Genomic DNA, 44,272 nt, shown 5'->3' with positions numbered 1-44,272 from the left:
CAAGCTACTGAAACTGATAACCTTCCTCTCCAGCAAAAGCAGCAACTCCACTCTGAAGAGTATCGGCTCGCTGGCCAACAGCTACGACGGAATGATGCTCGGATTCTCATTACAGAAACTGTAACAACAACTTCCATACAACAAAAAAATCCCGCAAGCACCGAACAATGCTTGCGGGATTTTTTTATCTGAAAAGAGCGGAAAACGAGACTCGAACTCGCGACCCTAACCTTGGCAAGGTTATGCTCTACCAACTGAGCTATTTCCGCATGGGATGACTCTCCTTTTTTGAGGAGTAAAGTGCCCAGAACAGGACTCGAACCTGCATGCCTCTCGACACACGCACCTGAAACGTGCGCGTCTACCAATTCCGCCACCTGGGCATAAGTCATCTTCAATACATCTGAAAGAGCGGAAAACGAGACTCGAACTCGCGACCCTAACCTTGGCAAGGTTATGCTCTACCAACTGAGCTATTTCCGCAATGTATAAAAGCGTGAAGAGAAGGAGACTCGAACTCCCACGACATAATTGTCACTACCCCCTCAAAGTAGCGCGTCTACCAATTCCGCCACCTCTCCAACTTACTTTCAACAATTCAAAGAACCGACTGCTTTACCTTAGTGCCCAGAACAGGACTCGAACCTGCATGCCTCTCGACACACGCACCTGAAACGTGCGCGTCTACCAATTCCGCCACCTGGGCATAAGTCATCTTCAATACATCTGAAAGAGCGGAAAACGAGACTCGAACTCGCGACCCTAACCTTGGCAAGGTTATGCTCTACCAACTGAGCTATTTCCGCAATGTATAAAAGCGTGAAGAGAAGGAGACTCGAACTCCCACGACATAATTGTCACTACCCCCTCAAAGTAGCGCGTCTACCAATTCCGCCACCTCTCCAACTTACTTTCAACAATTCAAAGAACCGACTGCTTTACCTTGGTGCCCAGAACAGGACTCGAACCTGCATGCCTCTCGACACACGCACCTGAAACGTGCGCGTCTACCAATTCCGCCACCTGGGCATAGGTAATTGCAATCTAAACTGCGTTGAGCGGAAAACGAGACTCGAACTCGCGACCCTAACCTTGGCAAGGTTATGCTCTACCAACTGAGCTATTTCCGCGATTGCGGATGCAAAGGTAGATATTTTCCTTAAACCTGCAAACATTCCGCAGACTTTTTTCACACAGAAAAGTGTACATTTTCGCCAGGCATACAAGCAGACTTTTGATTATCAACTCATTCGCCCACGATAATCTTCATAAGAAAATTGCTTGAAAACTTCAGCTTTTCCTTCTTTTGTCCACATTGCAATGGCCGGATGGTGAATTCCATTGAACATATTCGTCTTTACAGTGGTGTAATGTATCATGTCCTCAAAGACGATTCTCTCCCCTATCTGCAGCTCATGGTCGAAACTCCACAGTCCCATATAGTCGCCGCTCAAGCAGGAGTTTCCTCCAAGGCGATAGACGTAAGGGCCCGCATCGCCCATCTCCGCTCCACGCACTGCAGGCTGATAGGGCATCTCCAGACAATCCGGCATGTGGCACGTAAAGCTAACGTTGAGAATGGCGGTACGAATGCCGCGGTTTTCCACGATGTCCACTATCTCCGAGCTCAGCACACCGGTCTGCCAAGTAAAAGCGGAACCGGGCTCAAGAATGATTTGAAGATGTGGATAGCGCCCCTTCAAGCCCTGCAACAGACGGACAAGATGCTCTACATCATAATCCTTACGCGTCATCAGATGCCCGCCTCCTAAATTCAACCACTTAATCTGTGAGAACCAGCGGGAGAATTTTCCTTCCAAGTGCTCCAATGTGTGTTCCAGCTCGTAGGAAGAAGACTCGCAGTGACAATGACAGTGAAAACCTTCAATACCCGCCGGAAGTTCTTCGGGAAGCTGGTCGGCCATTACACCGAAGCGGGTACCGGGTGCGCAGGGATTATAAAGCTCCGTTTCCACCTCAGAGTATTCAGGATTGATACGGATACCGCAGGAAATGCCGCTTCCCTCCGCCACCACTACAGGATAAAAGCGGTGGAACTGCGAAAGCGAATTGAAAGTAATATGGCTGCTGCACCGCATTATCTCCGGAAAATCGGCCTCGGTATAGGCAGGCGAGTACGTATGTGCCTTACTTCCGAACTCCTCCAATGCCAGACGGGCTTCGTAGACAGAACTTGCCGTAGAGTGGTCTATATACTCCCTGAAAATGGGAAAGGAACGCCACATGGCAAATGATTTGAAAGCGAGGATTATCTCCACACCTGCGCGGTCGGCCACACTTTTTATCAGTGCGAGGTTCTTTCTCAGCAATCCTTCTTCCATAATATAGCAGGGAGAAGGGAAAAGGGAAAAGTCTTTATTTGTCATTCTTCTATCTATATTTACTATTCTAAATTGTCCGTATGTATCGTTCTAACTGTCTTTTTTTAAGATACCACGGTCCTACACTTATACCATCATCCTCTTACAAATATCCCGTTTCTGTGTGAGACAAAAGATGCGACTATCCTATGACAGCACTTTGAAACGCGCGAAGCGCAGCAAAAGTTGTTTGTCTCCCGCATTCTTGAAGCGGATGGTGGCTTTCGCATTGTCTCCTTCGCCCTCCACTTTCAAAACTTCACCCAGGCCGAAACGTTCGTGCTCTATCAGTTGTCCCTGCTGTACACGGTTGGCAGACGCGCCGGCAGAAGGCGATGTACTTGCCGTATTTGCAGAAGGCGCCACCCGTTTCAGGTTACGTGGAACGGTCGGCGCAATAATCTGCTGCTTCGGCCGTACAGACACACGCTCTTTTCCTCCATACGGAGTATCTTCCTTATCAGGCGCAAAGCCTCTGGCGTTCTCCCTGCGGAAAACGGCAGCTTCCTCCTCTACCCTGCGGAACATTCCCGCATCCTGAGGCAGGCGCAGGAACCGTACGTCTATATCCTTCAGAAAACGGCTGGGACTGCCAAACTCCATCTTGCCGTACCGGAAACGCGTCTTTGCATACGATAGGAAACAGTGTTCTTCGGCACGTGTGATGGCTACATAGAACAGCCGCCGTTCTTCCTCCAATGCCCGGGGAGAGTCACCCACCATGCTGCTGGGAAAAAGATTCTCCTCCATCCCCACTACAAACACATTCTTGAACTCCAATCCCTTGGCCGAATGTACAGTCATCAAGGTTATCTTCTCATCGTCCCCATCCTTATCCGAATCCTGGTCGGTAAGAAGGGAAACTTCCGAAAGGAAGTCACCCAACAACACGTTCGGGTTTCCTTCCTCCTGCCGTTGGGCACAAAAATCACTCATACCGTTCACCAGCTCCTCTATATTCTCCTTACGGCTCAGATTCTCGGGAGAGTTGTCCTGACACACATCATTGATGATGCCCGATTGGCGAATAATGTCGGCACCGATCTCGTAGGCATTCTTCTCCGCAGCATCTGTGATAAAGGCAGATATAAGTTCGCGGAATGCCTGCAACTTTCCCACCGTACCTTTATTGAAGTTCAAGCCATACGCCAACGGCTCACAAAGCACGGTCCACAAACTTACATTGTGCCCGGTGGCGGCAGCAATGATTTTTCCCACTGTCGTATCTCCGATACCCCGTGCAGGATAATTGATAATACGTTTGAAAGCCTCTTCATCATTGGGATTCACTATCAGACGGAAGTAAGCAATAACATCTTTGATTTCCTTGCGTTGATAGAACGACAAGCCTCCGTAAATACGGTAAGGCATACTGCGTTTGCGCATGGCTTCCTCAAAAATACGGCTCTGCGCATTGGTACGGTAGAGTATCGCAAAATCAGAGTAGGCATAGCGCTTTTCACGCCGCAGTTCAGCTATCTTATTCACCACAATATCCCCTTCTTCCACATCACTGTATGCCTGGTACACACCGATGGCCTCTCCCTTCTCCTTTTCCGAGAACACTTCCTTGCGTATCTGCCACTGGTTCTTTTCTATCAGGCTGTTGGCCGCGCGGACAATGGTCTGGGTGGAACGGTAATTCTGCTCCAGCTTGAAGACCTTCGTATCGGGATATACTTTCGTAAAGTAGAGAATATTGTCAATATCAGCACCACGGAAGGAGTAGATACTCTGTGCATCATCCCCCACCACACAGACATGCTGATGGTTCTTGGCAAGTTGCAGCACAATGCTGTGCTGTGCAAAATTGGTATCCTGATACTCATCTACCAGAATGTAACGGAACTGGTCCTGATAACGCGCCAACACCTCGGGGTGGTCCCGGAACAGCAGGAATGTGTAGAACAGCAAATCGTCGAAGTCCATCGCATCTGCCTGCCGGCAACGCTCCCAATATCTCTGGTAGATGTCGCGAAGCGCCGGAACCTTGGCTGCACGGTCTCCTTCGTAAGCCTCCTTGTTGTTGGCATAGCCTGCCGGAGAAACCAGATGATTCTTGGCATTCGAGATACGCGCCTGCACCATCCCCGGCTTGTACACTTTCTCATCCAGCCCCATTTCCTTGATAATGGAACGTATCAAGCTTTTACTGTCTGCCGTATCGTAAATGGTAAACTGCGAAGTGAAGCCGATATACCCGGCCTCGACATGCAGAATGCGCAGGAACATGGAGTGAAAGGTTCCCATCCACAGATGGCGCGCCCTCTCCGGCCCCACCTGACGGGCTATACGCTCCTTCATTTCGCGCGCCGCCTTGTTGGTAAAGGTCAATGCCAGAATGTTCCAAGGCTGGTAGCCATTCTCCAGCAGATAAGCAATCTTGTAGGTCAGCACGCGCGTCTTTCCCGAACCGGCACCGGCTATCACCAGTGACGGACCGTCATTGTATAACACCGCGTTCCGTTGTCCTTCGTTCAGTTCCTCTATATAATCGGGCATATCCGTATAATCTTAAAATGATGATATTTTTTCTTCCTTTGTTTTTACGGAGGCAAAGATAAAAAAAGCTTCGGAGACGTACGAACATTTCTATAGGTTATAGTGTTTATATAGTAAAGTTCCAAAATTAAATAATTGAAACTTATGAATACAATATTAACGATTTTAATGATAACAGTTATGACTTACGAAATGCCAAAACTTCCCTACACCAACAATGCACTGGAACCTGTAATCAGTCAGCAAACCATAGATTACCACTACGGTAAACATCTGCAAACCTACGTGAACAACCTCAACAACCTCGTTCCGGGAACGGAATTTGAAGGCAAAGACCTGGTAACCATTGTTGCCACAGCACCGGACGGTGCCATCTTCAACAATGCAGGACAAGTGTTGAACCACACATTATACTTCTTACAGTTTGCTCCGAAGCCTGCCCACAGCGAGCCTACCGGCAAGCTGGCAGAAGCCATCAAACGCGACTTCGGCAGCTTTGAGAATTTCAAGAAGGAATTCAACGCGGCAGCTGTCGGCTTGTTCGGCTCCGGATGGGCTTGGTTGTCTGCCGACAAGAACGGCAAACTCCACATCACCAAAGAAGCCAACGGTAGCAATCCGGTACGCGCCGGTCTTGTTCCGCTACTCGGATTCGACGTGTGGGAACATGCCTACTATCTTGATTACCAGAACCGCCGTGCCGACCATGTGAACGAACTGTGGAGCATCATCGACTGGGATGTAGTAGGTAAAAGACTGAAATAAGCAACAAGGTCCCACTAAACATGTTAATGACGCATTCTTGAGCAACTAAGGTTCAAGAATGCGTTTTCTTGTTTAAAATAGCCATCTAACATATTTTAAAGAAATTCTTTGGCTTCTACCATAAGTATTCATTAACTTTGCTAAACTTAAAAGTTAAACAAAAGAAATGAAACTCATCGTAGTAACAGCACCCACATTTTTTGTGGAAGAAGACAAGATTATCACGGCACTATTCGAAGAGGGGCTGGATATTCTACATCTGAGGAAGCCGGAAACTCCCGCCATGTATTCAGAACGGCTTTTAACGCTGATACCCGAAAAATACCATAAGCGCATCATTACCCATGAGCACTTCTACCTGCAGGAAGAGTTCAGCCTGATGGGGATTCATCTAAACACCCGCAATCCCAAAGAGCCCCACGACTATTCGGGCCACATCAGTTGCACCTGCCATTCACTGGACGAAGTGCAGAACAAGAAGCATTTCTATGACTATCTGTTCCTAAGCCCGATATATAATTGCATCACAAAGTCCGGAGTCACGTCCGGCTTCACAGCCGAAGAGTTGCGGCAAGCAGGAAAAAGTAAGGTCATAGACAGTAGAGTCATGGCTTTGGGAGGCATTACTCCCGACAACATACTGGAGATTAAGGATTACGGATTCGGTGGTGCCGTTGTAATGGGTGACTTATGGAATAAATTCAATGCCTGCACCGACCGCGATTATCTGGAAGTAATCCGCCACTTCAAGAAGTTGAAGAAAATGGCTGATTGAGCCTTCTTGGACTGGCAAATCAAAATTTACCGTACTCTTTGTATTCAATACCGGCAGGCAACGTGAAATAGAAGGTGGAGCCTTCCCCTTTCTTAGACTCCACACCGATACCTCCCCCATAGTGCTCCACAATAGATTTGGTGATGGAAAGCCCCAACCCCGTACCTTTGATATTGTAGTTCATCTTCACAAACCGTTCAAAGATGGCATGTCTTCCCACTTCATCGATACCACAGCCTGTATCTGCCACATAAAAATAGAAGTTATGGTTGCTCAATCTCCTGCAACCGATTTTCACACTGCCCATCTCCGTAAACTTCAAGGCGTTCCTCACCAAGTTACCTATGACTTGGGCAAAACGCACGCGGTCTACCACCAAACGGCATTGAGGCAGCCGTTCTACAAACTCCACCTGAATGCCCGTGGGATGCGAGCGCATATTCTCCGTCGTACAGACTTCATCAATCAGCGCGTTTACATCCACTTCTCCATCGTTATATTCCAGAGTATTTGCCTCAATCTTCGAATAGTCCAGCAAGTCATTGACCAGTTGCAGCAGCGAGTCCTTGTTATCATTAATCTCCTTCAGAAAAGCCATACGGGTTTCTCTGTCCAGATCATCCATTTCGGCAAGCATAGTTGTAAAGCCTACAATGGCATTCAAAGGAGTACGAATTTCGTGAGTCATATTAGCGATGAAAGCATTCTTCAGCTGGTTGGATTCTTCGGCAACCTCATTGATGCGCTGCAACGTCTTCAACCTTTTGCTCTTGCTGATGGAAATGATTATCATGATGACCAAAAGCAGAATGACAATTATCCCAAAACTATATACCAATGCTTCATTATTCTGATAGAAGTCATTCGTCCAAACATCGTATGCTGCCGTAATTGTCAATATCATCGTTTTTTGCTTGCTTATTGGAAACTATAAAATTATGGGAAGCAAATATACTAAAGAAAATACAAATAAATTAATAGAAACTACAGTTTTTTCCAACAAAATAGGCCGCATGCCATTACCAAGTAAAGCATGCAGCCCATAAATGTCATTATTCAGTATTATTGAAATCAGCCTTCAATGGCAGCCTGCGCCGCAGCCAGACGTGCAATAGGCACACGGAACGGAGAACAGCTGACATAATTCAAGCCAACTTTGTGGCAGAACTTCACAGAAGAAGGCTCACCGCCATGTTCGCCGCAGATACCGCACTTCAAATCCGGACGGATAGCACGTCCCTTTTCAGTAGCCATGCGCACCAACTGTCCTACACCATTCTGGTCGAGTACCTGGAACGGGTCTACTTTCAGAATCTTCTTCTCCAGATAAATCGGGAGGAAGGAAGCGATATCGTCGCGTGAATAACCAAATGTCATCTGAGTCAAGTCGTTCGTACCGAATGAGAAGAACTCGGCAGAGGAAGCAATGCGGTCAGCAGTCAAGGCGGCACGCGGAATCTCAATCATTGTACCTACTTTGAAGTCGATGCTGTCACCCACTTCTTCAAACAACTGGGCAGCCTCAGCACGAATCACTTCTTCCTGCTGCTTGAACTCATACAAGATGCCGGTCAGAGGCACCATGATTTCAGGATGGGTTTCAACGCCTTCCTTCTTCAATTCTAAAGCAGCACCCAGGATAGCACGCGTCTGCATCTGCGTAATTTCAGGATATGTATTTCCCAAACGGCAACCACGATGACCCAACATCGGATTATGCTCACAAAGCGCCTCAACACGTTGCTGGATATACTGGAGGCTTACACCCATCGTATCTGCCATTTCCTGCTGTCCCTTCAGGTCATGGGGAACAAACTCATGCAAAGGAGGGTCGAGCAGACGTACAGTCACCGGACAACCAGCCATTGCCTTGAAGATACCCTTGAAGTCAGCTTGCTGGTAAGGTAGAATCTTAGCCAAAGCCTTGCGACGTCCTTCGGCGTTTTCTGCTAGAATCATCTCGCGCATGGCTTTAATCTTCTCGCCTTCGAAGAACATGTGCTCCGTACGGCAAAGGCCGATACCCACCGCACCAAAATTGCGTGCCACTTCTGCATCGTGAGGAGTATCCGCATTGGTACGAACCTGTAGCTTCGTATATTTGTCTGCCAAATCCATCAGTTCCGCAAAGTCACCGGACAGCTCAGCCGCTTTTGTTTCCACCTTGTCTTTATATACTTCGCCGGTGCTTCCGTTCAAGGAGATATAGTCACCTTCTTTCAACAGTACACCATCCACTTCCACTGTACGCGCCTTGTAGTCTATATTCAAGGCACCGGCACCGGATACACAGCACTTACCCATACCACGAGCAACCACTGCCGCATGAGAAGTCATACCGCCGCGAGCAGTCAGGATACCTTCGGCAACTGCCATACCTGCCAAATCTTCCGGAGAAGTCTCGATACGTACCATCACCACACGCTTGCCGGCAGCATGCCATTCGGCAGCATCATCAGCAAAGAATACGATTTGTCCCGTAGCGGCACCCGGAGAAGCGGGAAGACCACGGGTCAATACCTTGGCTTGCTTCAGAGCTGTCTTGTCAAATACCGGGTGGAGCAGTTCGTCCAACTTATTGGGCTCACAACGCATCAATGCAGTCTTTTCGTCAATCATACCTTGATGGAGCAAGTCCATGGCAATCTTCACCATAGCGGCTCCGGTACGCTTACCGTTACGGGTCTGGAGGAACCAGAGTTTACCCTCTTGTACTGTAAACTCCATATCCTGCATATCACGGTAGTGATTTTCGAGTTTTGTCTGCAAAGCATCCAGTTCCTTATAGATTTCCGGCATAGCCTCCTCCATGGAAGGATATTTGCTGACACGTTCTTCTTCGCTTACACCGGCTAATTCAGCCCAACGTTGAGAACCGATTTTTGTAATCTGTTGCGGAGTACGGATACCGGCAACCACGTCTTCACCTTGTGCATTAATCAAATACTCGCCATTGAAAAGGTCCTCACCGGTAGCAGCATCGCGGCTGAAGCAAACACCCGTAGCAGAGCTCTCGCCCATATTACCGAATACCATAGCCTGAACGCTTACGGCAGTACCCCATTCGTCAGGAATTCCCTCCATCTTACGATACAAAATAGCACGTTCGTTCATCCAAGAGTTGAATACGGCACAAACGGCACCCCACAACTGCTCGTAAGCACAAGTCGGGAAGTCTTTTCCTGTTTGTTCTTTTACGGCAGCCTTGAACTTCTTCACGAGTTCCTTAAGGTCTTCCACCTCAAGCTCGCTGTCCAGCTTCACGCCTTTAGCATGTTTCACATCTTCTATAATAGCCTCGAACGGGTCTACATCTTCCTTGTTCACCGGCTTCATACCCAGCACCACGTCGCCATACATCTGCACGAAACGACGGTAAGAGTCCCATGCAAAGCGTGCATTGCCCGTCTTGCGCGTCAGGCCTTCCACCACTTCGTCATTCAAGCCAAGATTCAGGATAGTGTCCATCATGCCCGGCATGGAAGCGCGCGCACCCGAACGTACGGAAACCAGCAACGGATTCTCCACATCACCGAATTTGGAACGCATCAGTGTTTCCACATGGGCAATGGCTTGTTCAACTTCATTCTTCAACAGAGCAACGACTTTATCCTGCCCCATTTCATAATATTCCGTACAAACTTCTGTCGTTATTGTAAAGCCCGGAGGAACCGGAACCCCTATAAGGTTCATTTCTGCAAGGTTGGCACCTTTCCCACCCAAAAGGTTTCTCATATCGGCCTTTCCTTCTGCCTGGCCGTTACCAAAGGTATAAACTCTTTTTTTGTCCATAATATAAATTTAAAGTTTTTGATAGTGATTTTCTCTTTTTTCTGTTCGCAAATCTAAGTATATTTCGCAGACTAGAAAACTTTTTCAGAAAAAACTTTATGCTAAAATGCAATTTCGACATTGCAATCTTTAATATTTCATTTCATAGAGAGAAATCCCGAAAAAATGTCTATTTTTGCCGGAGAATTTATTAGATTGGTGTAAAAGTGGCAAGAAAGAGAAAAGAACTTCCCCTACTGGAGAAGGTGACAATTACGGATGTGGCTGCCGAAGGAAAAGCCATCGCAAAAGTCAATGATTTGGTGATTTTCGTACCATATGTCGTCCCCGGCGATGTAGTTGACCTGCAAATTAAGAGAAAAAAGCATCATTATGCTGAAGCCGAGGCTGTGAAATTCCATGAATATTCGGTAGTACGGGCAGTTCCATTCTGCCAACATTATGGTGTATGCGGCGGTTGTAAATGGCAGGTTCTCCCCTATTCCGAGCAAATCAAGTATAAGCAAAAACAAGTAACGGACAACCTCACCCGCATCGGCAAAATCGAATTGCCGGAAATCTCTCCGATATTAGGTTCAGAAAAAACTCAGTTCTACCGGAATAAACTGGAGTACACTTTTTCCAACAAACGTTGGCTGACGACAGAAGAGGTTCAGCAGAATGTAGTGTACGAACAGATGAATGCCGTAGGCTTCCATATTCCCAATGCTTTCGATAAAGTGCTTGCCATAGAAAAGTGCTGGTTGCAGGACGATATATCCAACCGCATCCGCAATGCGGTACGCGACTATGCCTACCAGCACAACTATTCCTTCATCAACCTGCGTACGCATGAAGGAATGCTACGCAATATGATTGTGCGTACCTCTACCACCGGCGAACTGATGGTAATCCTCATCTGCAAGATAGAGAAAGAGGAGGAAATGGCTCTGTTCAAGCAAATGCTGCAATACATAGCAGATACATTCCCCGAAATCACTTCCCTGCTATACATTATTAATAATAAGTGCAACGATACCATCACCGACCTCGAGGTACACACCTTCAAGGGAAAAGACCACATCTTCGAGGAAATGGAGGGACTGCGCTTCAAGGTAGGTCCCAAATCTTTCTATCAGACCAACTCCGAACAAGCCTACAACCTCTACAAAGTAGCGCGCAACTTTGCCGGACTGACCGGTAACGAGCTTGTTTATGACCTTTATACCGGCACGGGTACCATTGCCAATTTCGTATCCAAGCACGCACGCCAGGTAATCGGCATAGAATATGTGCCCGAAGCCATTGAAGACGCCAAGGTCAATGCCGAGATTAACGGAATTAAAAATACATTGTTCTTTGCCGGAGATATGAAAGACATGCTGACACAAGACTTCATCAACCAATACGGCCGTCCCGATGTCATCATCACCGACCCTCCCCGTGCCGGAATGCACCAGGATGTAGTGGATGTCATTCTGTTTGCCGAACCCAAACGCATCGTATACGTCAGCTGTAATCCGGCTACGCAGGCGCGCGACCTGCAACTGCTCGATGCGAAATATAAAGTGAAGGCCGTTCAACCGGTAGACATGTTCCCGCACACCCACCATGTGGAAAACGTAGTATTATTGGAATTAAAAGATTGAAAGTCCAAGTAGTTTTCAATCGTAAATTGTAAATTGTCTAATCGTAAATTAAAACCAGTCGTGGCAAAAGAAAAAATTACAGCAAGAGCCCGCACACAATATACGGACTACATGGTGAAGGAACCGATGGAGCTCATGGAGTTTCTGGCAGCTAAAATGCCGGACGCCAGCCGCACCAAGCTGAAATCATTGCTAAGCAAACGCATTATATATGTGGACAGCGTTATCACTACACAATACAATTTTCCCCTGAAACCGGGTATGAAAGTACAAATCAGCCGTGAGAAGGGACGTAAAGAGTTCAACCATAAACTGATGAAGATTGTATACGAGGATGCCTATATCATCGTGATAGAGAAGATGCAGGGTTTGCTGTCCGTCAACACTGACCGGCAAAAGGAACGTACCGCCTATACCATCTTGAATGAATACGTGCAACGCTCGGGCAAGCAGCACCGTGTACACATCGTGCACCGCCTGGACCGTGACACCTCCGGCTTGATGATGTTTGCCAAAGACGAGAAGACCCAACGTACACTACGCGATAACTGGCATGACATTGTAACAGACCGGCGATACGTAGCCGTAGTGGTCGGCGAGATGGAAAAAGATGCAGGAACCGTGGTTTCTTGGTTGACAGACCGTAAGCTGTATGTATACTCCAGCCCGACAGATGACGGGGGACAAGAATCCATTACGCATTACCGTACCATCAAACGAGCCAATGGATACTCTCTCGTTGAACTGAACCTGGAAACGGGACGAAAAAACCAGATACGTGTACACATGCAGGATTTGGGGCATCCCATTATCGGCGACGGACGCTATGGACTGGAAGACGTAAATCCTATCGGACGCTTGGCCCTGCATGCTTTCAAACTCTGTTTCTATCATCCCGTCACGGGAGAGCTGATGCGGTTTGAAACACCTTATCCGGGAGAGTTCAAGAAATTGGTTTTGAAGAATAAGTAAAAAGCTGACATACAATAAAAAACGGAGCAATTGATTTGCTCCGTTTTTTATTGATAAGCATGTCGTCATTGCCGACGCATACGAAAAGGCTGTCCGTGAATATTATCTTGATATTCCCTCCAGCTATTATACCAAGTACCACTGAAAGAATAAGAATCAGCCATGGCTCCTTCAATGTAAGCCATGCTGCCATCATCATAGAATTCCAATTCCATCAGATTGTAAGCCCCACTAACCCAATTCCATCTGAAAAGCAAATAATTCGGGTCGCCATATGAACCAATAGTACCTTGGTTGCGCGCGTTAAAGGTCATAATCGTCCCCCTACCCCAAGTATATGCCCCGAAATCTATTTCTTCAGATGTATACCATTCACCGGGCAGATTATATTCCGTTTCTTCCTCACTATCACATGATGTCAATCCTAATACAAGGACAAACAACAATAACATTTTTGTGTATTTCAACATATTATTCATAAGCCATACTTTATTTATAATTAGCATCTACCATCATAACAACCACTCCATCCAGTTTACCGGATAAATAATGTTCGCGCACCCATACATTATCAAAGTACTTGATTTCACCGGCACCATAATTCAGAGTCAACCCCTCCATAGACTTATCCATCCATTTCCAAGTAAAAGTACGTGAAGTCGTTTCATAGGGACGGGACTCGCCTCCGCGATAATACTCCCAGATTTCCTGTCCAGAATTATCAGCCTTGGCAAACTTCAGCTGATGACTGCATAACACTTCAACTCCATCTTTGTTTTCCGTCTGATATTCTTCTATCCACGTCTTCCCACACAATTTGTCGTCGCTATTCTGCATGGTATAATATACATCATCCCCACAAGACGCCAGCCCAATCGTAAATACACACAACAGCAATATCTTCACATAATTCAAAGTCTTCATAAGTTATCGAGTTTAGTTAATACTTGCGGACAAACATACACAAAAAAAATGAAACACTTAATACTTCGCCTGAAATTTCTTGTAGAAGACAAGGAATAAAATAAATCCCATCAGTGCAAACGGTACGCCTGCCAATGCGGGATAACGGTATCCTCCACTCAAGGCAAGACCTCCGATATAGGCTCCGATAGCATTCCCCAAATTGAAGGCCATCTGCACACAAGCGCCTCCCAACATTTCTCCTCCAGGGGCCACACGAATCATCAACACCTGCTCCGGACTGGAGACGGCAAACAAACCTGCCGTACAAAGCGTCATCAATATTGCCGAACACCACGGATGGGGAGAGAGTAAAAATATCAATAATAAAATAACACATATCATCCCTTGCACCACCGTACCGACCTTCCCCGGAGTGTACCGGTCGGACATGCGCCCACTGACCAGATTGCCGACAACCATTCCGAATCCTGCCAGTACCATCAGTGCCGTAATGCTGTCCGCACTAAAACCGGAAACCTCAGTCAGCAACGGAGTGATATAGCTATACCAGCAGAATACACCACCGTTGCCCAAAGCTGTAGCTCCCAATATGAGCCACGGCGCCGGCTTTTTCAAAAAACGGAACTGTCCTTTAAATCCCGTGTCTTTCAGACCTTCGACCTGCGGTACCCAACGCCAAATGTAGTACAATGTTATCAATCCCCAGGCACCTACCAGCAGAAACGTGGCACGCCAAGACAGCGTATGGCTCAACGAAGTACCCAACGGCACCCCAAACAGATTGGCCACAGTCATTCCCGCTATCATAATTGAAACCGCCTCCGAGCTTTTCCCCTTATCAGCCAATTTTCCCGCAACAATGGAAGCCACCCCAAAATAAGCGCCATGAGGAAGTCCGGAAACAAAACGTCCCAACAGCAAGACCCAATAATTGGGTGCCATAGACGCACAAATATTACCCACAATCATTAATGCCATCAAGACCAGCAGAATCTGCTTCAACGGGCGTTTACGGGCCAGGAGCAGCATGGGCGCACCAAAACAAACACCCAACGCATACGCAGAAATGAAATGACCGGCCACGGGAATGCTGATTCCCAAATCAGTAGCCACATAGGGCAAAATACCCATCATCGTAAATTCGGCAATCCCTAGCCCCAATGTGCCGAACGCCAATGCAATAAGACTCTTCTTCATACCTTAAAAAACAACCTATATTTTTTACCGGGCGCAAAGATAATGACATTGCATTCTCCAAATAAAAAGGATACCGAATTATTTTCAGTATCCTTCTTCATTTTTTATCTTATATCAATTGTATACCCACCTTTAAAGACTCCTCCCGGCGCCAAGTGCTGCATCCAGTCCTTATCCTTATATTCGCCCTTATAATGGGCACGGTCACAACGCCCGTACCACGGCTCGATGCAGACAAACGGAGCATTCTTGGCCGGAGGCGACCACAACCCCACCACCGGAGTGTCGAAATACAGACTGAGATAGGGCTTCTTCTCCTTATTATATAATGTAACTTCTTTCACTTGACTGTTTTCCAGAATCAGGGCATCTTTATCAAAGGAGTGGATGTCCAAAGGCAGCAGGCCATCTGTCAACTCAAGCAAATATTCCTTATCCGGAGCGGCACATCCTTTCTCGGAGATAAGGATATAGTGCAAACCTTCCGTCTTATCAAAGCCGAAATATCCACGGTCCGTTGTCTCCGCATCATAGTCCGGGTAATAGAAAGCCAGATGGGCCCCTATCTGGAAGTGCATTTCGCGTGTTCCGGTATTGATGACTTTCCAAAGCACCTCAATCTTCTTTCCCTCTATCCGATAGCCTATCTCAAGGCAAAACGGGAAAGGATATTTCTTGCGTGTTTCCTCACTGTCAACCAGTCGATAACGCACTTCATCTTCCAGTTCAAGCATCAATTCAAAATCCATATCGCGGGCAAAACCGTGTTGCGTCAATGCATAGGAAACGCCTTCGTGGCGGTATTCATTCTCCCAAACGCTGCCTACAATGGGAAAAAGCACCGGAGAATGCCGTTTCCAGAAAGCGGGGTCTGCCTGCCAAAGATATTCTTTTCCATCATGCAAGATACTGCATAACTCGGCCCCATGTGGGGAGACTTTAATTGTCAGTTCTGAATTAGAAAGTGTTTTCATATCATATATCATTTTGTTATTTTCTCATATAGTGTGGCATCTCTCCGGGTATTTCCATCGAAATCTCCACCAGGCCACCGACTACTCCGTCCTGTTTCCATGCCGTCTGATAAATCATTTTCTTGACACCGTTCTTCTCAATGGTGTAGGCATTCACTTCCCCCGTCTCCAGCAGTTCGCGTATCTTGGCCTGCGATTGCGGGTTGTGGCAATCAAAGAGATTCTTGCCTATCAGGTCACCGTGTTTGGCAAACGTACGGCATGCTTTCTCGTTCATATATAGGATGATTCCCTTTGTGTCGCATACAGTTACGGCACAGTTCATTTCATTGGCCCATTCGTACATAATTCTTTATTTTTAATTGGCTATTTTCTATGCACTTGAAATACATTTACAGAAAACTCTTCAAAGTCAAATGTCCTTTTCTCTATCGAATTATTATTGCATTAATCCTCCTTCTATGAAGAAAACGACTTCATTCAATCGTTCTTTATTCGATTCTTCATCTTTGAAAATAGCTGGAGTGAAGATTATCCTATCTTGAATCAGATTATCTACCAAATCCCACATGATTTCATGGTACAGCATCACCATTGCCACTTTTTCATTGTCAATACCATATTGGCTTGCTAAGGAGCCACAATTATTCTTTAGTTCCGCACTGATAGAGTTTACCAATTTTTCAGTTATTTGATGAAAGCGGTCTTGCCGTTTCTTTATAATAGGAAATAATACATCTCCATTATCATCTACCAGCCCATAAGGTTTTAACTGAGAAACGAGTTTGGCATCTGTTACTTTTCCGAATTGTGCTATTTCATCAGCACAATGGTCCATAATGTCGTTGTCAGGAGCAATGCCGCTATTGATGTAAGTCAAAATCAAATTCTGTTCTCCGAAACCATTCGTACCGCATGCAAAGCCATTTCTTGATTCGTATAATACCCAGTAACAGCCACTCCAGCTTGTATAATTGTCAACATCCTCAAACAAGACTAACTTTGTCCACATTTTTCCATCCAGAAGGTATGAAAAAACAAGTGAGAGTACATTGTTCTTGAATCCCATTTCACTGATAGTTTGTGCCAATGATATAAAGTCTGCCTTTGTTTTGACATACATGGATTCAGCAATCTCCTTACTTAAGCTTCTTAGAGAATTGGTCTGTTCTTTGTCAAGAATGGGTATAGTAGCTTCCCATTTTCCTTTTGTTTTACTGACAAGTCCACCTACTTCCAATAACAATAATTGGCTATCAGAGCATTTAATACCCATTTCACGAAGTTCGGCTTGAGTACGTGGAGTCCGTAAATTGTATAGTATTTCCCAATTATTATCTGGCGTTACATAGTCTTCGGGCTGATGTCCGTTCACTGCAACAAACTGGGTTGCTTCCCATTCGCTATAAGGTCTTATCGATATTTGTGCTTTAATCATTGTGGTAACGGACAATAAGGCAAACAACAATAATAAGTCCGGATAATGTTTCATATATCGCTTAATTTTAGTTTTGTTCATCATTCATGCACTTCTCTTATGTAACAAAGATAACGTTTTTTTCAATTCCTCTCTCAAACCTATAACAAAAAACTTCCCGACTACCAATAAAAAACTTCCTAACTACTAATAGTAAAGTTTGCAAGTATAGAGATAAAGAATTACCTTCGCCCTTGGTTTGTCTATCCCAAGCCTTGGGATAGAAATCCCCAACCTTGGCATACACATCCGCAACCTTGGGACAAACTCTGTAAGCCCCAATAAACAAACGAACCTCATAACAACGCTACCATCATGGCAGAATACAACATGCAGGAACTGAACCTGCCGGGAGAAGACGGCAAACGCATTCTCTACCCACGAATGAAACTATACGGGCAGGTGGACTTGGAAACCATCACCGAAAAGATAGCATACGCCTCATCCTTCACACGAGGAGACATCATCGGACTGGTGCAAGCCATCACCGACGAAATAGCCTACCAAATGGGGCAAGGTTACTCCGTGAAGATTGACAACTTAGGAGTATTCACCCCTGCCCTCGGTCTGCGGCAAGACCGTGAACGGGAGACGGGCGAAGAAGGAGACACCAAGCGAAACGCCGTCAGCATCTGCCTGAAGGACATACATTTCAAGGTGGACAAAGAACTACTGTACCGTACCGCTCGCCATTGCCACCTGAAACGTTCCACCGACAAATTCCAACGCTCCTCACAAGTGTTTTCTCCGCAGGAACGGCTGGAACGGGCAAAAAAATACCTGGAAAAGAACAGCTTCATGACCCAAGCCGACTATTGCCAACTGACCGGCTTATTGAAGTCCGCCGCCTCCCGCGAGTTGCGCGAATGGATAGCCAATCCCGAATCGGGCATCGACTACAAAGGACGAGGAACACACAAGATTTATATTCTAAGGAAACCATAACCCACATCCATTGAAGTAACAAAAACAATGAAAATACTACATACCAGCGACTGGCACCTGGGACACACCCTCTACAACTACGACCGCACCGCCGAGCAGCAATCCTTCCTACGGCAACTCACCCGCATAGTAACCGAAGAGCAGCCCGACGCCATGGTGGTAAGCGGAGATATCTACCACTACTCCTCTCCCGCTGCCGCCACGCAGAAGATGTACACCGACGCCATGCTGAACATTCACCAAGCCTGCCCCGGAATGGCCATCGTAGTCACCGCCGGAAACCACGACAGCAGCTCCAAATTGGAGATAGACAGCAGCCTCTGGCAGCACTTCGGCTTGAACGTTGTGGGAAACATCGAACGTACAGCCGAGGAAGTGAATCTGGACAAGCACATCATCGAGATAAACAATGAAAAAAAGACAATAGGCTACGTCATTGCCGTGCCCCACGTCTATCCGCAAAACTTCCCCCTGCTGGACACTGAAACACCGCGCGACCAACGACAGGCACGCTTCTTCCAGGCACTGCTGGACGAAGTGAAGAAACGGAATACGGCACAGCTTCCCGTCGTCCTCATGGCCCATCTCTCCATTGAAGGCAGCGACCGTAGCGGGCACGATGAGAGTATTGGCGGAATAGAGTATGTTCCCCTCAGCGCTATGGGAGAAGGATACGACTACCTGGCACTCGGACACATCCATTGCCCTCAGGACATCAAAGGCAGTCATCACCACGCACGCTATTGCGGCACTCCCCTCCCCGTCAGCTTCGACGAAACCTATCCGCACTCCGTCTCCATCATCGAGTTGGAGAAAGGGGCAGAACCACAAATCAGTACAAGGGAAATTGAAAATCCGATTCCGCTCGTCACACTTCCACATGACCCGACGCCTTTCGAAGACGCCTTGAAACTGCTGGAAGAATATCCGGAAGAGAAACCTGCATACCTCCGTCTGAATGTGCTGACAAAAGGTTACCTGCCCCCCGACTGCAACGAAAAAGCCTCGAACGCCGCCAAAGGCAAGGCATGCAAATATTGCTACATCAAGACTACCCGAGAGCGGCAGGCCGACACTGACGAGAGCAAGCATATCTCCATCCAAGAGATGCAGGAAATGTCTCCCCTGGAAATAGCCAGACTCTACTACCGCGAAACCGAAGGAGAAGACATGGATGTGGAGCTTTGCCAGTTGATGGAGACTGTCGTGCAGAAAGTAAAAAGTAAGAACAACCCATAATCATCCGTCTGCAACATGAAACTCCGGAAACTCACCATAAAGAACCTTGCCTCCATAGAAGATGCTGTCATCGACTTTGAGAACGGACCGCTAAGCGAGGAATCCCTTTTCCTTATCTGCGGCGAGACGGGTGCAGGGAAGACAACCATTCTCGACGCCATCTGCCTGGCACTCTACAACGAAACGCCCCGCATGGACCATGCCGAGAACGAAAAATACAAAGACCTGAACCAGACTTTCTCTGCCAAAAAGGAAGACGTTGCCATCAACGACAGCCGGCAACTGATGCGCCGTAACACCAGTGAAGCATGGACGGAGCTGGAGTTTACCGGCTCGAACGAAACGCCCTACACCGCCCGATGGTACGTGGCACGGGCACACCGCAAGATTTCAGGAGCCGTGCAGGATGTGCGCTGGACACTGGAAAACAAGAAAAGCGGCATACAGCTCAACAAAAAGAACGAGATAAAGGCAGAAATACAAGCTGCAGTGGGGTTGACCTTCGAACAATTCTGCCGCACCACCATGCTGGCGCAAGGCGACTTCACCAAGTTCCTGCAAAGCAAGGAAAGCGAAAAATCGGATATTCTGGAAAAGCTGACCGGTACAAGTATCTACTCCGAAATAGGTGCCGAAATATATGCCGCCACCAAGGAAAGACGGACGGAATACGAAAACCAGAACCGGAAGCTGGAAGGCATCCACATCCTGGCAGAAGAAGAAGTCACTGCAATCAAGGAAGCCATAGCCACGCAAAATGCCGGAGTCAAGGAAGCCAATGAGCAGAAAACTACCGCCCTCGCAAAACGGGACTGGCTGAAGAAATACTCCGAACTCCTCCTCACCCGTGAACAGCAAAAGAAGATGTGGGAAGGGAAGCAAGCGCAACTGCAATCGGACGAATTCAAACAGAAAGAACTCCTGATTAAAGAATGGAATGCCACCGCCGACGCCCGCAACTGGCTCTCTACCTTGAAACAGCAGCAACAGCAGCAACAACAGAACCATGCACAAGCCGGGATACTGAGAGCATCCTTTGCCCGGCTGGACGGAGGAAGCAAGTGGCTATGCGGTTTCCTGAAAGAGCAAGAAGACAAGCTGCATCGTGCCGAGAAGTATTTGCAAGAGCATTCGCCCTTACTGCCCATGTTCGAGCAAAGCCAATCCATCATTACCGGCCTAAAATCCGCACTCGATGCCCAAACACGCATCGGCACCTACAACGCGCACCTTGAAAGACTTGCCGCGCAACAACCCGTAAAAGTCAAGGAGCGTACCGACAAGGAAGCTGCCCTCACCCGGAAAGAACAAGAGAACCATACATTGCAAAACGAAATAAACCTCCGGAACAAGCAGCTTGAAACCATGGACCGCCCTGCCCTGCAAGACAAGAAAAACAAACTCGATGCCGGACGGGAGAACCTGCTGCAAGCATTGAGCGCCTTGTCTTTACTGGCTGAAACGGAAAGGACACTGAACGAGGCAAAGGAAAACGAAAAGGCTTTGAACGCCAAAGTGGAGGCGTGCCAAAAGCAATACGTCCTCCTGCAAACGGCATTCGACAGCAAGAAAACAAGTTATGATGACATCCGCACCCTCTACGACAAGCAAAAGGAAGCCGTAGAAGAGTGGGCAAAGGAAACACGCTCCCGGCTTGTCGTCGGGGATACTTGCCCCGTGTGCGGACAAGAAATAAAATCGCTTTGCAAAGATGAAGATTTCCAGTCTGTCCTTGCTCCCATACGCACCTCCCTGGAAACAAAAGAGAAAGAATACAAGGAAACCGAGCAGGCATTGAACAACAACCGGACAGAATCCAATACCTACGGAACGCTGGCAGAGAATGCCCGTCAGTCCACAGCAAGAGCGCTCCGGAGCTACAACCTTGCCCACACTGACGCACAGGCCAAATGCGCCCAATGCAACGGCGTCGGCCTCTCCACAACCACCGGCGAAACCCTGAAGAAGCTACTGGAAGAGAACAAGCTGGAAGCAGACAAACTGAACGAAAAGCTCACGGAAGTTCAAATGCTCAGCACACAAATCATAGCTCTGCAACGGCAAAAGGACGAATGCCAGAAACATGTGGACGCTGCACGCCAAGCCTTCAACTCTGCCGACAGAGTGCTGAATGAGCTGAAAAACAGCATCGTCAATTACGAGTCGCTCACCGCCAACGAAAAGGAGAACATACGTGCCACCATGGACCGCGTCACTCCCCACATCCTCTGGGAAGGATGGAACACGGAATGGGAGAACTCCCCCCTCTCCTTCATTGACCGCCTGACACAAGCTACGCGCAACTACCAGCTGGCGCAGGAAAAACAAAGAGAACTGAAATCCACCATTGCCCTTATCCACAAAGAGCTGGAAGGGATAAACATCAACAAGGAAAGCATCGATGCCGCATTCCCCGACTGGCGCAACGCACCTGCAGCAACACAGGAAATAGAAATCAAGGACCTGGGGATTGCCTGGAATAATCTGAATACACAAGCAAGCGGACTGAAACAAAGCATATCCTCCACCGCAGAACAAATGGCAAGGCTGCAAAAGGATTTAACCGGGTTCTATGCCGCCAACCCCACTCTCGACGAGGAGCGTATCACCGTCCTATCCGCTTGGTCCGGCTCCCGGATAGAAGCATTGCGTGCCTCATTGCAGACACTTAAAGAGGAAGAAGTAGCTGCATCGACCGCCTTTCATCTGGCCACCGGACAAGTGGAAGAGCACATCGGCCGGAAGCCCGAAATAGAAGAAAACGAAAACCTCGAAACCCTGGATGCACTCATCGCGAATCTCGAAGAAAAGATAACCGTCGGCAACCAATCCATCGGCCAACAGAAGTTACGCCTGGAAGAAAACACCCGTAACATCGACCGGATAAAGGAAGAAAAGGAACGTGCCGACCGGTTACGCGAAGAGTATCTGAAGTGGGACCGCCTCTGCCGTCACTTCGGTGACGAACGGGGAAAGAACTTCCGCAACATAGCCCAGAGCTTCGTCTTGAAAGAACTGCTGGCAGGCGCCAATTTCTATCTGCAACGCTTGACCGACCGCTACGAACTGGAATGCCAGGCCGGTTCGCTCACCATCCTGCTGCGCGACTTCCATCAAGGAGGTGCGGCACGTCCGGCATGCACCTTATCGGGCGGCGAAAGCTTCCTGGTATCTCTGTCGCTTGCCCTCGGGCTTTCTTCCCTCAGCCGCCAAAGCCTCTCGGTAGACACACTGTTCATCGACGAAGGTTTCGGCACACTGAGCAGCGACTACCTGAACACCGTGATGGACACATTGGAAAAACTGCACCGGATGGGTGGCAAGAAGGTAGGCATCATCAGCCACGTGGAAGGACTGAAAGAGCGTATAAAGACCCAGATACAAGTACGGAGAATAGACAGTTCAAGAAGCGAAATAGAAGTAGTGAATACCCTCTAAGCCGGCATCGGGATAAAGAAAACGAATGTTTTTTCGGCTCTTGATAGTACAAGCACCTGCATTATTGTGTATTTTTGCAGTCTCATAAAAAAGAAAAGACAATGAAAAAGTTCATGAAAGGAGTCCGGTTTACTCCTAAAAACTATTCCGACGAAGTAGAAGCCAAAATTCAACATTATAAGAAAGAAGGATATAAACTGCCGATGCGAAGCGCACTCCGTACCGAGGAACAGTTGGCCGGTATCCGCGCAAGCGCCAAAATCAACACGGCCCTGCTGGATTATCTCTCCGAGAACATTCGCGAAGGCATGTCCACAGCCGAAATTGACCATATGGTGTATTGCTTCACCACAGACCACGACGCCATCCCCGCCCCCTTCATGTACGAAGGCTTCCCCAAAAGTGTGTGCACCAGCATCAACGATGTAGTGTGCCACGGCATTCCCAGCACCAAGGAATTCTTGAAAAGCGGTGACATTGTAAATGTCGATGTATCCACCATTTACAAAGGTTACTTTGCCGACGCATCACGCATGTTCATGATTGGCGAAGTCAGCCCCGACATACAGAGGCTGGTGCAAGTCACCAAAGAATGCCGTGACATAGGCATACAGACCGCACAGCCCTGGGCACGCCTCGGTGACGTAGGCGCCGCCATCCAGGAGCATGCGGAAAAGAACGGATACAGCGTGGTACGCGACCTCTGCGGACACGGCTGCGGCGTCAAGTTCCACGAAGAACCGGATGTGGAACACTTCGGTAAACGTGGTACGGGCATGCTGATAGTACCCGGCATGACGTTCACCATCGAGCCGATGATTAACATGGGAAGCTACGAAGTCTTTATCGACGAAGCCGACGGATGGACCGTCTGCACAGACGACGGACTGCCTTCTGCCCAATGGGAAAGCCAAATCCTGATTACTGAAGACGGAAACGAAATATTGACACAATAAGGCGGACACTTCAAAACATCTATGGAAATATTATTACTGATTATAGGGATAATCATTGGAACCGTAGTCGGCTATCTGGCGGCAGACCGCAAGTCAGCCGCACTGAGGGCGGAAATCAGCGGGACAAAGAAGGAAATAGAATTATTGAAGCTGCAGAAGGAAGAAGCCGAAGCGTTGCACAAGCGCATGAACACCGAGTTCGAGAATCTCTCCAACCGTATCTTCCAGAGCAAAGCCGAAGACTTTACCAGGCTGAATGCCGAACACCTGGGCAATCTGCTCCGTCCGCTGGGCGATAACCTGAAGGACTTCCGCCAAAAGGTGGAACAAGTATACAGCACCGAAGCCAAAGAACGCTTCTCGCTGGGTGAACGCATCAAGGAACTGATGGAGCTGAACAACCGCCTCAGCGAAGATGCCAACAACTTGACCCGTGCCCTGAAAGGAGACTCCAAGATGCAAGGCAACTGGGGCGAAATGATTCTGGAACGTCTGTTGCAAGCCTCCGGACTGATTGAAGGCGAACACTACTTCCGCCAGGAGTTTCTAAAAGACGAACGGGGCGAAGCCATCATCAACGAGGAAAGCGGGCAGAAGATGCAGCCCGACATCATCGTGAAATACCCCGACGAACGGGAAATGATTATCGACTCCAAAGTGTCGCTGACTGCCTATGCTGCCTACACCTCTGCCGAAAGCAAGGAGGAGCAGGCACACTTCCTGAAAGCACACCTGCAATCTGTCCGCTCCCACATCGACGAGCTCAGCCATAAAGACTACTCGCATTACGACGCCCAATCACCGGATTTCGTTATGATGTTCATCCCCACCGAAGGTGCCTACCTCCTCGCCATCCAAAGTGATGCCCACCTCTGGGAATATGCCTACAACAAAAAGGTGGTACTGATGAGCCCCACCAACCTGATTAGTGCCCTGCGCCTCTCGCTCGACCTTTGGAAGAAGGAGAACCAGGTAAAGAATGTGCAGGCCATCATCAAGCGCGGCACCATCTTATATGAAAAGATTGCAGGCTTTACCGATACCTTCCTCGGTATCGGCGACCGGTTGGCCAGTCTGCAAAGGGATTACGACAAAGCCTTCAACCAGCTCTCGGACGGTAACGGCAGCGTAGTGCGCCAAGCCGAAATGCTGAAAGGCATGAGCCTCACTCCCAAGAAACGCATTTCTCCAAGATTGCTGCCCAAAGACACCATTCAAGAAGAAACAGAAGAGGAAAACAATAACATTCAATAAAACATCCAACATGAAAACTCTGAAAGACCGCATTCTCCTTCACCAAGAACCGTTCATACGAGGTCTGTGTCAACAGGAATTACCACCGGAGAAGTAACAGCCATTCTGGCAAATGCACCGATTCATATCAAGGAATAAAGAAAAAGCGACGAAGAATCCACTCCACTTTCTTTCAATAGAGAGGAAATGCCCCGAACAAAAAACTCCGGCAAAGCCCTGAAGGACAAGCCGGAGTTTTTTTATCTCAAGACGGACAAGGAAGATTATCCGCCAAAGTTATCGAACATCAGGTTCTGAGCCGGAACGCCGAGGTCGTCGAGCATCTTCTCAACAGCCTTCGACATCGGGCCGGGACCACACATGTAGTATTCGATGTCTTCGGGAGCTTCGTGGTCTTTCAAGTAAGTCTCGTAAATTACGTTGTGTACGAAGCCCGGAGTGTACTTCACGCCCGCTGCATCGGCTGCCGGATCGGGACGGTCCAGTGCAAGATGGAACTTGAAGTTGGGGAAATCCTTTTCAATCTGCAGGAAGTCTTCCAGATAGAACACTTCATTCAATGCACGTGCACCGTAGAAGTAATTCATCACGCGATCTGTAGTGTGCAGTGTCTTCGTCATATGCATAATCTGTGCACGCAACGGAGCCATACCGGCACCACCGCCGACCCACATCATCTCCTTCTTGGAGTCGAATATCGGATGGAAGTCTCCGTAAGGGCCACTCATGGTTACCTTATCACCCGGTTTCAGGGTAAAGATATAAGAAGAAGCGATACCCGGCATTACATCCATGAAGCCCGGGCCCTGGTCTTTCGGCTTGAACGGAGGCGTGGCGATACGTACCGTCAGCATAATGCGGTCGCCTTCGGCAGGATAGTTGGCCATAGAATAGGCACGGATGGTTTCTTCGTCATTGCGGCACTTCAAGCCCAGCAGACCGAATTTCTCCCATGCAGGCAGATACTCATCACCGATAAGGCTCTTGTCGATGTCCTTATCATAATCCATCGAATATTTAGGAATCTTAATCTGCGCATAAGAACCCGGAACGAAATCCATGTGCTCGCCTTTGGGCAATGCAACGATGAACTCTTTGATGAACGTAGCCACATTCTTGTTGGAGATAACCTCGCACTCCCACTCTTTTACGCCCAGTACGCTTTCGGGAACCTTGATGGCCATATCGCCTTTCACTTTCACCTGGCAACCCAGACGCCAGTGATCTTGTATTTGCTTACGGCTGAAGTGCGGAGTCTCAGAAGGCAAGATTTCACCCCCACCTTCCATTACCTGGCATTTGCACTGTCCGCAGGAACCTTTACCACCGCAAGCGGAGGAAAGGAACACACCGTTTACAGACAGCGTATTCAGCAATGTAGAACCGGAAGCTACGTCCAGTTCCTTGTCGCCATTGATAGTCAGTTTTACATTACCCGAAGGCACCAAGAAATTCTTGGCAACCAGCAGGATAACAACAAGCAGGATGACAACCACGAGGAATACTCCAATGCTTGCTAATATCATATTCATATCCATTGTTTTATTCCTTTCTTTTAGATGTTCAAACCAGAGAAACACATAAATGCCATTGCCATCAGACCTACAGTGATAAACGTGATGCCCAGTCCTTTCAGTGGAGCCGGAACGTCAGAATAGGCCATTTTCTCACGGATGGCAGCCAAGCCTACGATAGCCAGCAACCAACCGATACCGGAGCCCAACGCATAAGAGACAGCATCAGCAATGCCACCGATGAATTTCGGGTCGCTCTCACCCAGCGTGATGCGCTGCTGCATGAAAAGAGAAGCACCCATGATGGCACAGTTTACAGCAATCAGCGGCAGGAAGATACCCAGTGAAGCATACAGCGAAGGGCTAAAACGCTCTACAATCATTTCCACCAACTGAACGATAGCTGCGATTACAGCAATGAAAAGAATAAAGCTCAAGAAGCTGAGGTCAACGCCTTCAATGATTGCGTTGGCAGCCAGCACCTTTGTCTGCAATAAATAGTTGACCGGAAGCGTAACCACCAACACGAAAGTTACGGCGATACCCAGTCCTACGGCAGTCTTCACATTCTTCGATACGGCAAGGTAAGAACACATACCGAGGAAGAACGCGAATATCATGTTGTCCACAAAGATAGAGCGGACGAATAAACTTATTAAATGTTCCATATCTCTTCGATAAATTAAGAATTAAAGAATTAAAGAATTAAAGCAATGAGAACTTGTACTGCAGCAGAGCAGCCCATTTTTCATTCTTTCATTTTTCATTCTTCATTTATTTATTACTGCTTTTCCTGCAATTCTTTGTGACGTGCACGCTGATACCAGATGATGCAAGCGCAGAGAATCAACGCCATTGGCGGCATCAGCATCAAGCCGTTGTTCACATAGCCCAACTTCTGCAGAGGTTCATAGTTCAAGATGTTGAAACCGAGCAGCGTTCCCGAACCCAGAAGCTCGCGGAAGAAGGCTACGATTACCAGAATCTTGGCATATCCCAAACCATTACCCACACCGTCAAGGAAAGATTCCCAGGGACCGTTCTGCATGGCAAATGCTTCCAAGCGTCCCATCAGGATACAGTTGGTAATAATCAGACCTACATATACAGAAAGCTGCACACTTACATCGTAAGCAAAAGCTTTCAGAATCTCACTTACAATAGTTACCAACGCGGCAACAACCACCAGCTGAACGATGATACGGATACGGTTGGGTATCGTCTTGCGCAGCAGTGAAATCACTACATTGGAGAATGCTGTAATCACCGTCACTGAAAGCCCCATCACAATGGCAGGCTCCAGTTTGGCAGTAACAGCCAAAGCAGAACAGATACCCAATACCTGCACGGTAACGGGGTTGTTCAGTCCCAGCGGAGTAGAGAATACTTCTTTATTCTTCTTTGAAAACAATTGTCCCATATTCTTATTCCTCCTCATTATTATTAGTTAAAAAGTTCTTGTAGCTGCTCAGACAAGCCTTCAACATGGCATCCACACCTACAGAAGTGATGGTACCACCGGAAATGCCGTCCACCTGATAGTCAGGTTTCTCTACCTTGCCGTTCTTCACAACACCGAGGACTACCTCGCCGTTCTCCAACGTTTTCTTGCCGGAGAACTCTCCCTGGAAATGCGTGCTGGCGATTTCGGCACCCAGACCCGGAGTCTCACTGGCATGAGAGAAGTAAACACCATAAACGGTATCCTTGTCGCTGTTCAGCGCAACATATCCCCAGATAGCGCCCCAAAGACCGGCACCGTAAACGGGAAATACATATTTCTTCTCACCGTCAACCTCTGCCACGAATACGTGCAGACGGTTATTTTCTTTGGCTTCCTTCTCGTAAGCGGTAGCAAATGCACCGGTATTCTCTGTCAGAGTACCGTCAACGTTCATCAGCATATCGCCCTTTACATATTTATTATATTCAGCTTCGGCATCCTTCACGTCCTTGATGTTGAGTGCAGCAAGAATCTGCTTCTTCGTGTCAAGTTCCACATTCTTGTTCTGCGTCTCGCGCAAGGAAGAACTTACGAATGCCAGCAGGAATGCAACGATAACAACCATTACCGAAGCATAAATGATAGTATAACTATTACTATTGGTATTCATTTCTTTTCCGGTATTTAATTGTTAGACTTGATTGCACGTTTTTCGCGACGGCTGATGTTACCCTGTACCACACAGTAGTCAATCAGCGGAGCGAAGATATTCATCAGCAGGATGGCAAGCATCATACCTTCGGGGTAACCGGGATTGAGCACACGGATAATGATAGCCATGGCACCAATCAGGAATCCGAAGATGTACTTACCAGTCTCTGTACGTGCCGATGTAACGGGGTCGGTAGCCATGAACACGGCACCGAAGCAGAAACCGCCCAGCACGAGGTGTTCGTACCAAGGCATCTGTGCCATCGGAGTGTCGGGACCGATTGCATTGAACACCCATGCCATGAAGGCACCGCCTACGAATACGGAGAACATCGTTTTCCAGCTTGCAATGCCCGTCCACAACAGCAGAATGGCACCCAGAGCGATGGCGATAACGCTTGTCTCACCGATGGAACCCGGAATAAGGCCGGTCACCATGTCCCAGGAGAACTCCGGAACGGCGCCCGAGGTAGCGGCTGCACCCAACGGAGTAGCTACCGTCAGACCATCTACCGACTGTCCCAGACCGAAGATACTGTCGCCCGATACCCAAACGGCATCACCGGACATCTTCGTAGGATAGGCGAAGAATAAGAATGCACGGGTAATCAAAGCTACGTTGAACACGTTCATACCCGTACCACCGAATACTTCCTTAGCAAAAATTACAGAGAATGCAGTAGCCACCGCCAGAATCCACAACGGGCAGTCTACCGGAACAATCATCGGAATCAAGATACCGGAAACCAAGAAGCCTTCCTGAATCTCCTCCTTCTTCCACTGAGCCACTACGAACTCAATGCCGAGACCTACTACATAAGATACAATGATTTTTGGCAATACAGCCAGAAAACCGTAGATGAACATTTCCCAGAAGCCTCCGGCAGCACCGGTAGCGTGGAAATGCTGGTAACCTACGTTATACATACCGAACAGCAGCGCCGGTACTAACGCAATGACCACCATCGACATGATGCGTTTGCTGTCAATGGAGTCGTGAATATGCGTTCCCGATTTCGAAGTGGCATTGGGCACGAACAGGAATGTTTCGAAGCCATCAAACACCGAACGAAATGCGTGGAATTTGCCGCCTTCCTCAAAGTTCGGCTTTATCTTGTCGAGATAATTTCTTAACGCTTTCATTAATATATTTACGATTTTACGATTTACAATTTACGATTTGCCATACGCCCCGATTATGCCATTTCGGCACGAAGCATATCGAGCCCTGCACGTACGATGCGCTGCACTTCCACTTTGGAAGAACATACGAATTCGCAGAGAGCGAAGTCTTCGGGAGCTACTTCGTAGATGCCCAGAGCCTCCATACGGTCGATGTCACCTGCAATGATTGCTTTCACCAAGTATTCGGGGAAGATGTCCATCGGAAATACGCGGTCGTATTCGTTGGACATAATCATGTGACGTTCACCACCCTTGATACGGGCATCTATCACATATTCCTTCTTGCCCATCAACCAGCTGAAGTAAGAGCGGTTGACGCTGAACTGATTGAAACGCGGCATAATCCAACCCAACATTTCATGGATTTCATCTCCTTCGGGAATAACGGTCAATTGGCTGTCGAAAGAGCCGAGGAAGCCGTTCGGAGAAACTTTCTTACCGGTCAGCACGTTGCCGCTGATGTAGCGGAGGTCTTTGTCGGTAGTCACGTTACCTTTGAAAACGTTCGTCAACAGAGCGCCGACTTTCAGCTTGCAATAAGCGGGTTTCAACACTTCGGAACCCGTTACAGCCACCGTACGGGTCATGTCCACACGACCGGTATTCATCAGACGTCCGATGAAGAGTACGGCTTCGGCACTGATGGTCCAGACCGTTTCACTCTTCACTACCGGAGAGATGTGGTTAATCTGTACACCCACGTTGCCTGCCGGATGTGGTCCGTCAAAAGCTGTTACGGTAACGTTCTTTGCCTGCACAAGAGCAGCAGACTTTTGTTTTACACTAATACCCAGATACGTCTTTGCCATCTTTGACAAAGCGTCGAGTCCCGTCTGGAAGTTTGCTTCTTCTCCCTTCAGCGCGAATTCAAAATCGGGAGCCAGCGGATTGCTGTCGAAAGCCGAAATGAAGATAGCTTTCGGAGTTACCGTCGGATCAGCGATAACGTCGTACGGACGTTGGCGGATGAAAGCGAACATACCTGCTTGCAAAAGAGCTTCTTTTACTTGCTGGCCGCTCATCTTGGACGGGTCCATCTTGCCGAATTCCTCATAGTCTTGCTCAGTGGCAGCCTCTACGACGATGTTCAGCACCTTGCGGCGTGCACCACGCTCCACGCTTGTCACTACGCCGCTAACGGGCGAAACAAATTTCAATTCAGGATGATTCTTGTCGATAAACAAGGGTCCCCCGGCCATCACATATTCCTGCTCTTTGACCACCACTTTCGGAGTGATGCCTGTATAGTCATCGGGAACCAGCGAATAGAATCCCGGTTCCTTAACAGACACAAGTTCCTGGGCAGCAGCGCCTTTCAGGTTGATGTCAAGGCCTTTACGTAACTTAATTACATTTGCCATGCGTTTATTTAAAATAATGGTTTCATTAATTTGCCGCAAAAGTAGCAAAAAAGAACGTGAATAAAGAGTAAAAAAGAAAGGAATTACGGAGAAATTTCCGTAATCCCTTTCGTTAACGAACACGAGAACAAGGATTAGGGGTTAAGAATTAGGGATTAATACCCTGCGGAATCATAGTGCAGCCCACTAATCCTTAATCCTTAATCCCTAACCCCTAATCCTTATCATCACTTTTCTTCAGCGAACATCGGGTCCCATGCCGGCAGGCAGACGGGCTTTTGTTTAAACAGTTCCATCACTTTGGCGGGAACATACTTTGTCTCCACTACCAGACGGAACATGTATTCATTGAACCACTCGTCGGTCATGATGAGATGTCCCTGATAACCGGAAGCGGCTCCCCAACTGTTCTCTACCATCCATTTTACGGGCTTTCCGTCTTTGTTCAAGTCAACGGCCATCAAGGTCATGGCGTGGGAAGAGCCACTGGAGAAAGTCTGGATACGTTGCTTCTTGTCCATCCCGAAGGTGGTGCCCATCAGTGATTCGTAGTCATAGTTTTTCACATCGAGCAGACCGCGTTCGGAGTTCAGGAACTTGCCCACATCGCAAGAGAAGTACATCATGGTGCTGTCCTTCAAGGAGGCAATGGCCATCTCTTTGATGTCCTCTACGGGCAGGTTGACATAAGTCCAGTTCTTGCCGTCGTAACGGTGGCGGTCATAGTCTATTTCATAGCACTTGTAATACTCGCGACTGGGGTCGTTCATCAGCATTACGTAGTTGGTCAGCAGTTGTTTGTCTCCATATTTCTCAAGGAAAGACATGGGAGTGTGATGCTCTGTCTCCACAGGATTACCCTTGGCATCGTGGCGGACATAGTCGAACTCCGTGGGAGGTACACCGAGGTTCAGCACCAGCATGCGGTAGATGGTTCCGAGCATCGTAGTTTTCTCCTTCTCCAGAGCTTCGGGCTTGGCACCGGCGGCAGCCATGTCACGCAGTTGCAGACCATACTCTTTCAGCTTCAGAGAGATGAGGTTGGCCATGCGGGAGGTATTTTCACTGCTGTTTGTTTCGGGCATGGCATCTTTGGGAACAAGGCCGTATTTGGAAACAATGTCGGCCACACCGGTAAAGGTACCCCCATCGCTCAGCGGATGCTGGAAGAGCCATTCTACGGTCTTATCAGTCAGGGGACTCTTGGAGGTGTCGATGATGCCTTGCAAGAAGAGGTTTGCCTTCTCCAACTGGTCCCAGAAGAAGGGATAGACTTCGGAGAACTCGAAAGACTGGAAACCGTATTCGGCAAGAGTCTTGGCACGCATCACATTCAGCCCCGTAAACAGCCAGCAGCGGCCAGACGACTTCTGGTCGGTGATGCCTTTGGATTCTACCTTGATGGAGAAGTGGGTATCCATGCCCTGCATATTCTCCTGGTTGAGTGCCAGTTTACGGATGTCATTATTGCCTATGGCATTGCGGAGCGCCTTGTCGGCAGCCGTGCCTTGATAACTTTGCTTGATTTGTCCAAGCATTTCGGGGCTGATACCCCCTTTTCCCTCTTGTGCCTGCACAGAGAACAGTGCGGCACTCAGAACAATTACAGATAAAAATCGTTTCTTCATTCAGATTATGTGTTTTTAGTTATTGATGTCTTGCTTCGTGAAGCAGACAAAAGTAATGTCTTTTTTGATAATTTTAGTGACATCTTTAGATTTATTATCTATTACAGTGAAAACTATTCGGGATAAAATAGTTTCCTTTGCACCCACATTTCGTACGACATGAAAAGATATATACTAAGCATTATCGCACTGGTGCTGTTCGCCACCACCTTTTATGCCCAGGAACAGACTGCGGCCGCCACAAACGACAGCGTTCCTGCACTGACCAAAAAAGAACTACGCAAGCAAAAGGTAGCGCGTCGGAATCTGCATTACAATATTCTGGGCGGACCCAGCTACACCCCCGACTTCGGTGCCGTGCTGGGAGGAAGCGCCCTAATGACCTTCCGTATGAACCCCAGCGACACCACGCAGCTGCGCTCCGTAGTGCCCATGGCCATCGCCTTCATGTTCAACGGTGGCATCAATCTCTTCTCCAAACCGCAACTCTTCTTTAAGGGCGACCGTTTCCGTATCTTCGGAAAGTTCAGCTATAAAAATACGGAAGAAAACTTTTACGGCATCGGCTATAATACCAATAAAGATTATGTACGAAGCGACAGTACCAGCAAATACCGGTACAGCGGCGTGCAAATCAACCCCTGGTTCCTTTTCCGACTGGGCAACAGCAATATCTTTGCCGGACCTCAAATCGACATCAATTACGACCACTTGACGGAGCCCGGCAAGTTCTTGGTGGACGAACCCTCGTACAAAGAGGCAGGCGGTACGGCTAATGGCTATAACAACTTCAACTCCGGCCTCGGTTTCCTGCTGACATACGACAGCCGTGACGTCCCTGCCAACGCCTACCGTGGTATGTATCTGGATTTCCGCGGCATGATGTACGCCAAGTTCATCGGCAGCGACCAGACCTTCTACCGCCTAGAGATAGACTACCGCCAATACAAGTCACTGGGCAAGCGCAGGGTGCTCGCGTGGACGGCACAGACCAAGAACGTGTTCGGTGACGTCCCTCTGACGCAATATGCCCTCACCGGAACGCCTTTCGACCTGCGCGGCTACTACATGGGGCAATATCGCGACAAGTCCTCGCATGTGGTCATGGCAGAGTACAGACAGATGCTCAATACCGACCGCAGCACTTGGGTGAAGCGGATGCTCAACCACATAGGTTTTGTAGCCTGGACCGGCTGCGGCTTCATGGGCCCCACTCCCGGCAAGATAGAGGGTGTACTGCCCAACTATGGTGTAGGTCTACGCATTGAGGTACAGCCACGCATGAACGTCCGCCTGGATTTAGGCAAAAACACGGTAAACAACCAGATGTTGTTTTACTTCAATATGACAGAAGCGTTTTGAGTAACGCCCTGCCTACCTGCCCATCCCTTTCCTATGGAGAATGATGATTGAAAGCCTTTAATCGCCTCTCACTCACAAGGTTATTCAAGCTCACCTCTATAGGAAGCCCACTTCCTTATAACATCGGAACACCTTGAGAAACAAACATTTTATTTTTCTTTTCTTTTTCTTGCATCGGTAAAAGATTATCCATACTTTTGGCAATCACATTTCTTTTTATCAAAAAAGAAAGCAAACGAGCGGATACATGAAAGCCCTTGAAGTACTCTTCTGGATAAGTTTATTCATAGTGTTCTATACTTATATAGGATATGGTATACTATTATATATCCTGGTCAAGATAAAAGAATGTTTCCGTAAGCCTGCGCCCCGTCCGATGCCTGCCGACGATGCTTTACCCCCATTGACGCTATTTATCGCCGCCTACAACGAAGAAGATGTAGTGGATGAAAAAATGCACAACTGCCTGGAGCTGGATTATCCCGCCGACAAGCTACGCATCCTCTGGGTGACCGACGGCAGCAACGACCATACCAACGAACGCCTCTCCCACTGGCCGCAAGCCATCGTCCTCCACCAACCCCAACGCCAAGGCAAGACAGCCGCCCTGAACCGCGGTATACATTTCGTAGAAACGCCCCTTGTCGTGTTCACCGATGCCAATACTCACCTCAACCGCGAAGCCCTGCGGGAGATAGTGCACGCCTTCACCGACCCTAAAGTGGGATGCGTGGCAGGCGAAAAACGTATCGCCGTGCAAAGCAAGGACAATGCTGCCTCGGGGGGAGAAGGGCTATACTGGAAATACGAATCCACCCTCAAAGCGCTCGACGCACGCCTCTATTCGGCAGTAGGCGCAGCGGGTGAACTGTTTGCCGTGCGCCGCGAGCTGTTCGAGGAAATGCAGACAGATACGCTGCTCGACGACTTCATACTCTCCCTGCGCATCGTCATGCAGGGACACACCATTGCCTATTGTGCCAATGCCTATGCCGTAGAAAGCGGCTCGGCAGACATGCGCGAGGAAGAAAAGCGCAAGGTGCGCATCGCTGCCGGGGGCTTGCAGTCCATCTGGCGGCTGCGTCCGCTGCTCAACCCATTCCGTTACGGCACATTCTGTTTCCAATATATTTCCCACCGGGTGCTGCGCTGGTCGCTCACTCCTATCCTATTGTTCCTATTGCTTCCCCTCAACACAATTCTCATCTTTACGACAAGCACGCCATTACTGTATGCCATCATCTGGCTGTTACAAGCTCTTTTCTACCTCATGGGAAGTTGGGGGTACTACCTTTCAATGAAGCATATAAAAAACAAGATACTTTTCATCCCCTACTATTTCCTCTTCATGAACGTCAACGTCATACGAGGATTCAACTACCTGCACAAGCGCACAGGCAATGCAAGCGGCGCATGGGAGAAGGCCAGAAGGGCATGAAACTAATACTGTAAGAATGAAAAACATTTTGAAACAAGCTGAAAACGCTGAGAGACTGTTGAAGCTGACGTCCGACACCATGATTCTTCTGGACAAAGACGGTATTTGTGTGGATATTGCAGTTTACAACATCAATCTCTGGTTCTTGAAGGAAGACCAGTTGCTGGGCAAGAATCTGTTCCAACTAATGCCCTTATCCACTTATAACCAAATCTATCCGGACTTTAAAAAAGTACTGACGCACAAAATACGCTCTATCCATAACTACGAAATGGCCCTAAACGGTACCAATTATTTTTTCAAGTGCATCATGTCCCCTTTTGACGGAATGGTACTCTGCCAATACCGCGACATCACGGAACGCAGCCAGCGCAAGCTGGAACTCGAAAGAAAAAACCAAGAGCTGAATGAAATCCAAAAAGCTGCGCTTATCGGAAACTGGCAATACGATTCAGACACCAAGAACTTCAAATATGCCGGACACACCAATATCCTATGCACAGAGGAGACACAAGAAATCAATCTGAACGACTATCTGAAACTGATACTTCCCGAAGACCGGAAATCTTTCACCAACTGGCTGAAAGAAAACCTGAAAGGGAAAATGGAAAACAGTGTGGACTATCGCATCCTGCTCCAGGAAAAGATTTTCTATATACGTCTCAAGGCCTTTGCACGCGAATATCATAAAGACAAAAATACCATTCTGGAAGGATATATACAGAATATCACCGACATTCAGCAACGGCGCAACGACATCAACCTGCTGACGCATGCCATCGACAACTCCACCGAAGATATTTACTCGGCACACGAAGACGGTACACTGATATTCGGCAACCGCTGCTTCAAGGAGCGGCATGGCATCGGCAATACCCAAGACATCACGAAACTGAAAATATACGACTTGCCTTCGTATGGAAGAGACAAAAAATCGTGGAAAGAATTTGCAGAATGTGTCAAACGCGGAGAAACCTCCCAAGGCTATATTGTTCACAATCCGTTGCCACTGCGTCCGGAAGTACTCGCCATAGAAGGAAACGCCTATTGGGTGACGAGTGACAAAGGCGAAGGGACGGTCTGGACTTTCGGAAGGGATGTATCCACACGCATCCGGCATGAGCAACAAATCAAACAGTTCTACCTGATTTTGGACAAAATCATCGAAAACCTCCCGGCAGGCATTGTTGTGAAGGACATCAACAACAACTTCAAGTACCTCTACCGCAACCGCGAATCGTATAACCGCGAAATCCCCATACAAGAGGCATTGGGAAAGGACGACTTCGATTTTTATCCTCTGGAGACTGCTCAGGAAAAGAGGGCGCAAGACATCGAAATAGCCAGAACCGGCAAAGAGATGCACTGGATTGCGGAAGAACGCGACGGAAACGGAAATCCCATCTATCTGGACAAACGGAAGATGAAGATTGAAAGCAACGACTTCTCCCCCATCCTGCTGAACATCGAATGGGACATCACGGAAATGGAACAGATGAAACGGGAACTGCTCGTAGCCAAGGAGAAAGCCGAGACCTCCGACCGGCTCAAATCTGCCTTTCTCGCCAACATGAGCCACGAGATACGCACACCGCTCAATGCCATTGTAGGCTTCTCACGAATTATTGCCGAAAGTACCGACGAGGAAGAACGGCTAGGCTATTACGAAATAGTGGAATCGAACAACGAACGCCTGCTCCAGCTCATTAACGAAATCCTCGACTTATCAAAAATAGAATCGGGCATCGTGGAGTTCACCATCACGCCCGTACGCCTCCATCCACTCTGCAAGGAGATACACGACGCACATATTTTCCGCTGTCCCGAAGGAGTGGAACTGATATACGAACCCTCTGACGAGAATATCGTGATTGACGGAGACAAGAACCGGATTTTCCAGGTCATTTCCAATCTGATAGGCAATGCCTTCAAGTTCACCACCAGCGGGCACATCAGTTACGGGTATCGCCGGGAAGGCAAGTATGTAGCATTCCACGTCACCGATACGGGTATGGGCATTGCACCGGACAAGGTGGACCGGGTATTCGAACGTTTCGTCAAGGTGAACAACTTTGCCCAGGGCACCGGATTGGGACTTTCTATCTGCAAAACCATCATCGAACGTCTGGGTGGCAACATATCCGTCACTTCAGAGGTGGGTAAAGGCACCACATTTACTTTTGTTCTCCCGCTGGAATCCACCAGCAAAACAGAGGCGGAAAAGAAAGAAGAGGACAACCAGGAAACGACAGCAGAGACACACTCCACAGAGCAGAGGGGCAAAAATGCAGCCCCCGGAGATTCCCCGAAGAATGAAGAGGTCGGAGCACTCCCTACCCCTCCTTTCAAGACCATCCTGATTGCCGAAGATACAGAAAGCAACTTCATCCTAATTAACGCCATTTTAGGCCGACTCTATCGGCTGAAACATGCCAAAGACGGCATGGAAGCCGTAACGATGTTCGAGGAAGTCCACCCCGACCTCATCTTGATGGACATGAAAATGCCCAACCTTGGCGGAATCGACGCCACTCGCATCATCCGTGAACTGGTACCGGACGTCCCCATCATCGCCCTTACAGCCTATGCCTACGAGCACGACAAGCAAGCTGCCCTGGAAGCAGGTTGCAACGACTTCCTTACCAAACCCTTCACTCAAGAAGTGCTGAAGGAAACCATCAAGAAATGGCTGGATGATAAAGGATGACTGAAAAACAGTCATCCTCCACTTTATGCAAAAATATCACTTCGCTGGATATAAGCAATCACATCCCCTTTATTGACCACATCCCCTTGCTTGGCACAGACTTCCACCACACGTCCGGTAAATCCGGTCCATATCTTCTCGTATTCGCCCCACGGCGTAGAGATGTAGCAGAACACCTCATCATGCTGGTACTTGCGTCCGATGAAAGGAGCAGAAGAAGGACCTTCGACGGAAACCTCCCAAAGCACTTGCCCCTTGGAAGGCGCGATTATCGGGTCTGCCTTGGCACGCTTCAGCTTCTTGATTTCTTCTTCCGAGTATCCGTTTTTGGCCATTGCCGCATCCTTGGCACGCTGCAGGTCATCCTCAAAACGTTTCTTGGCAACGCCGGATTTATAGTCGCGATACTGTCGGTCGTGCATGGCAAGCTCGAAGAGTTCCTCGTCATCATCGCCATATTCCCAACCGTTTTCGTCCATCTCTTTCCGGTATGTATCCAGAGCATCCGGGTAGTTCAGCTGCGGGTCCGTATCCACGAACTCAAAGCCTTTGGACTTGGCCAGTTCCACTATCTCGGGCGCTAAAGTACCGGGGAGGCGTCCGCTCTTGCCCAAAATCATGTCCCACGTATGGTTGTCTATCATCGTCCAACGCTCCTCTCCCTTTACCTGCTGCATGAGGTTCATCAAAGCCACATTCTTCACATACTGGCTGAAAGGAGTCACCAAAGGAGGATAACCCAGCTTGGGCCATACATATTCCACTTCGTCGAACAGCATGACGAGCAGGTCGTCCAGACTGAGTTCCGGCTCGTTCTTACCGCGCAGTATCATGTTGATGCCGGAATGCACTCCCTTCAAGTCGGCCATCATGGAGCCCATCATGCCACCCGGCAAACCGCACTTCAGCAAGAGTGAGGACATATGTTTATTGGTGGGGTCCATGAAATAACCCAAGAACTCGTCAATGAACTCCTGCGTCATGGCACGGGCTTTCATGTAGGCTTTCATGTTTATGTCGGGCACTTGGAAACCCAGGTCTTTCAGCATGGCCTGCACGGAGATGATGTCCGGATGAACCTTGCCCCACGACATGGGTTCCATCGCCACATCGATGATGTCGGCACCGTTCTCACAGACTTCGAGAATGGAAGCCATGGAAAGTCCGGGACCGCTATGCCCGTGGTATTGTATCAGCACATCGGGGTGCTTCTCCTTAATGGTTCTGACAAGCTGTCCCAGCATACCCGGACGTCCGATGCCCGCCATATCCTTCAAGCAGATTTCAGGTGCCCCGGCTTCAATCAACCGGTCGGCAATACTGGCATAGTATTCCACCGTATGGACGGGAGAATACGTGATGCAGAGCGTAGCCTGCGGTATCATGCCCGCTTCCAGAGCATATTTGATAGAAGGAATTATATTCCGCGTCTCGTTCAATCCGCAGAAGATACGGGTAATGTCCACACCCTGGGCATGCTTCACCTTGTACATCAGCCGGCGCACATCTGCCGGAACGGGATACATGCGCAGTGCATTTAGCCCGCGGTCGAGCATATGCGTCTGTATGCCTGCTTCCCTAAAAGGTGCGGTAAAGGCGCGTACAGCCTTGTTGGGATTTTCACCATACAGAAGGTTTACCTGCTCAAAAGCTCCTCCGTTTGTTTCAACGCGTGCAAAACAACCCATTTCAACTATCAACGGAGCAATACGTACCAACTGGTCTACCCGGGGTTGATACTTACCGGACGACTGCCACATGTCCCGGTAAACAAGACTGAATTTAATTTCCTTTTTCATCATAGTCAGTAATAAGAGATTTTTTCCTTCGGTTAACTTAACATATACAAATATAAAGGATTATTCTGACATATAGTCAAGAATAACCCTTAAAAATTCATCACTGACAATATGTTATATATCATATTGCTACTATCAAATTATTATCAGATGAAATCTTTCAGTTCATCCTGCAACTTCTGGCGTGTAAAGAAGATGCGGCTTTTCACCGTTCCGAGCGGAAGGCCGAGGCGTTCGGCAATCTCGCGGTACTTGAAACCGGACACATGCATGGAGAAAGGGACTTTATAGTCGCGTGGAAGGGCATTGACGATGCGATGCATTTCTTTCAGGTCGTAGGCACCCTCGGTACTGGCAAAACCAGAGTCCTGGGGCATGCTGAGGTGATACTGATTGTCCGTCTGGTCCACAAAAGTCTGTTCGCGAACTATTTTCCGGTAATTATTGATAAAGATGTTGCGCATAATGGTATACATCCAACCTCTGAAATTGGTGTCGGGTTCAAATTTGTCTTCGTTATCCAAAGCCTTGAGAGATGTCTCTTGCAACAAATCATTCGCTTCTTCCCGGTCGGCTGTCAACTTGTATGCAAAGCGAAGCAGTTCTTCTTGCACTGCAAGTAAATCTTTTCTAAAACTGTAAGTATTCATACTTTGCTCAATTTTTAAATAGTTAATAATGGTTTAGGTTTTACGATTGCAAGTATAAGGAAGATTTGAAGCCCCGGGGGACGGAATACGGTTTTTATTAGGGGGGAAAACTATCATTTGACAGTTTACACCCCCCTCTCTGATAGTTTACGGGTGATATTATATACTGAAAACCATCATTTTTCCGAAGATTTCGTAAATGTTACGTGATTTTTTTATAGCTTTGCCTACATATAGGAAAACACTTTTATTACATAAAAACACTTTATTTTATGAAATCATTTCAATTTAAGTCACTTCTTCTGCTGGCTGCCCTCATCATTTCCCTGCCCTCCTTTGGACAAGGACTGAAGGCGTTCAAGCTGAAGAACGGTCTTTCCGTATATATATGGGAAGATGAATCCAAATCGGACGTGTTCGGACTGGTAGGCGTACGTGCCGGTTCCATCAACGACCCCGAAGAGTACACGGGACTTGCACACTACCTGGAGCACGTCATGTTTAAAGGAACAGACAAGATAGGCGCGCTGAACTGGACGGAAGAAGAACCGATCTACAAGGAAATCATCGCCAAGTACGACCAGATGGCCGAAGAAGCCGACCCGGCAAAAAAAGAAGCCATCAGCAAGGAAATCAATGAGCTGACCGTCAAAGCTGGAAAATTGGGACTTCCCAACGAATACTCCAACCTGATGGAAAGCATGGGTGCCAAAGGGGTGAATGCAGGCACCTACTATGACTGGACCTTCTATCACAGCTCCTTCCCTGCCTATCAGATAAACAAATGGCTGGAAATCTCCTCACAACGTTTCCTGCATCCCGTATTCCGTTCCTTCCAGTCGGAGCTGGAAAACGTGTACGAAGAATATAACCGTTCACAAGATGACCAGGGACGTGCACAGAACCAGTTCGTGATGGAGAAAGCTTTTGAGGGACATCCTTACTCCCGTTCCATCATCGGCCTGCCCGAACATCTGAAGAATCCCCGCTTGAGCAAGCTGATTGAATTTTACGAACAATGGTATGTCCCCGAAAACATGGTACTGGTACTCGTAGGAAACATCAAAGCCCAACAAATCAGCGGACGCATCAATGCCGCCTTTGGACGTCTGGCTGCTAAGCCCGCACCCGAACGCAAGGTCTACCAGAACCTCGAAATAAAGGGCCGCAAACAGTATTCGGCTAAAGTAGGATTCTACCCGCAAGTGGCAATGGTATTCAATGGAGTACCTGCCGGACATCCCGACGAAGACGCTCTGGACATCGCTCTGGCACTGCTGAACAACAACAGTCAGACCGGAACTATGGACAAGCTGGTACTGGACGGTGAACTGACCAGCGCCGGAGCCTACACCCGTACTTTCCGCGAACAAGGACGCGCCATCGTAGCGGCCATTCCCCTCTACGACGAAAACCAGCGCCGTTTCGAGTCTACCAAGAGCGCCGAAAAGAAAGCCTTGAAAGCCATCCAGCAAATCGCCAACGGAGAATTCGAGGACTGGAAAATTGATGCCATCAAAGCCGAGAAATGCCGCCAGTTCGACCTGGAAATGGAGTCGAACGAGGACAAGGCCATGATACTGATGAACGCCTTCTACAACGAGCAGGACTTGGGCGACATACTCAATTACAAGGACAAGATTATGGCCATCACCACTGACGACATCAAGCGAGTAGCCAAGAAATATCTGTCAGACAATTACCTGGCCCTATATATCGAAAAAGGAAAGCCTGACAAGAACGCCAAGATTGAGAAGCCGGGTTACAAACCCGTAGAACCTCCGATAGGAAAAGAATCGCTCTATGCAACACAATTCAAAAACCTGCCCATCGGACAGATGGAGGAGAAATTCGCAGACTACGGCGAAGTGCAAATCAAGCAACTGAACGACCGTTCAAAGATGTACTACACACCCAACAAGGAGAATAACGTATTCCAGTTGGTTGTACAATACGGAGCCGGTGAACGCGAATTCCCAAAACTTGGCTATGCCGCCCAGTTGATGAACAACGCAGGCATCATGGGGGCCTACGAACCGCAAGAGTTGAAAGAAGAACTCAGCAAGCTGAACGCAACCTGCCACGTGACAGCCGATGATGACAACCTCTACATCATCATGGAGGGCTACGAAGCCACCCTGCCGCAAGCCTGCCAGCTACTTTCACGCCAGATTTTGATGCCAAAACTGGACGAAAAGCAACTGGCACGTCTGAAAGGTTCGGCAATGGGTATGCGCCAGCAGCGCAAAGACAACGTCAGCATCCTGAACGAAGCACTGCGACAGTACATGCTCTACGGAGAGAAATCAGACTACATCAAGGAGCTGACCGACAAGGAGATTTACGAATTACAGATTTCAGAACTGACGGGCGACATCAACCGTGCCTCCAACTACGAGGCAAAGGTGTTCTTTACCGGAACACTCCCCTTCGACCAAGTATACGACATTCTGAGCAAGAACCTCCCGTTGGTGGCCAACGAACGCCCGTCCAACTCCCCGCAGGCAAAGGACATGATGCCGGTGACCGAAAACACCGTCTACTTCCTGCCTAACAACGATGCAGAACAAGCCCAAATCCACCTCTACATCCCGATGCAGAAGGCTGACAAAAAGGACGACGTGCTGCGTAGCGCATTCAACCAATACTTCGGCCTTGACTTCACCGGCATCGTTCTGAACGAAATCCGCGAAAAACGCTCCATGGCCTACACAGCCTACGCATTCGTCGGCACGCAAGGCATAGCCGGAAAAGCAAGCTATCTGCGCGGCTATATCGGTACCCAGAACGACAAGGCAAACGATGCACTGGACGTGCTGATGGGTCTCGTCAACGACATGCCGAAGAATCCGGAACGTATCGACAACATCAAGAGCTACCTCCGCCAAGCCATGCTGACCAGTCACCCCAGCTTCCGCAACAAAGCCATGGAACTGGTAGACTTGGGCTACAGAGGCTACACGGACGACCCAGCAAAGGAAAACCTGCCGAAAGTAGATGCACTGACCTTTGACGACATCGTGAAATTCTACGAAGAGAACATCAAAGACAAACCTTACTGCATTTCCATCATGGGCAACCCTAAGAACATTGACCTGAAGCGGCTGGAAAAATTCGGCAAGGTAGTGAAACTGAACGAACGCAAACTTTTCAACACGAAGGATGCATTGTTCTAACCTTGTTTTATCCCCTTAGCAATCCCATCCTCTTTCCCCCTTATCAGGGGAACGAGGAATATGAAAGATTCCCCG

33 protein-coding genes and 9 tRNA genes are annotated in these 44,272 nt (G+C 48.3%); 14 read left to right on the top strand and 28 right to left on the bottom strand.

Annotated elements, in window-relative coordinates; genetic code table 11:
* The coding region (locus DW096_RS00725) for a lipocalin-like domain-containing protein (protein WP_120151108.1) at positions 1 to 124 on the top strand (124 nt) is incomplete at its 5' end.
* Between the two features lie 72 nt (positions 125 to 196).
* Here DW096_RS00725 and DW096_RS00720 read toward each other — a convergent pair.
* From DW096_RS00720 to DW096_RS00665, 11 genes are all read right to left on the bottom strand, one after another.
* Positions 197 to 269 (bottom strand) — tRNA-Gly (locus tag DW096_RS00720).
* A 32-nt stretch (positions 270 to 301) separates the two neighbouring features.
* A tRNA-Leu gene (locus tag DW096_RS00715) sits at positions 302 to 383 on the bottom strand.
* Positions 384 to 410: 27 nt separating this feature from the next.
* Positions 411 to 483, bottom strand: a tRNA-Gly gene (locus DW096_RS00710).
* Between the two features lie 14 nt (positions 484 to 497).
* Positions 498 to 581 (bottom strand) — tRNA-Leu (locus DW096_RS00705).
* Between the two features lie 43 nt (positions 582 to 624).
* Positions 625 to 706 (bottom strand) — tRNA-Leu (locus DW096_RS00700).
* A 27-nt stretch (positions 707 to 733) separates the two neighbouring features.
* Positions 734 to 806: transfer RNA gene (locus DW096_RS00695), tRNA-Gly, on the bottom strand.
* A gap of 14 nt (positions 807 to 820) precedes the next feature.
* A tRNA-Leu gene (locus DW096_RS00690) sits at positions 821 to 904 on the bottom strand.
* A 40-nt stretch (positions 905 to 944) separates the two neighbouring features.
* Positions 945 to 1,029, bottom strand: a tRNA-Leu gene (locus DW096_RS00685).
* 28 nt (positions 1,030 to 1,057) lie between these two features.
* Positions 1,058 to 1,130: transfer RNA gene (locus DW096_RS00680), tRNA-Gly, on the bottom strand.
* 111 nt (positions 1,131 to 1,241) lie between these two features.
* Entirely contained in the window at positions 1,242 to 2,387 is a 1,146-nt protein-coding gene (gene nspC / locus DW096_RS00670; protein WP_035448315.1) for a carboxynorspermidine decarboxylase, read from the bottom strand.
* Between the two features lie 141 nt (positions 2,388 to 2,528).
* Positions 2,529 to 4,883: an ATP-dependent helicase gene (locus DW096_RS00665; protein ID WP_120028632.1), complete on the bottom strand. Its 2,355-nt coding sequence runs from the start codon at positions 4,881 to 4,883 to the stop codon at positions 2,529 to 2,531.
* Between the two features lie 144 nt (positions 4,884 to 5,027).
* Between DW096_RS00665 and DW096_RS00660 the strand changes: the two genes are divergently transcribed.
* Positions 5,028 to 5,648 carry a superoxide dismutase gene (locus tag DW096_RS00660; RefSeq protein WP_005828364.1) on the top strand — a complete coding sequence of 207 codons (621 nt, stop codon included), beginning with the start codon at positions 5,028 to 5,030 and terminating at the stop codon, positions 5,646 to 5,648.
* 166 nt (positions 5,649 to 5,814) lie between these two features.
* Positions 5,815 to 6,423 carry a thiamine phosphate synthase gene (locus tag DW096_RS00655; protein ID WP_005836515.1) on the top strand — a complete coding sequence of 203 codons (609 nt, stop codon included), beginning with the start codon at positions 5,815 to 5,817 and terminating at the stop codon, positions 6,421 to 6,423.
* Between the two features lie 19 nt (positions 6,424 to 6,442).
* On the opposite strand, the gene DW096_RS00650 is transcribed toward DW096_RS00655, so the two are convergent.
* On the bottom strand, positions 6,443 to 7,327 hold the full coding sequence (locus DW096_RS00650; protein ID WP_005836513.1) for a sensor histidine kinase KdpD: 885 nt from the start codon (positions 7,325 to 7,327) through the stop codon (positions 6,443 to 6,445).
* Positions 7,328 to 7,494: 167 nt separating this feature from the next.
* Entirely contained in the window at positions 7,495 to 10,215 is a 2,721-nt protein-coding gene (ppdK, locus tag DW096_RS00645) for a pyruvate, phosphate dikinase (RefSeq protein WP_118936599.1), read from the bottom strand.
* Positions 10,216 to 10,421: 206 nt separating this feature from the next.
* Here ppdK and rlmD point away from each other — a divergent pair, with 206 nt between their 5' ends.
* Both rlmD and DW096_RS00635 read left to right on the top strand, forming a co-directional pair.
* A complete protein-coding gene (rlmD, locus tag DW096_RS00640) occupies positions 10,422 to 11,843 on the top strand; it encodes a 23S rRNA (uracil(1939)-C(5))-methyltransferase RlmD (RefSeq protein WP_005836473.1) in 1,422 nt (473 codons plus the stop codon).
* A 60-nt stretch (positions 11,844 to 11,903) separates the two neighbouring features.
* The gene (locus tag DW096_RS00635; RefSeq protein WP_008663283.1) at positions 11,904 to 12,815 is read left to right on the top strand and encodes an RluA family pseudouridine synthase; all 912 of its coding nucleotides are present in this window, start codon (positions 11,904 to 11,906) and stop codon (positions 12,813 to 12,815) included.
* A gap of 65 nt (positions 12,816 to 12,880) precedes the next feature.
* Here DW096_RS00635 and DW096_RS00630 read toward each other — a convergent pair whose 3' ends face one another.
* From DW096_RS00630 to DW096_RS00605, 6 genes are all read right to left on the bottom strand, one after another.
* Positions 12,881 to 13,294: a hypothetical protein gene (locus DW096_RS00630; protein WP_005836471.1), complete on the bottom strand. Its 414-nt coding sequence runs from the start codon at positions 13,292 to 13,294 to the stop codon at positions 12,881 to 12,883.
* 10 nt (positions 13,295 to 13,304) lie between these two features.
* Positions 13,305 to 13,739, bottom strand: a complete 435-nt coding sequence (locus tag DW096_RS00625) for a hypothetical protein (RefSeq protein ID WP_005828348.1) — start codon at positions 13,737 to 13,739, stop codon at positions 13,305 to 13,307.
* 57 nt (positions 13,740 to 13,796) lie between these two features.
* Positions 13,797 to 14,939, bottom strand: coding sequence for an MFS transporter AraJ (gene araJ, locus DW096_RS00620; RefSeq protein ID WP_118936601.1), 1,143 nt, complete (start codon positions 14,937 to 14,939; stop codon positions 13,797 to 13,799).
* 104 nt (positions 14,940 to 15,043) lie between these two features.
* Complete coding sequence (locus DW096_RS00615; RefSeq protein WP_118930857.1) at positions 15,044 to 15,913, bottom strand: aldose 1-epimerase family protein; 870 nt, start codon at positions 15,911 to 15,913, stop codon at positions 15,044 to 15,046.
* Positions 15,914 to 15,929: 16 nt separating this feature from the next.
* Positions 15,930 to 16,259, bottom strand: coding sequence for a PAS domain-containing protein (locus DW096_RS00610; RefSeq protein ID WP_022401044.1), 330 nt, complete (start codon positions 16,257 to 16,259; stop codon positions 15,930 to 15,932).
* Between the two features lie 93 nt (positions 16,260 to 16,352).
* Complete coding sequence (locus DW096_RS00605) at positions 16,353 to 17,435, bottom strand: hypothetical protein (RefSeq protein WP_057256015.1); 1,083 nt, start codon at positions 17,433 to 17,435, stop codon at positions 16,353 to 16,355.
* Between the two features lie 270 nt (positions 17,436 to 17,705).
* Here DW096_RS00605 and DW096_RS00595 point away from each other — a divergent pair, with 270 nt between their 5' ends.
* The 5 genes from DW096_RS00595 to DW096_RS00575 all read left to right on the top strand — a co-directional run bounded on the left by DW096_RS00595 (position 17,706) and on the right by DW096_RS00575 (position 25,222).
* Complete coding sequence (locus tag DW096_RS00595) at positions 17,706 to 18,335, top strand: HU family DNA-binding protein (protein ID WP_005836463.1); 630 nt, start codon at positions 17,706 to 17,708, stop codon at positions 18,333 to 18,335.
* Between the two features lie 27 nt (positions 18,336 to 18,362).
* Complete coding sequence (locus DW096_RS00590) at positions 18,363 to 19,574, top strand: exonuclease SbcCD subunit D C-terminal domain-containing protein (protein ID WP_118930829.1); 1,212 nt, start codon at positions 18,363 to 18,365, stop codon at positions 19,572 to 19,574.
* A 15-nt stretch (positions 19,575 to 19,589) separates the two neighbouring features.
* On the top strand, positions 19,590 to 23,012 hold the full coding sequence (locus tag DW096_RS00585) for an AAA family ATPase (RefSeq protein WP_118930830.1): 3,423 nt from the start codon (positions 19,590 to 19,592) through the stop codon (positions 23,010 to 23,012).
* Positions 23,013 to 23,113: 101 nt separating this feature from the next.
* Entirely contained in the window at positions 23,114 to 23,968 is an 855-nt protein-coding gene (map, locus tag DW096_RS00580; protein WP_118936607.1) for a type I methionyl aminopeptidase, read from the top strand.
* A 21-nt stretch (positions 23,969 to 23,989) separates the two neighbouring features.
* Positions 23,990 to 25,222, top strand: coding sequence for a DNA recombination protein RmuC (locus tag DW096_RS00575; protein WP_120028631.1), 1,233 nt, complete (start codon positions 23,990 to 23,992; stop codon positions 25,220 to 25,222).
* A gap of 263 nt (positions 25,223 to 25,485) precedes the next feature.
* Here the strand turns inward: DW096_RS00575 and nqrF are convergent, their stop codons facing one another.
* The 7 genes from nqrF to DW096_RS00540 all read right to left on the bottom strand — a co-directional run bounded on the left by nqrF (position 25,486) and on the right by DW096_RS00540 (position 33,065).
* Positions 25,486 to 26,760, bottom strand: a complete 1,275-nt coding sequence (nqrF, locus tag DW096_RS00570) for an NADH:ubiquinone reductase (Na(+)-transporting) subunit F (RefSeq protein WP_016272690.1) — start codon at positions 26,758 to 26,760, stop codon at positions 25,486 to 25,488.
* A gap of 17 nt (positions 26,761 to 26,777) precedes the next feature.
* Positions 26,778 to 27,404 (bottom strand): NADH:ubiquinone reductase (Na(+)-transporting) subunit E, encoded by a 627-nt coding sequence (nqrE, locus tag DW096_RS00565; RefSeq protein WP_005828321.1) that lies wholly within the window; start codon positions 27,402 to 27,404, stop codon positions 26,778 to 26,780.
* Between the two features lie 113 nt (positions 27,405 to 27,517).
* Positions 27,518 to 28,156 (bottom strand): NADH:ubiquinone reductase (Na(+)-transporting) subunit D, encoded by a 639-nt coding sequence (locus tag DW096_RS00560; RefSeq protein WP_005836455.1) that lies wholly within the window; start codon positions 28,154 to 28,156, stop codon positions 27,518 to 27,520.
* 4 nt (positions 28,157 to 28,160) lie between these two features.
* Complete coding sequence (locus DW096_RS00555) at positions 28,161 to 28,850, bottom strand: Na(+)-translocating NADH-quinone reductase subunit C (RefSeq protein WP_008663259.1); 690 nt, start codon at positions 28,848 to 28,850, stop codon at positions 28,161 to 28,163.
* 14 nt (positions 28,851 to 28,864) lie between these two features.
* Positions 28,865 to 30,034: an NADH:ubiquinone reductase (Na(+)-transporting) subunit B gene (locus DW096_RS00550; protein ID WP_005828314.1), complete on the bottom strand. Its 1,170-nt coding sequence runs from the start codon at positions 30,032 to 30,034 to the stop codon at positions 28,865 to 28,867.
* Positions 30,035 to 30,087: 53 nt separating this feature from the next.
* A complete protein-coding gene (locus tag DW096_RS00545) occupies positions 30,088 to 31,437 on the bottom strand; it encodes a Na(+)-translocating NADH-quinone reductase subunit A (RefSeq protein WP_008663256.1) in 1,350 nt (449 codons plus the stop codon).
* A gap of 227 nt (positions 31,438 to 31,664) precedes the next feature.
* Positions 31,665 to 33,065 carry a C1 family peptidase gene (locus DW096_RS00540; protein WP_005828311.1) on the bottom strand — a complete coding sequence of 467 codons (1,401 nt, stop codon included), beginning with the start codon at positions 33,063 to 33,065 and terminating at the stop codon, positions 31,665 to 31,667.
* A gap of 159 nt (positions 33,066 to 33,224) precedes the next feature.
* On the opposite strand from DW096_RS00540, the gene DW096_RS00535 reads away from it, so the two are divergent.
* The 3 genes from DW096_RS00535 to DW096_RS00525 all read left to right on the top strand — a co-directional run bounded on the left by DW096_RS00535 (position 33,225) and on the right by DW096_RS00525 (position 38,572).
* Positions 33,225 to 34,427, top strand: a complete 1,203-nt coding sequence (locus DW096_RS00535) for a BamA/TamA family outer membrane protein (protein ID WP_005828308.1) — start codon at positions 33,225 to 33,227, stop codon at positions 34,425 to 34,427.
* Positions 34,428 to 34,674: 247 nt separating this feature from the next.
* Positions 34,675 to 35,865 (top strand): glycosyltransferase family 2 protein, encoded by a 1,191-nt coding sequence (locus DW096_RS00530; protein ID WP_005828306.1) that lies wholly within the window; start codon positions 34,675 to 34,677, stop codon positions 35,863 to 35,865.
* Positions 35,866 to 35,881: 16 nt separating this feature from the next.
* Positions 35,882 to 38,572 (top strand): ATP-binding protein, encoded by a 2,691-nt coding sequence (locus DW096_RS00525; protein ID WP_005828305.1) that lies wholly within the window; start codon positions 35,882 to 35,884, stop codon positions 38,570 to 38,572.
* A gap of 23 nt (positions 38,573 to 38,595) precedes the next feature.
* On the opposite strand, the gene DW096_RS00520 is transcribed toward DW096_RS00525, so the two are convergent.
* Both DW096_RS00520 and DW096_RS00515 read right to left on the bottom strand, forming a co-directional pair.
* Positions 38,596 to 40,371 carry a biotin/lipoyl-binding protein gene (locus tag DW096_RS00520; protein ID WP_025835515.1) on the bottom strand — a complete coding sequence of 592 codons (1,776 nt, stop codon included), beginning with the start codon at positions 40,369 to 40,371 and terminating at the stop codon, positions 38,596 to 38,598.
* 146 nt (positions 40,372 to 40,517) lie between these two features.
* Positions 40,518 to 41,021: an RNA polymerase sigma factor gene (locus DW096_RS00515; RefSeq protein ID WP_005828302.1), complete on the bottom strand. Its 504-nt coding sequence runs from the start codon at positions 41,019 to 41,021 to the stop codon at positions 40,518 to 40,520.
* Between the two features lie 272 nt (positions 41,022 to 41,293).
* On the opposite strand from DW096_RS00515, the gene DW096_RS00510 reads away from it, so the two are divergent.
* Complete coding sequence (locus DW096_RS00510) at positions 41,294 to 44,197, top strand: pitrilysin family protein (protein ID WP_005828298.1); 2,904 nt, start codon at positions 41,294 to 41,296, stop codon at positions 44,195 to 44,197.
* Positions 44,198 to 44,272 lie beyond the last annotated feature (75 nt).

The organism is Bacteroides sp. AM07-18, from assembly GCF_003602695.1.
In the GTDB taxonomy this organism is placed as follows: Bacteria; Bacteroidota; Bacteroidia; order Bacteroidales; family Bacteroidaceae; genus Bacteroides; species Bacteroides uniformis.
The sequence above is the reverse complement of the archived record's forward strand: the minus strand, read 5'-3'. Positions and strand labels throughout refer to the sequence as shown.

Excerpts from the sequence above, each read along its gene's own strand:
- DW096_RS00610 (WP_022401044.1), bottom strand. The coding sequence starts at position 16,259 with ATGTACGAATGGGCCAATGAAATGAACTGTGCCGTAACTGTATGCGAC.
- DW096_RS00530 (WP_005828306.1), top strand. The coding sequence starts at position 34,675 with ATGAAAGCCCTTGAAGTACTCTTCTGGATAAGTTTATTCATAGTGTTC.
- nspC (WP_035448315.1), bottom strand. The coding sequence starts at position 2,387 with ATGACAAATAAAGACTTTTCCCTTTTCCCTTCTCCCTGCTATATTATG.
- DW096_RS00515 (WP_005828302.1), bottom strand. The coding sequence starts at position 41,021 with ATGAATACTTACAGTTTTAGAAAAGATTTACTTGCAGTGCAAGAAGAA.
- DW096_RS00665 (WP_120028632.1), bottom strand. The coding sequence starts at position 4,883 with ATGCCCGATTATATAGAGGAACTGAACGAAGGACAACGGAACGCGGTG.
- DW096_RS00525 (WP_005828305.1), top strand. The coding sequence starts at position 35,882 with ATGAAAAACATTTTGAAACAAGCTGAAAACGCTGAGAGACTGTTGAAG.
- DW096_RS00660 (WP_005828364.1), top strand. The coding sequence starts at position 5,028 with ATGAATACAATATTAACGATTTTAATGATAACAGTTATGACTTACGAA.
- nqrF (WP_016272690.1), bottom strand. The coding sequence starts at position 26,760 with ATGGATATGAATATGATATTAGCAAGCATTGGAGTATTCCTCGTGGTT.
- map (WP_118936607.1), top strand. The coding sequence starts at position 23,114 with ATGAAAAAGTTCATGAAAGGAGTCCGGTTTACTCCTAAAAACTATTCC.
- DW096_RS00540 (WP_005828311.1), bottom strand. The coding sequence starts at position 33,065 with ATGAAGAAACGATTTTTATCTGTAATTGTTCTGAGTGCCGCACTGTTC.
- DW096_RS00595 (WP_005836463.1), top strand. The coding sequence starts at position 17,706 with ATGGCAGAATACAACATGCAGGAACTGAACCTGCCGGGAGAAGACGGC.
- DW096_RS00605 (WP_057256015.1), bottom strand. The coding sequence starts at position 17,435 with ATGATGAACAAAACTAAAATTAAGCGATATATGAAACATTATCCGGAC.
- DW096_RS00630 (WP_005836471.1), bottom strand. The coding sequence starts at position 13,294 with ATGAATAATATGTTGAAATACACAAAAATGTTATTGTTGTTTGTCCTT.
- araJ (WP_118936601.1), bottom strand. The coding sequence starts at position 14,939 with ATGAAGAAGAGTCTTATTGCATTGGCGTTCGGCACATTGGGGCTAGGG.
- DW096_RS00545 (WP_008663256.1), bottom strand. The coding sequence starts at position 31,437 with ATGGCAAATGTAATTAAGTTACGTAAAGGCCTTGACATCAACCTGAAA.
- DW096_RS00650 (WP_005836513.1), bottom strand. The coding sequence starts at position 7,327 with ATGATATTGACAATTACGGCAGCATACGATGTTTGGACGAATGACTTC.
- DW096_RS00575 (WP_120028631.1), top strand. The coding sequence starts at position 23,990 with ATGGAAATATTATTACTGATTATAGGGATAATCATTGGAACCGTAGTC.
- DW096_RS00585 (WP_118930830.1), top strand. The coding sequence starts at position 19,590 with ATGAAACTCCGGAAACTCACCATAAAGAACCTTGCCTCCATAGAAGAT.
- DW096_RS00590 (WP_118930829.1), top strand. The coding sequence starts at position 18,363 with ATGAAAATACTACATACCAGCGACTGGCACCTGGGACACACCCTCTAC.
- ppdK (WP_118936599.1), bottom strand. The coding sequence starts at position 10,215 with ATGGACAAAAAAAGAGTTTATACCTTTGGTAACGGCCAGGCAGAAGGA.
- DW096_RS00625 (WP_005828348.1), bottom strand. The coding sequence starts at position 13,739 with ATGAAGACTTTGAATTATGTGAAGATATTGCTGTTGTGTGTATTTACG.
- DW096_RS00520 (WP_025835515.1), bottom strand. The coding sequence starts at position 40,371 with ATGAAAAAGGAAATTAAATTCAGTCTTGTTTACCGGGACATGTGGCAG.
- DW096_RS00535 (WP_005828308.1), top strand. The coding sequence starts at position 33,225 with ATGAAAAGATATATACTAAGCATTATCGCACTGGTGCTGTTCGCCACC.
- DW096_RS00655 (WP_005836515.1), top strand. The coding sequence starts at position 5,815 with ATGAAACTCATCGTAGTAACAGCACCCACATTTTTTGTGGAAGAAGAC.
- DW096_RS00615 (WP_118930857.1), bottom strand. The coding sequence starts at position 15,913 with ATGAAAACACTTTCTAATTCAGAACTGACAATTAAAGTCTCCCCACAT.
- DW096_RS00550 (WP_005828314.1), bottom strand. The coding sequence starts at position 30,034 with ATGAAAGCGTTAAGAAATTATCTCGACAAGATAAAGCCGAACTTTGAG.
- nqrE (WP_005828321.1), bottom strand. The coding sequence starts at position 27,404 with ATGGAACATTTAATAAGTTTATTCGTCCGCTCTATCTTTGTGGACAAC.
- DW096_RS00560 (WP_005836455.1), bottom strand. The coding sequence starts at position 28,156 with ATGGGACAATTGTTTTCAAAGAAGAATAAAGAAGTATTCTCTACTCCG.
- DW096_RS00555 (WP_008663259.1), bottom strand. The coding sequence starts at position 28,850 with ATGAATACCAATAGTAATAGTTATACTATCATTTATGCTTCGGTAATG.
- DW096_RS00510 (WP_005828298.1), top strand. The coding sequence starts at position 41,294 with ATGAAATCATTTCAATTTAAGTCACTTCTTCTGCTGGCTGCCCTCATC.